Below are 57,671 nucleotides of genomic sequence, written 5' to 3' on the forward strand. Positions count from 1 at the left end.
TTTTTTATGGTCTGCGGCAACCCCTCTACGTGCCCCTGTTGTTGGTGGGCACGGCCCTGAACTACAGCTTGGGCTGGATGTTGCGGACCGATCGGCGATCGATTCGACATTACGTGGGCGGGCCCAACCCGGAAGCCCGACAGCGACAGCGAAAACGCCTGCTATGGGTGGGCATTGGCCTCAATTTGCTGTTGTTGTTTGGGTTTAAATATGTGCCCTTTGCCCTCAACTCCCTGGGCTGGGCGTTCCAGAGTCCGCCCCTGTTGGATGCGGCCAATTGGGTCGATCGAATCGAAGCACCCCTCGGCATCAGCTTTTTTTGCTTTGAATGTATTGCTTATCTTGTGGATGTCTATCGCGGTGCGCCTCCGGCCCGCAATTGGCTGAAATTTTGTACCTATAAGCTCTTTTTCCCAAAGCTCATTTCCGGGCCGATCGTCCGCTATCACGGCTTGGCGAGCCAACTGGAAGAGTTAGACCAGCCGCGCAATCCCCGGGCTGAACAAATCACCGAAGGTCTGTGGCTGATTGCCTGCGGTGCCATCAAAAAGGGACTGATTGCCGATTCCTTGGGCCTGTGGGTCCGCACGATCTTCAGCCCCGGAACCCTGGAGCGGGCGGGCAGCGGGGACTTGTGGTTGGTGATCGGGGCCTATGGTTTCCAGCTCTATCTGGACTTCAGCGGCTATGTGGACATCGCCCGAGGCAGTGCGATGTTGCTCGGGATTCAACTGCCCCAAAACTTTGATTTTCCCTACCTCAGCACCAGCATTGCGGACTTTTGGCGACGCTGGCACATCACCCTTGGCGACTGGCTCCGAAACTATCTCTACATTCCTTTGGGGGGTTCCCGCCAAGGCCTGGTTCGCACCTGCATCAACCTAATGATCGTGATGTTGTTGGGTGGCCTGTGGCATGGGGACAACTGGGGCTATGTGCTGTGGGGTGGGGCCCATGGGCTGGCTTTGGCGGTGCATCGGTTGGTGGATGCGGCTTCCCACCGTTTCAGTCCCCTGGCGGCCCTGTGGGCCCATCCGGCGGGGGTGGCTCTGGCTTGGGGCCTGACGCAACTGATGGTGTTTTTGAGCTGGGTGCTGATTCGGTTGCCGGACTGGAGCCAGTCGAGCTTGGTGTTTCAACACCTTTGGGGCCGATCGAGCGATGGGGCTTTTCTAGAAAAGGTTTATGACGAAGCGTTGGGGTTGGATCCTTGGCGGTTAGGCGCGGCCTTGGGGGCGATCGCGCTGCTGATGGTGGTCGCTTGGTTTGGTCAACGGGGCCTGCGGTTGCAGCTCACACAGCCGGTAAAAATCGCCCTCGTCCCCATCTGCCTTTATCTGGTCTGGATTCTGGGGCCCGAGGGCGTACCGTTTATTTACTTTGACTTCTAGGCCTAACTTCTGGGCCTAACTTCTAGGTCTCGTTGGGTCTCGCTAGATCTTGCGAGACCATTGGAGCCTTGGGTCACTAGGCGGCGATCGCCAGCCAGAGCGATTGCACTTGGTCAAACAAAGCCAGTTGCAGGCTGTGGGTGACCGGTAACCCAGCCAACACAGCTCCGGCACAGAGCAGCATCAGGTAGCCGATCGAGTATTTGAACAGATCCCGTGCCACGGCGCGATCGCTCGGTAGGGCCAGCAGTTGCCAGGACTTTTGCACCAAAATGCCCCCCAAAATCAGGGCGATCACCCCGTAGAGCCAACCGGTTTCGCCCAAGGGCCAAGCCAGCGCCAAGGTCAAAGGAACCAGGGCGATCGAGTAACCCAGAATTTGCTTAGCCGTGGCCTCGTCGCCGCTCACCACCGGCAGCATGGGCACACCTACGCTGGCGTAGTCATCCCGAATCATCAAAGCCAGCGCCCAGAAGTGCGGCGGAGTCCAGAGGAAAATAATCCAAAACAGCGCCCAGGCGGGCCAATCCAGCGTGCCCGTCACGGCGGCCCAACCCACCAGGGGCGGAATGGCCCCCGCCGCGCCGCCAATCACGATGTTGTGGGGACTGTGGCGCTTCAGCCAGTGGGTATAGACCACCACATAGCAGCCAATTCCCGCCATCGCCAACAGAGCCGCCAGCAGATTGGCCATCCAGGTCAGCAGCCCAAAGGACGCAACGCCCAGGACGATCGCGAATATCAGAGCATCGCGGGGGCGAATTTGCCCGGAGGGAATTGGGCGCTTTTGGGTGCGCACCATGATCGAATCGATGTCGCGATCATAGAAGCAGTTGATCGCATTAGCGGAACCGGCAGCCAAGGCCCCACCGGCCAGGGTTGCCAAAAACAGCACCGGATCCACATCACCCCCGCCAGCCAGGGCCATGGCCGCTGCGGTGGAAATCAGCAGCAACACAATGATCCGGGGCTTGGTGAGCTGAATATAGCTCCGAACGATCGACCCGGCTCGCTGCCAGGGCGACGCAGCCGCTTCCTCGGTCATGTTCGACAGGTTTTGCACAATTTCTTGCATAGCAGCTATTCCGGCAACATCAACAACCAGCGAGTTCTTGGGAGTTTTTGGGAGGTTCTTGGAAATTTTTGGGGAATTCTTGGGGAATTCTGGGCGAGGCCTGAGCTGTTTAGGCTGTCAGACCATCGGGCGACTCCCGCAACCGATCGCGCCCGGCCCAAACCGTGAAGGCCACCAGCGAAGCCAACAGGGCCGCCGCGATCGCCTCATGCAGCACCGTTAGCCCTGCCACCCGCAATTGAAAGTGATAGGTGCTGTAACCAATGGCCAATTGCGCCACCAACAACAGGGCGATCAAGCTCCGAAGGGAACGGAGGCGCGGATTCAAAGCCGGGGTGCGCCAAGCCATGATCAGCAAAATGCCAATGGTCAAGACGGCGGGCACAATGCCCCAAAAGTGGGTGTGGAGAATGCCACAGAGCTGATCGCCCTCCAGGCACTGGTGTACCGCCCAGCGCGATCCGACAATGCCACCGATCAGGCTTTGGACATCGATCGCGATTGCCGCCAGCAGGGCCCAACCCGCCAAGCCGGCCGCCGTGCCCGAAGCCTGTTGGGGAGTCAGGCCCGCCGCGATCGCCACCAATAGGGCCAAAAATGCCAACGCCGTCCCCAAGTGTGCCGTCACCACGTCAAACCGCAGCAACTCCGTCACCGTCAGGGCCCCCAGCCCCGCTTGCAACACCACCAGGGCCAGGGCCGCCACCGTTGCCGGAACCACCCAACCGGGCAGTTCCCGCCGAAACCGGACTGCCGTGCCCGCCAAGCCCAGGGCCCCAAAGGCCACCACTGCTGCATCCAGTCGGTGGAACCATTCCAAAAACACCTGCCAATTCATCTGGGCCCAGGGAACCGCCTGGCCGTAGCAGAGGGGCCAATCGGGACAGGCGAGACCCGCATTAGCCACGCGGGTGGCCGAGCCGATCGCCATCAGCAACCAGGCCGCCACCGCCAGCCGCTTGGCCAACCACCGCACTCGATCGCTTCCCAAAGATGAATTGACCTCGGCGATCACGATCGAGGTCTTCACCGATTCGGAAGAATGCCCCGCCTGATGAAACACGGTTTCCGCCATAGGAATTCTTAAGAAAATCTTGAGTCTAAAAAGCAGCAATGAGGTGCATCGCCACCATAACTCAGTTCCGAAAATTGCGGAAATGTCATGTCAAAGATTGCAACACGTTGCAATGTACAACAATTAGCCGATTCGACCTAAAATTCGCTACCAACTAACGGTAAGCTCATCAAGAACTGACCATTTGATCAAAATTTGTCCCCAAGAAAGCGTTACATATCAAACGATTTTTGATTTAGTTTGTATTGTAAATAACAGCTTTTCCAGGACTGTCACCCTTCGTCCCCCTAGGGTGATTTTCAGCCCAATCCTCAAATAATCCCTAGATATTGATGTATCAATGGGCGATCGCCCCAAGATTTCAAGATTTTTGGCAACCGATGAGTTCGCACAATCTAGAGCATGTTAATTGTTGATGACAAATCACGGCCAGAATCGCTGAAAATCACCATCGCCAGACTCCAGGAAACCCAAAGATTTCCTAAAGGTTGTTAACGGCAAAGAGAATCCTAAAGATATTTAAAAATATTGACAAACCAAATCAGCTCCCTGAAAAAAACGTCTACCTTTGAAGGCAGTAACGCAGTGGCAAGCGCAATGGGCCGCTGCCCCCGCTCCTTTCCCCTTCGTTGGCCGCCGCCCTCGCTTGGCCGTTGGCCCCCAACGGAGGAGCAGACCTGTCCCGATCGCCTGTTGCCCTTTGCCTTTGCAGTCTTGCGTGACGCACCACCATGAATGTTCCTAGTACGATCCTGACCCTGCTGATGGGCATTGGCTTAACGCTAATCAGCCTTTGGGTTGGGCAAAACTATCATTTCCTGCTGCCGGTGTCGGCTACGGACGTGTCGCCCGAGGTCGATCGCCTGTTTGGGGCCATGTTGACCATTGCCACGGGCCTTTTTCTGCTGGTGCAAGGATGCTTGATTTATGCGATCCTGCGCTTTCGGCGCAAGCCCGGCGATGACACCGACGGCCCGCCCATCCGGGGCAACATTCCCCTAGAGATCCTTTGGACTGCGATCCCCGCCGTGATCTGTTTGGGCATCTCGGTCTTTAGCTTTGATGTGTATAACTCCATGGGGGGCTTGGATCCGATGGCCAGTGGAGCCGGGATGGGCATGGCCCACCACCACGGCCACCACACCGCGATCGCCGCCACGTTGGATGAGGCCCCGTCCATGAATGGTACGGAAGTGGCCCTAGGGCTGGGGGCAGCTCCCGGCTCCCAAGGCCAAGCCCCCGACTTGCAAGTCAATGTGCAGGGGCTGCAATACGCCTGGATTTTTAACTACCCTGACTTGAACGTGATGGCAGGGGAACTGCATGTGCCCGTGGGTCAGGATGTGCAGCTCAACATTTCCGCCATGGATGTGTTGCACGCCTTCTGGATTCCGCAGTTTCGGATTAAGCAGGATGCGATCCCCGGTCGCCCCACACAATTACGCTTCCGGGCAACCCAGCCAGGCCGCTACCCGATCGTTTGCGCCGAGCTTTGCGGTTCCTTCCATGGGGCAATGCGCACCGAAGTACTGGTGCAAACACCGGAAGAGTATGAAGCCTGGGTGGCGAGCGTGATGCCCGAGGCGGAAACCACGGAAACGGGCCAAGGATCAGCGGTGACCCTGGCGCAAAATCCTCAAAATTTGACGGATTCGGAATATTTACAGGTTTACAGCGATCGGCTGGGGATCGAGACCCGTTCGATCGCCCAATTGGCCCCCGCTGCGCTGTAGCCAGCGGTCACCCTTGGCCTCAGCATCCGGGCTGGGCTGAATTGACATCCAACTTTTCGGTTTTTGTTGTTTCTTGTTGTCTCTTGTCGTTGCTATGGCTCCAGCAGAACTCAGAACGCCCGGCGCGATCGAACCCGATCCCGAACCCTGGCAACGGTTTTTTAGCTTCAGCGTCGATCACAAAGTCATCGGCATTCAATACCTTGTCACCAGCTTTTTCTTCTTCCTAATTGGTGGAGCCTTGGCCACCGCCGTGCGCGTGGAGTTGGCCACTCCGGAAGTGGATTTCGTGAGCCGCGAACTCTACAACCAACTCTTCACCATCCATGCAACGGTGATGATTTTTCTGTGGATTGTGCCGGCCGGAGCAGGCTTTGGCAACTATCTCATTCCCCTGATGATTGGGGCCAAGGATATGGCCTTTCCTCGGCTCAACGCGATCGCCTTCTGGATGATTCCGCCGGCCGGGCTGCTGCTGATTGCCAGCTTTTTTGTGCCCACCGGAGCCGCCGCCGCCGGTTGGACCTCCTATCCTCCCCTCAGCTTGGTCAGTGGCCAATGGGGTGAACTAATTTGGATCCTCAGCATTTTGCTGTTGGGAACCTCCTCCATTTTGGGCGGGATCAACTTTGCAGCCACCATCCTCAAAATGCGCATCCCCGGCATGACGTTAAATGACATGCCGCTGTTTTGTTGGGCCATGTTGGCCGCTTCCATTTTGATTTTGATGTCCACCCCGGTGCTGGCTGGCGCATTGGTGCTGTTGTCCTTTGATTTGATGGCGGGAACGGCCTTTTTTAACCCCACTGGGGGCGGCGACCCGATCGTCTATCAGCACATGTTTTGGTTCTATTCCCACCCAGCGGTTTACATCATGATCCTGCCGCTGTTTGGAGCCATTTCCGAAATTTTGCCCGTCCATGCTCGCAAACCGATTTTTGGTTACAAGGCGATCGCCTATTCCAGCATTGCCATCAGTTTGTTGGGCTTGATTGTTTGGGCACACCACATGTTCACCAGTGGCACACCGGCATGGTTGCGGATGTTTTTCATGATTGCCACCATGATCATCGCCGTGCCCACCGGAATCAAAGTGTTTGGTTGGGTGGCCACCATTTGGGGTGGCAAATTGCGGCTGAATTCCGCCATGCTGTTTGCGATCGGGTTTGTGTCGATGTTTGTGGTGGGTGGTCTCAGCGGTGTGATGATTGCCTCCGTGCCCTTTGACATCCACGTTCACGACACCTATTTCATCGTTGCCCACCTGCACTACGTGTTGTTTGGCGGCAGTGTGTTTGGTCTCTACGCGGCCCTTTACCACTGGTTCCCCAAAATGACCGGGCGAATGTTAAATGAACCCTGGGGAAAAGTACATTTTGTTTTGACCCTGGTGGGTTTCAATCTTTGCTTTTTGCCCATGCATTACTTGGGCTTGATGGGAATGCCCCGACGGGTGGCGGAATATGATCCGCAATTTTCAACGGTGAATGCAATTTGCAGCATCGGTGCCTATATTTTGGCTGTGTCTACCATTCCGTTCCTGGTGAATGCGATTTATTCCTGGGTGGCTGGTGAAAAGGCTTCGGCTAATCCTTGGAATGCTTTGACATTGGAGTGGACGGTTTCTTCGCCGCCGCCTGAGCACAATTTTGTGGGTCAGCCGGTTTTGAAAACGGGCCCCTATGATTACGGGGTGACAAAACGGGGTGAGAGCCGCAAGCCAATTTCGCAACTGAAGGCTTCTGATATTTTGAGTGGCTCAACACGCTAGGAATTTGGATTTTCATAGCGCGGCAGCCGTGATTCATGGGGTTAACGTTGCGGAGTCGGTCGTGCGGAGTCGGTCGTGATGACAAGGGGCTTAAGCCCCTTGCTGCTTAATGATCGAGTCACAGCAACAGGCCATTGAATTAACCGATGAATTAACCGATCAAAATCAGCTTGCCGTGCTACTAGGGTGATGAGGCAGTTGTCGTGATCATGCAATTACATGCAGACCCTGTTCAGTTAGGGATCTTTTAGGGATTCTTAGCCAGGCATGATCACTCTCCGGTACTACCGATTTTGGAAGTCTCAACCCTAGAAATCTGCGCAAACTGGATTTCAAGATAGCCGTTCCATTGTCCTTCTTTCTTTTGGGTTTCTATGCAAGGTTCCGCAGTTGATTCTCAACAGTCGATCGCCCTCGAAAGCACTAGCCATGGCAGCGAGGAACATCATCCCGATTTGCGGCTGTTTGGCATTGCTCTGTTTTTGGTGGCGGAGGCGATGATCTTTTTGGGCCTGTTTGCGGCCTATTTAACCTTTCGATCGGTTGCGCCCAGTTGGCCCCCGGAAGGCACGCCGAAGCTGGGGCTATTATTGCCAGGCATTAACACCCTAATTCTGATTTCCAGTAGCTTCGTGATCCACAAGGGTGATGATGCCATTCGGGCCAATGATGTGAAGGGAATGCGCCTATGGTTTGGGATCACAGCCGCCATGGGGGCCATCTTTTTGGTGGGGCAGCTCTATGAATATTTCCACTTGGAATTTAGCCTGACCACCAATCTGTTTGCGAGCACTTTTTATGTGCTAACGGGTTTCCATGGACTGCACGTTTGCTTTGGGCTGTTTTTGATTTTGGCGGTGTTGTGGCGATCGCGCCGTGAAGGTCATTACAGCAACCAAAGTAAGTTTGGGATCGAAGCAGCCGAACTCTACTGGCACTTTGTGGATGTGGTGTGGATTGTGTTGTTTGCGCTGTTGTATTTGCTGTAGCTTTACTGCCTGAAGGCTTATTGCCTGAAGGTTTATTGGCTGTAGTTGTACCGGCCACAAAAACGTGGGGCGATCGGGTGAACGTTGGTTAATTGGTTAACCGTTGCCCCCAAACCCGTTCCAAATTGGCGACCCAAATGAGGGCGATCGGGAGGAGATCCCCGATCGCCCTCTGTGCTGAATGGGTGATGCCTGAAGCACTTCGCCGTTTCGTTAAGGAATCTTACATTTTCCGTAAATTCCGTTAATGTAAGAGCAGTACCTTACGCAATCAGCCCGGGATCGCGCTCAGGATGGCTATTGAACACGGCATTGTTCTTGACTTTGCAACCGTCCTTGGAACCTCTGCTATTGGCGGATATATCGCCAATAAGCTCCGACAGCCGGTTATTTTGGGCTATTTGGTGACGGGTCTCATTATTGGTCCCTTCGGCTTGCAATTACTCAGCGATGCAGCCCAAACTGAAGCCCTCGCGGAAATTGGGGTGGCGTTTCTGCTGTTTGCGTTGGGGATGGAATTTTCTCTCTCAGAATTGGGGCGCGTTCGCAAAATTGCGATCGAGGGCAGCCTGCTGCAACTGGGCTTAACCACCGCGATCGTGGCGGCGGCCACCACGCTCACCGGCTGGGCGAAGGATTTGCCCGAGGGGGTGTTTTTGGGGGTGGTGTTGGCCCTGTCGTCAACGGCAGTGGTGCTGAAAACCTTGAGCGATCGGGGCGAAACCAACACCCCCCATGGTCAAGTGATGCTGGCGATTCTGATTGCTCAGGACATCGCTTTGGGATTGATGTTGGCAGTGCTGCCCGCCTTGACCCAACCGGAAGACTTGGGGCAGGCGTTGGCGATCGCCTTGCTGAAGGCCTCGGCTTTTTTGGGGGCGGCCATTCTGGCGGGTAAGTGGGTTGTGCCGCGCTTAATGAGCGCAGTGGCGGCCACGGAAAGTAATGAAATTTTCTTGCTGACCACGATCGCCTGGTGTTTGGGCGTAGCTTTCGTGACGGCGGAACTGGGGCTGTCGATCGAGATGGGAGCCTTTGTGGCGGGTGTGACGATTGCCGAACTCGACCAGGCCGATCAGGCACTCTCGAAAATTTTGCCGTTGCGGGACACCTTCGCCAGCCTCTTTTTTGCCTCGATCGGGATGTTAATTGATCCCCACCTTTTGATCGAAGAAATTTTTCCCATTTTGGGACTGGTGGTGTTAGTAATGATCGGCAAAGCGGCGATCGTCACTCCAGTGGTTTTGCGATTTGGCTATTCCTTTAAAACGGCAGTTTTTGCCGGATTTGGCATTAACCAAATTGGAGAATTTTCCTTCATTTTGGCGGCCCAAGGTTTGGCCATGGGCTTAATTGATAAGAAGCTGTATTTGCTGCTACTAGGAACCACCGCGATCGCCCTAATGCTCACTCCGCTGTCTTTGGCCACCGCGCCTTGGATTGTGGAAGTGGCGGGGCGTTGGTCTTGGGTTAACAAGTATTTTTCGGGTCTGGGGGAGCCAAAATTAACCTCCATGCCGGACGAACTGGCTGGGCAAGTGGTGGTGGCGGGCTATGGGCGAATTGGTCAAACTATCGTTAAAGTTTTGCGCGATCAAGGCTATCCAGTTTTGGTGATTGACAATAGCGAAGCCGTCATTAATAAACTGCGGGAAGCGAAAATTCCTTACCTATTTGGGGATGCGGATTCGGAGTTGGTGTTAGAAAAAGCCAGGATCGATCGCGCTAAGGCCCTGGCGATTGCGTTACCCGATCCCGCCAGTACCCGCTTGGTGTTGCAACATGCCCTGAAGATTGCTCCCGATTTGGATGCGATCGCCCGGGCCCGCGATGGCGCGGAAATTGAGCGGCTGACCAATTTGGGAGCCAAAGAGGTGGTGCAACCGGAGTTTGAAGCGGCTTTAGAACTGACTTCTCATCTACTGCTCACATTGGGGGAAGACGGCGACGATGTGCGCCAACTGACGGGGACAATTCGCCAAGACTGCTACGGCATCAACCCACCCCCCCAAACCTTAGCCATTGAGCCGCAGGCCGAGCCGGAACCCCAGGAAATGGCTGCCTAAAAGGCTGTTGAGATCTAAAACACCGTTGAGGGCTACGGCCCAGCGATCGCCCGGGAGCAACCGGCTCGATCGACCCGAGAGCTGTTGATGACCCTCCACAGGCGACGCAGGCCGTTGGTCTAGTACAATCAACGGCTATGCGAATTTTGATCTTGGGCGGAACAACCTTTCTGGGGCGGCATCTGGTAGATGCGGCCGTGGCTCGCGGCCATGAGGTCACCATCCTGACTCGGGGGCGGCGCAACCCGGAACCCTTCCCAACAGTGGAGCGGCTGGTGGGCGATCGGCTCACGGATGACCTGGCCGCCCTGAGCGATCGCACCTGGGACAGCGCGATCGACACCAGCGCGATCGTGCCCCGAGCCGCTCGCTATACGGCCGCCCGGCTCCAGAATGCGGTGGGTCACTACGTCTACCTATCCAGCATTTCCGTTTACGAAGATTTTGGGTTGCCGGGGATCACGGAAAACGATCCCCTGAGATCGCCCCTCTTGGATGACCAAGCCTCGATCGAAACCGGCGATGACTACGGATCCCTGAAAGCGGGTTGCGAGCAACTGTTGGCCGAGACCTTTGGCGATCGATTGTTGGTTGCTCGCCCCAGCTTGATCGTGGGGCCCTATGATCCCACCGATCGCTTCACCTACTGGGTGCGTCGCCTGGCCCAAGGGGGTGACGTGTTAGCCCCATCGCCACCGGAACAGTGGGTACAACTGATCGATGCCCGTGATTTGGCTGCTTGGCTAATCAAAACCTGCGAAACCCAGCGATCGGGGGTTTACAACGTTGGCACTGCCGAAAAATCCCTCACCCTAGACAAAGTGTTGGATGAATGCGCCCGAGTCACCCGCAGCGATGCGCTGATCGATTGGGTGCATGAGGACTTTTTACTAGAGGCGGGGGTTGCGCCCTGGACAGAGCTACCCCTTTGGATCCCCAGCAAGGAAGCTCCCATGCGCGGCTTCACCAGCATGGATACTCGCCGGGCGGCGGCCGCTGGTCTGAAATGTCGCCCCCTGGCGGGCACGGTGCGCGATCTGTGGTCTTGGGATCGATCGCGCCAAGCGGATTTAAAGGCGGGTCTTTCGCCGGAACGAGAGCAGCAGCTTTTGGCACAGTGGCGCGTGAACCAAGCTCGCTGGTTGTAGCGGTGTGGATGGGCGGCTGAGTACAATCGGCAGCCAAGGAGCCAGGTATTCGGCCGATTTTGCTGCCAAATCATGAAATTTTGCGATCAAATTTCGCGGTGCAATTTGCGGTGAAATTGTGCAGTCAAATTTCGCAATGCGGTTTTACCGCCCCAACGTTGGCCGGGCTAGGTTTTGGTGTCTGCCTGTTGATGGCGCTGCCTGTTGATGGCCTTGGGTTGGCGATCGGTTCTTGACCCTTGACCCGATCGCCCCCGTAATTTGCCCCCCGTAATTTGCCTACCGTGATTTGCCCACCGCGATTCGCTCACTGTGATCTGGATCGCCTTGGGGATCTGGATCAGTCACGCGGGGGCTAGAAAGCAGTCACCCAAAGACCTTGAGCCGATCGCCCCCGCAAAACCAAGGAATCACGACCGGAGGGGAGGGCGATCGCTGAATAGATCGGTAATTCTGGCAATCATAACGAAGAGAATTCACCCACCCGTCTGACCTCCATCGATCGGGCGCGTGAGTTCAACTCCCCGCATGGCCCACGGGGCAGCGGGGTCTAGCGCCACGCCTCTGATCGCTTGTTGATTGCTTGTTGATCGCTTGGCGTTAGGCGTTTCAAGCAATTGCAAAATTGCCCCTTGATTTAACCGCTGTCGCCGGGGAAGCATCGCCGTCTAGACCCAACTTTGAGCCAATGATTGCGAAAGTCCCCACAACCCCCAATTCCATGGAGCCTTATTTTCGCCCTCCCGATATTTCTGCCCGGGCCAAGCGGCGATCGCTGGCTTGGGTGCTAACGTTTCCGTTTGTGAGCCTTTCCTGTGCGGCGGTGGTGGTGGCCGGGGCCCTGTCCCTGTGGGCGGGAGAGCAATCAGTCCAAGAGCTGTCCGATCGCCTGCACCTGCAACTCCGGGAACGGATTCGCGGTGGCCTAGCCCAATACTTTGAGCAACCCAAGCGGGCCACCCGGCTGTTTCTGATGGCCCTCAACTCGGAGTTGGTCTCTCCCCAGAATTTGCAACAGGTGGGGCAATATAGCTGGCAATTACGCCAGGCCTTCGATGCCAGCTACATCAACTTCGGCTTAGCCACGGGGGAGTTTGCAGGCTCCGGGGTGGGGCGGGATGGGCTGATTGTGGGGGAGCGATCGGCCGCCTTGGGTTGGCGCTATGAGGAATATCGGGCCGATCGGCTGGGTCGTCGCCAGCAACGGCTGGGGGTGTATTCCTATGACCACCGCAAAGAACCCTGGTATCAGGCGGCCATTCGGCGCAACCGTCCTGGCTGGAGTGCCATTTACGCTTGGGATAGCACCCCAGAGTTTGTGTCAATTAACTACGCCGTTCCCTTTCGCGATCGCCGTGGCCAACCGATCGGGGCGATCGGGGTTGACCTGTTGTTGGCCCGCATCAGCGCCATGCTCAAGGAGTTGAACGTTCACCCAGAATTAACCATCACCATTCTGGAGCGCAACGGAAACTTGGTGGCTAGCAGCAACGAGCAACCCCTGTTTGTGCTCAAAACGTCCGAACAGGGATCAACCCTGGAGCGGATCACTGCCCGCACCAGCAATGATCTGCGATTGGTCGCCGCTTTCGATCATTTGAATCAAAAAGGCGGTTTGGGGGCCGTGGTTAGTCCCCTATCAGAAACCTTCCAGGTCGATCACCAAACCTATCTCCTCTGGACTTCCCCTTGGCGGGATTCCGATGGCCTCGATTGGGTGATTGTGGCCACTGTGCCTCGATCGGCCTTCATGGGGCAAATTGAGGCAAATCGCCGCGTCACAACCCTGCTCTGCGGTTTGGTGATCGTCCTGGCTGTGTTTCTGGGCCTGGTGATGGCGCGTCGTTTGGGGCGGCCCGTGCAGTCTCTGGCCGGGGCGGCTGGCCAGTTGGCGGCCGGTCAGCTTAACCACCGAGCGGAAACCTTTGATATTCGCGAATTGGATGAGCTGGCCCAGGCCTTTAACCGCATGGCCGACCACCTCCGCAATTCCCTGATTGCTCTGGAATCTGCCAATCAAACCCTAGAAAGTCGGGTGACCACAAGAACGGCCGATTTAGCCCAGGCCCTTGAGGATCTCAAAAGTGCCCAAGCCCAACTGATTCAAACTGAAAAGATGTCCAGCTTGGGGCAAATGGTGGCGGGCATTGCCCACGAAATCAATAATCCCGTTGCATTTATCCATGGCAACTTGGGGGTATTGCGGCAATACATTGAAGAACTCACGGATTGTTTAGCCCTGTTGGGACTCACGCAATCTGGAGCAGGATCAGAGGCGATCGACCCGGCAGCCAATGCCACCATCGACACCGAGGAATTAACCTTTGTGCTGGATGACTTGCCGAACCTGATTCAATCCATGGAGGAAGGGACTCGACGGATTCAGGAAATCGTGCAGGGCCTGCGTAATTTCTCACGTTTAGATCAGGTAGATCTCAAACCCGTGAGTTTGCACGATGGCCTCGACAGCACGTTGCTAATGTTGTCTCATCGCCTAAAGCGGTATAGCGATCGCCCAGAAATTCGCATCGTTAAGCAATATGGCGACCTACAGCCCGTTTGGTGCTATCCCGGGCAGCTCAACCAGGTATTCATCAATCTCCTCAGCAACGCGATCGAGGCCCTCGATCAGGCCTGGCAGCAGCAGATGGCTCAACAAAGCTCAGGAGAAACTGCCCGGTGGACACCCACCATCACCCTGCAAACGGTGGCCCTGAAAACCGACCAGGGCCCCCAAGCGGAATTGGTCATCCAAGACAATGGCATCGGCATTTCCGAAACCATTCGCCATCGGTTGTTTGATCCCTTCTTCACCACCAAGCCGGTGGGCAAGGGAACCGGCCTAGGGCTAGCGATCGCCTATCAAATCGTGGTCGATCGCCACGGGGGCCAAATCAACTGTGAATCGACCCTGGGGCAGGGAACCACGTTTCGGCTGCGGTTGCCGGTGGGGCAGCCAGCCGCTGACCCGATCGCGTAGGGCCCCTTCTCAATTCGGATAAGTCAAGAAAACCTGACATTTTCTGAAGTGGGTTTTGCACATCCGGATCAATATGTCATGAAATCTTGATATTAAGCTTGATCGCCCTCGACGGGTGGGGATCGAGTTCAGTAGGATAACGGCCATCAAGAGCTGAGATTGGGATCGCCCATCCCAAACCGTGCCCAAGGCATCATTGCTGCTATTGACGTGCGATCGCCCTTTGATGGCCTGCCCTATACGCTGAGGAGCTTTCGAGTTGATGAGCGCGCCCAAAGAACGTCCACCCCTAGAGGAAATGACACTGCGCCAACTGCGCCGTGTTGCCAGCGAGTTAGGTATCTCGCGCTATAGCCGAATGCGGAAAGATCAGCTTTTGGCCTCCATTCAGACCAAATCGGCTGGTCTGCCGGCATCTAGCCCTACGCCACCCACCGCCCCGCCAGCCATCGCCCAAGTTATTCCCGTTCGTACCATTGAGGCCCAAGAAGCTGTGGAAGCTGCAAAATTCGACCTCGGACAACCGAACAACCTCGCCGACCTCTCCGAAGAGCTGATTTTGGATCCGGAAACTCTCTCCGGTGTTGATGAAGGATTGCCCGACCTGCCCGGTGGCTATGGCGAAAGTCGGATTCTTCTGTTGCCTCGCGATCCCCAATGGGCCTACACCTATTGGGACATTCCCAACGAGCACAAAGCTGAGTTGCGGGCCCAAGGGGGTCTTCAGCTTGCGTTACGGGTTTATGACGTGACCGATTTGGACTTGAGTGTCCAACGGGCCCACACGGTTCAAGAGTTCCCCTGCGATGAATTGGCTCGGGAATGGTACTTGCCCATTCCGATCAGCGATCGGGACTACGCGATCGAAATTGGTTACCGCTGCGGCGACGGCCGGTGGCTCGTGCTGGCGCGATCGGCCCCGGTTCGGATTCCGCCCGTGTATCCCTCCGACTGGATCGAAGACGTATTTGTAACCGTTGATTGGGAACAGGATCTGCGCGGCACCACCGTGGCCACCCTGATTCCTCCCGCCCAAAAAGCCGCCCAAGCCGCCGAAAACGCCATTTACCAACAGGTGTTTGGAATGGCCGCCGGAGTCGAAGCCATGCGTGTGGCCGGTTCCCTCTTTGGTTCCATGCAGCATGTGCCCGGTTCCGTTCCCGCAGGCTCGATCCAGCACCTGGGCGAGCAAGCCATCAGCTCCTATGTCTTCCCCTCGGGCGTGGGCATGTGGGCTGGTGCAGTGGGTGCGCCGGGTCTGCCGGGGGCGCTGTCGGCCTCGGGGATGGGCATGTCCGGTGTGGGCATGATGATGTCCGGGATTGGGTTTGGGGCTTCGATGCCGCCCATCCGCCCGCGTCAATTCTGGCTGGTGGCCGATGCGGAACTGATTGTTTACGGAGCCACGGAACCCGATGCCACGGTGACGATCGGCGGACAACCGATCAAACTGAATCCCGATGGGACATTCCGCTTCCAGATGTCCTTCCAAGACGGCACGATCGATTATCCGATCATGGCAGTGGCGGCCGATGGCGAACAGACGCGATCGATTCACATGAAGTTCGAGCGCCAAACGCCCGCCCGCAACACCAACAGCAAGGAAGAAGCCAAGTTAGAGTGGCTGTCTTAAGGGCAAGCTAATCTTGCGCCAATCTCATGTCCGTTTTGAGCTGGTTTGCATTCTTTGATTCAACCAGTTTCTAAACAGTTGTTACTTGGTGCTGGAGTTCTTGCTCGCGTCCATTAACTCGTTCTAGTTCCTCGGATCGCCCATGACCTCGTTGCAGGTCTGGGCGATTTCTGATGTTTGCCAAATTAGTTGTTCACAAAAATTTAAAAATCCATAAAGAATCTACAGAAAATCGCTGCATGATTCATACAAAGTCATTCATTAATCGTCACTGATCAATGGTTGCGACTCAACAGTCGTGACTCAAAACACGATTAGAAACATGATTAGAAACAAATCAAGGCAAACGGAAACAAGGCAATTGTCAACTATGATGCAAAAGCAGGAAAAGCGTAATGATTTTTTATCGTATTTTCACATCGTTATTTGATAATTCGTCATCCTTTTGAGTCTAATTAGGTCTGATATTGAAGATTTTTGACAAAACCGGTGTTTCAACGGAAAGCCCTAAAATCAATTCGTATTCTGGAAGTATATTGATGGGCAGAGCAACGGGGCATAGCTAGCGAGGCAATCATCCTCATCACTCACTGCCCGATCGGGTGCATTTTTAAACCGGACTGAAAATTCTGCTCCAACCCCAGGAGACCCTTAGCCAGCGCTCCGATGGCTCAACATCAACTGGATCAACATCAACAAACGCGATCGGCCCCACGGCCATAACTCAATCGTCAGGAAACAAACAGCCCAATAACCCCGATTTCAATCGCTGAGTGGAGTTGGTGTTGGATTGGAAAGTGTGCCAAGACCCGTGATGCGGCTTCAGGGTGAATGCTGAGACTATGGAGCGATCGCCTCAGGGAAAGTTTTAGCGGGGAGGATTGGGGCGATGCAAGGATGGGTGGAAATGTATCAACAAATTGCACAGGTTTTGGGGGCGATCGGGGGGCGATCGGGGCGTTGTCCCGGATTGGTCATTGATAGCCAAATGGTGCGCGATCGCCTGAGTTCCGTAAACACAATGCTGATTGATCTATTGCAGTCCTTAATTTTGGCCGCCAGCTTGGGTTTTCTGATTCCCGTGGCGGGTTTGGGCATCTTGCTGCTGGCGATCGGGGTTTGGGTTTACGTGCCGGTTTTGAATATGATTGCGGCCACGACATTGCAGCACATCATTTTATTTTTAACTGTTTTTGGTAATGGCTCCCCCATTCAAGGCACGTTGGTCATTGGGTTGGCCTGTAGCTTTGTTTGCGTTTTATTTGATGCGTTTGTGTTTTATCAATATCGAAACCTGCGCCGAGAAGGATAAGAGCCGAGAAGGATAAGATTTGGGGGCAAGTTTCTTCTAGTTATTTTCCCTAGCAAGATTTCCTGGAAATTTGCCCTAGCTTAATCCTGTGGCTACCGGACTCTAGGGATCAGAAACCACCGCTTGATACTTTCGTGGTGAGAGCTTCAGCCTGCCAGCGCAATTCCAAAGTGATTCCAGAGCAATTCCAGAGCAATTAACTTGGATGTTGGCAGACACAAAAAAAGCGCACGATCGTACGCCTTTTTGGTCAGAAGATAATGAAAATCTGAGTTGATCTAATTCAGGAAAGCTGCGTTGAACTGAGCTGAATCAGTGGGCGATCGCTCCCGATCGCGCGCTCAAATGTCCAGTCGTTGAGCCAAAACCTAGACAGGAAATCTCAGGTCATTAAGCTCAGAGCAACTTAGAGAAACTCAGCGAGGCTGGGACAGAATTGGACGCTTTTGGACAATTTTGGATGAGGACGGGGTTCAACAGGCTGGTTTTTAGCCTAGGCCTAGCCGAAAGGTGTCGTGCTTTAGCGGAAACCAACAGCAGCTTGCCACACAAAGGCCAGCGCCAGGAACAGCAAAGGGATAATCGGCAGAACGTCAACCAACGGCGAGAAGGCGGAGTAAGCTTCGGGCAACTTGGCCAACAGCAAGGCGGCTTCCATTGTGGGTATCCTCTCCAACACGAATTTTATTAAAAGCTGCCGAAAATTTTATCAGAAAACAGGGGTTCCAGCCCCGCCCTTTTGGGGCTGCAACGATCGCCGCCTGTCCACCACAATTGACCGCTGGCCGATCGGGATCCGATTCTGAGCCAGGAGAAACCGGAAAAACACGAAAAAAGCGCCGGCTCTGTCGGACGGCGCTTTAGCTGTGCTGAGTGTGCTTTAAGGGCTTTCGGCATCTCAGGGGTTGCCTAGAAACCGCACTGAGATGCAAAAGCGGTGTGGATTTGACTGGCGCGATCGCGAGGGAATTGTGATGCTTCAGCCCGATCGTTGGAGTTGTTGCCCTTGGGTGGATGGCGGCCAAAGGGGTTGACCGCCGACCCGAAACGATTGCTGTGACTGAGTTTGAGGAGATCAAGGTAGCCTTCAGGATTGAATCCTGTAATCTGCTGACCCCACTACACCAGTGTGGACAAATCGTTCACTATCTCCACCCGCCCACGACGAATCGATCGCAAAAGACGATCAATAGAGGCTCGTTCCTCTTCCGTGATCGAGTCGTCCAGGAGCGCTGCGAGCAAGCCGTAGCGATCGGCGAGGGTGAGGCGACCGGTCGCCGTCACTTGGGCAAATAACTCGGACAATGCAAAGGGCAATAGTCGAACGGGCGGTTGCATAATTCACCCCTGCATCGACATTCGCAGTCGAATCTACGTTTCTAATATGACGCTTTGGGTGCGCTGGCCAGGTGATTCACCCCAGTAAGAAAGCGTGATCATTGCGGAAGATCAAGGCGATCGCAATAGACCGTATTCTGTGATACAAATCTTTACTCGCTGCGATCGAGATCGTCATCAGGCGTGCATTGTGTCACTGAGCTTCTTCAAGTCCGTCAGCGACGGGGCTTGCGCCAAGCTGCTCTCGAAATGGCGATGCTCCAGGTATTTTTTAGAGAAAAAGCCATTCTGAGTCGGTAATTTGGCAGATTTTTCTAAAATTTTCCTTAAATCACTCTGAAAATCATTCTGAAAAAACATCGGGCGCTAGGAACTGCAACAGTTCGATAGCGCCCGATGGGAAGAGGTTCATCAACAGCTATTTGGAGTACGCGCCTAGTCGGCACTGGGCAAGCGCCAACCGGGTTTGACGACTTGGCGCGATCGGGCAATCACCAAGGCATCGTCGCTCACGTCTTCGGTGACCGTGGAACCGGCGGCGATCGTCACGTCTTGGCCAATGGTGACGGGAGCCACCAGCACTGTGTTGGCACCGGTTTTGCTGCGATCTCCGATCGTGGTGCGGTGTTTGTTCACGCCGTCGTAGTTCGCCGTGATCGTTCCTGCGCCGATGTTGACCCGATCACCCAAGGTGGCATCACCCAAATAGGACAGATGGGAGGCTTTGGTGTTGCTGCCCAATTGCGCATTTTTCAGTTCCACGAAGTTCCCCAGGCGACAATCGGGGCCCGTGCTGGCATGGCCGCGCACATGGGCAAAGGGCCCCACTTGGTTGTTAGGGCCAATTTCGCTGTCGGTGACCACGGAATAGAGCACTTGGCAGCCGTCCCCGATCGTGGCGTTTTCAATCAGTGAGCCGGGGCCGATTCTGGCTCCGGCTCCGATCGAGCTGTGGCCGCGCAGATGGGTTTGGGGTTCAATGATCGCATCAGGGCCGATGGTGACCGTATCGTCGATCGTGATGCTGCTGGGATCAATCAGGGTCACGCCCGATCGCATCCATTGCTCCTTGGTGCGTCGTTGCAACACCTGGGCCGCCGCCGCCAGTTGCACCCGATCGTTAAATCCCCAAATTTCCTCCGGATCGGCCACATCCAAAGCCATGACCGGATCCAAGGCCCCGATCGCGTCGGTTAAATAATATTCCCCTTGGCTATTGTCATTTTTGAGCTGGGGTAAAAAAGCCGCCAATGCCGACCAGCGAAAACAATAAATTCCGGCATTAATTCGGCAATTTTGGCGTTGCTCGGGGCTGCAATCTCGGTCTTCAATAATTTCTTGGACAATCAAATTTTGATCACAAAAAACGCGACCGTAGCCCTGGGGATTCGCCAGTTGTGCTGTCAGAATGGTGGCAGAATTTTGGTGAGTTTGATGAACTTTCAGAAGGTTGGCTAGGGTTTCTGGGCGCAAGAGCGGCACATCCCCATTCAGCACCAGCAAATCGCCTTCATAGTCCGCTAAAGGAGCGAGTAATTGTTGAACGGCGTGGCCGGTTCCTCGTTGCTCCTGTTGTTCCACAAATTCCATTTGTGGCCAGGCGGCCAGGTGCGATCGCACTAAGTCTGCTCGATGGCCAACAATGGTCAGGCATCGATCGACCGATAATTGAGACAGGCTATCCAAGACTCGGGCGATCGCGCTTTTGCTCCCCAATTCATGTAACACCTTGGGTAAATCAGATTTCATGCGCGTGCCTTTACCGGCCGCAAGAATCGCAACGGCAACCACAGGAATTTCCTCAAAAAACAACAAGAAAGAGCAACAGAAGAAAACAGCGAAAACAAGCAGCGAAAACAAGCAGCAAAAACAAGCCATTTCGCCAGCAAATTGCTCAAGCAAACCGGGCCAGCAAGCGGAGCCAGTGACCAGAGCAAACAGGGCAGACGATCGCCCATTCAGCCGCAAAACCGCCGGGCGAACAAGCGTTTTGGCCATCCCTGGCAATTTTGACCAGGAATCGATCGTGTTCAACAACGCTCTACAAGTATCTCTCTACCCGTATCGATACCAGTATCGATGGATGATTTATGGATGAAGATGATCCTGATGATCCTATAGGTGATTGATCGTGATCTATCGATGAGCCAGACAACGATCCAGGAATGATCCAGACAACAAGCCAGACAACAAGCCAGACAGCAAGCCAGCCAACCATTGCCGCTTGCCCAATCTCGACAACACCATAGCCGTTGATTTGCCCTGAATTTACCCGAAATTCGCTGGAAAGAACGGCGCGATCGGGGAACTCCCGCGCTAGGCTGGATGCGAATCCTTGGCGGGTTTGCCCCGGTGCTGGGCCCTTGGGCTTTGGCTCCGGTCGCCGCTCGATTTTGCCCATCCGTTCGATCGACCCGTTTTCTCAGGAGCAAGCAACATGCCTGACTTCGGTAACTTGGTGCAAAAAGCCCTGTATTTGGGTGTTGGCCTTGCCAGCTATGCCGGTGAAAAGGCCAGTGAAACCTTCACCGACTTGCCCAGCAAACTGCAACAACTGGCCGATGAGATGGTGGCAAGAGGCGAGATGTCCACCGAAGAAGCTCGCCGCGCCGTGGAAGCCCTGATTCAACAATCCCAAGACAGCGCCCCCAGCCGCGAACCATCCGCCGGCCAAGAGCCGCGCCGCATTGAAATTTTGGACGCGGAAGTGAGCGCAGATCCGGCCAATGGTGGGGCCAATCTGGATGCCATGCGCCAAGAAGTGGAACGGCTCCAGGCGGAATTGCGACGGCTGCGGGATCAGGCGGGATCCTAGTTACCGTTGTCCTCGCGCTCGGCCATGGGCGATCGCCCCAATTCCCGCAGGGTGGAAACGGAAGCAAAGGTGGCCACCAAATAGGGAACCATGTAAGTTAGCCCAATTTTGGCGAGGCGATCGGGCGGACAGTCGCGCCGCAGCAGAGCATCACCGTGATTAATGCCCACCAAGATCGTGCCCACAAACAGCGAGGTACGCAGGGCCCGCTGCACCACGGAGCGCTGGCGGGCCAACAGCCACCAATCGGGCCCACTAGCAGGCAGCTTGGGGGAAGCGGGAGCCTGGGGTGGACTCAAGCGGGGCGATCGGGGATGGGCGGATGGTTCAGGTTGCGGGGGAGATACCAAAGGAGCCATAACGTCAGCGGATAAGAACCCAAAGTAGGAGATCTGGACAGCGAGATCCAGCAATCAAGATCCAGCAATCCCCTCGTTATCATGGCCTAACCGTGGCTCTCCGCTGGCCCAGCATGAACCATTTGCCGCGCAAGCGTCATCACCGCGTCATGTCTGTACCATAACCCCGTCAAACAAGCTGACTAGATTGGGGTCAAACAGGCCAGAATGGATAAGGACACAGCCCGATGACGTTTCGACTGCCGAAAGCTGCCATGACATCTCCCAACGATCGCCCCGATCGGGTGCAATTTCAAAATCCCCCCAATCGTTCCGGCGGCGGATCGAAGGCCCTGCTCTACGTTTCCCTAATCCTGTTTGGGGCGGGGGCGGCTTTGGCAGGGGTGCGGATGGTGTCGCCTAATGCTTGGGGAATTTTAGCCAATGGGGGCGAGCTGGCCTCCCTACCCAACACCAGTTCCGTGCCGGTGTCGCTGCCGTTGGGATCTGCCGCCAATGCCAACAACCCTGGCAACTTCGTCACCACCGTGGTCAATCGCGTGGGGCCAGCCGTGGTGCGCATTGACTCCGCCCGCACCGTTCGGAACGAAATTCCCGGTGAATTTAGCAATCCCTTTTTCCGTCGCTTCTTTGGAGAAGAAGGGCCCGCCCCCCAGGAACGAGAAACCCGTGGCTCTGGTTCGGGCTTTCTGGTGACCAATGACGGCAAAATTTTCACCAATGCCCACGTGGTGGAGGGAGCCACTTCAGTGACCGTGACCCTAAAGGATGGGCGCAAGTTTGACGGCAAGGTGGTTGGGGCGGATTCCCTGACGGATGTGGCGGTGGTGCAAATCAACGCGAAGGATTTACCGACGGTTAACTTGGGCAACTCTGACCAGTTGCAACCGGGACAATGGGCGATCGCGATCGGGAACCCCCTGGGGCTGGACAACACGGTCACCACCGGAATTATTAGTGCCACCGGGCGATCGAGCAATCAGGTCGGCGTACCGGACAAGCGGGTGAACTTCATCCAAACCGACGCAGCCATTAACCCCGGTAACTCCGGCGGCCCGCTGATCGATGAGCGGGGAGCCGTGATTGGCATGAACACGGCCATCATCCGAGGGGCCCAGGGGATTGGCTTTGCGATTCCGATCAATCGGGCCCGCCAAATTGCCGAGCAACTGGTGGCCAAGGGCCGGGCAGATCACGCCTTCGTGGGGGTGCGGATGGTGAAGCTCACGCCCGAACTGAAGCAGCAGATCAACGAAGACCCGAACAGCAACGCCAAAATCGAACTGGATGCGGGGGTGCTGATTGTGCAAGTGATGCCCCGATCGCCCGCTGCGGAGGCGGGTTTGCGCCCCGGAGACACGGTGTTTCAGATTGATGGCAAGGTGGTGGAAGATCCCAGCGAAGTGCAGCAAATGGTGGAAGCCACGGGCATAACCCGTCCTCTCACCTTTGCCATCAATCGCAACGGACAAAACCTGTCATTACAGGTGAAACCCCAGGTCATGAGTCCCGATCGCGCCAATGAGTGATGGGCAAGCGGTGGGATAACGGGCGATCGAGTTCTTGATCCAAGATTGCTCGATCGCCCCATCTCTGCCCTGCTCATTGATTCCCGGCCGGATGGCTCTTTAGCGATGGGTATTTAGAAGCGATCGACTCCCTCAACCAATCGCTGCGCTGGAGCCTGAGCATTCGCCGCTTCCCCACAGGTTTTGGGTGTGGGAAATACCTTGTCGGGATTGGCTAAGCGCAAGGGATCAAAGGCCGATCGCAACCATTGCATGGTCTCCAGATCCGCCGCCGAAAACATATCGGGCATATAGCAGCGCTTCTCGGCACCAATGCCATGCTCGCCGGAGATTGTGCCGCCCGCTTGCACACAGCGCTTGAGAATTTCGCCGCCCATTTCCTCCACGGCTTCCAGTTGTCCCGGCACGGACTTATCGTATAAAACCAACGGGTGCAAATTGCCATCACCCGCATGGAAGACGTTGGCGACTTTATAGCCATATTCCTCACTCAGCTTGGCAATTTCTTGCAGAATCCAGACCAATTTGCCGCGCGGTACTACGCCATCTTGCACATAGTAATCGGGGCTGATGTGGCCAGCGGCGGCAAAGGCAGATTTGCGACCTTTCCAGAGTTTGAGGCGTTCCTGGGGGTCGGTGGCGATCGCAATATTCCGCGCCCCATTCTCTCGACAAATTTGCGCCACCCGATCGGTGTTGGCTTCCACTTCCACCGCCAGGCCATCCAATTCAACCAATAGAATCGCCTCCGCGTCTCGGGGATAACAATTGGTTTTTGCCACGTCCTCCACCGCATTAATGCTGAGGTTATCCATGATTTCCATACCGCCAGGAATAATCTTGGCGGCAATGATGTCGGCCACACTCTTGGCTGCCGCATCCATGCTGGTGAAATCCGCTAGCAAAACGGCAATTTCATCGGCGGTTTTCAAAATGCGTAAGGTGACTTCCGTTGCAATGCCCAACGTGCCTTCGGAACCGACAAAAATCCCTGTCAAATCGTAACCGGGCATCTCCGGCACGGCGCTACCCACTTCCACAATTTCCCCGTCGGGCAACACCAATTTCAGACCCAAAACGTGGTTAGTTGTCACGCCATATTTGAGGCAATGAACCCCGCCGGAATTTTCTGCCACATTCCCCCCGATCGAGCAAATAATTTGACTCGATGGATCGGGCGCATAATAAAACCCCACACCGCTCACCGCCTGCGTCACCCAATTGTTAATCACCCCCGGTTGCACCACCACCCGTTGATTGTCCAAATCCACCTTCAGGATTTGTTTCATCAGTGCCGTGACAATCAGCACCGAATCCTCGATCGGGAGTGCGCCGCCGGAGAGGCCCGTGCCCGCCCCCCGCGCCACAAAGGGCACGCGAAACCGATTGCAGAGCTTGACCGCCGCCGCCACCTGCTCCGTGGTGCGCGGCAACACCACCAGCGCCGGCCGGTGACGATAGCTGGTTAACCCGTCGCATTCGTAGGTCAGCAGTTCATCTTTGCGGCGAATCACCGCCCGATCGCCCAAGGCGTTCACAAATTCCCGGGCGATCGCCTCCCAATCGGGGCGAGTAGCCGATAGCGACGGTGCAAAAACCATGGTGGGTGACACAGAAAACAGCGAGGAAAACGGCGAGAAACCTTCAATCACTACTATAGAAGATCTCGATAGAGCTATTAGCCGAATCGTCGGGGGCAAGGGGCTTGAGCATCTTGTCTTGGGCAGTTGTGATCGAATTCTGAATCCTAGGATTCAGCTAGCTCAGATAATTCAAGCCAACGCTCGGTTCCTTGATCAATTTGGTGACTGAGATCCGCCAGCTTTTGCGATAACTTCTCGACCTCGCTATAGCCACTGGGGGGATTTTCATAGAGGCGCTTTTCAATGGTCGCTTTTTCCTCTTCCCACTGGGGTAAATGGGTTTCCAAATGTTCTAGTTCGCGCTTTTCCTTGTAGGATAATTTGCGCGATCGCCCCTTGGATGAATTGCCTTGATCCGGCTCCGTCGTGGTTGTTGCACTAGCCTTCTTCTCAGCCGATCGCCCATTTTTCTCAGAGGCATCGCTAGACACATCGGGCGATCGCAAATCCAAATACACCGAATAGTTACCGGGATATTGACGAATCTGGCCAGCTTGCTCAAAGGCGAAGATTTTCTCAACGGTGCGATCGAGAAAATAGCGATCGTGCGACACCACAATCACACAGCCATTAAACTCCTCCAAATATTCTTCCAACACCGCCAAGGTCTGCACATCCACATCGTTGGTCGGTTCATCCAAAATCAGCACATTCGGCGCTTCCAGCAACACCTTCAACAGGAATAATCGCCGCCGTTCGCCCCCCGAAAGTTTGCTGATCGGCGCATATTGTTGATCCGGCGGAAACAGAAACCGCTCCAACATTTGCGAGGCGGTGATGATTTGCCCATCGGCAGTTTTCACCAGTTCCGCCGTTTCCTTCAGGTAATTCAGCACTCGCATATCGCCCTTATCAGACAAATCATCGGAGTGCTGATCAAAATAGCCAATTTGGATCGTGCTGCCCCGATCGACCTGGCCCGCCGTGGGTTCCAACTTACCCATAATCAGGTTCATCAGGGTTGATTTCCCCACCCCATTACCACCGATGATTCCCACGCGATCGTCCGGCATAAACTGATAGGTGAAATCGCGAATCAAGACCCGATCGCCCACTTCATAGGTCAAATTCTCCAGCTCGATCACCTTCTTACCAATTCGTCGGCCCGCCGTGGCAATTTCCACCTTGCCTTGGTTGGCTTTGAACTCCGTTTCGCGCATATCTTGGATGCGATCGATCCGGGCCTTTTGCTTGGTACTGCGAGCCTTTGGCCCCTTCTTCAGCCACTCCAGTTCCCGCCGCAATACCCCTTGAAATTTTTGCTGACGGCTGTTTTCTGCCGTTTCCGCTTCTGCCTTTTTCTCCAGGTAATAGCCATAATTCCCGGCATAGCTGAACAAATCACCGCGATCGAGTTCCAAGATTCGATTCGTCACCCGATCGAGAAAATAGCGATCGTGCGTGACCAACAATAACGCCCCGCGAAACTGTTGACGCAAATAATCTTGCAACCAGTTCACCGAGTCCGCATCCAGATGGTTCGTTGGCTCATCCATTAACAACAAATCCGGTTGGGCTAACAGCGCCGCCGCCAACGCAATTCGCTTCCGATAGCCCCCGGAAAGCGTCCCCACCTTCGCTTCAAAATCCTCAATTCCTAACTTAGACAGCACGATTTTCGCCTGGGTTTCCAATTCCCAAGCACCCGCCGCCGCCATCTTGTCGCCCAGGCTGGCCAACTGCGCCATCACCAAATCCAACTCCGGCCCCGTCGTATGGCCCAGCCGGTGGGACAAATCCTCGTATTCCCGCACCAGCGCCATTTGCTCGCCACTATCGGCAAATACCTGCTCCAGCACTGTGCGATCGGGATCGAGGGGCGGATCCTGGGGCAAATAGACCAGCCGATAGTTGGGGTTCACCAGCCGATCGCCCCGATCGATCGGCTCCAGCCCCGCCAGCATCTTCAGCAGCGTGGACTTGCCCGAACCATTGGTGCCAATCAAGCCAATTTTGTCCGTCGGCTCGATGCTAAAGGTTCCATCCCGCAGAATTTCTTTGATTCCAAAATCCTTGTGGGCATTCTTCAGAGACAGCAGACTCATGCGATCGGGCAGGGGCTAAACACTACTGTCTATGATTCCACGGCCCGCCGCGATCGCCCCCACGACCTTTGCTACGATCGACCCATTGCCCCGACACCGACTAGCCCCATGACCGCGACCCTCAGCCCCGCCGAGCGCCAAGACTACCAAACCCTGCTAGCCGAATATGGCCCCGGCCTGCGGGCGATCGATGCCCTCGATCAACACGATGGCGACCTGATCAGCGCCGTTGAAACCCTCTGGAATCAGTCAGAAACCCCCAGCACCTTTGGGCGCGGTCAAAAACTCTGGGAAACCCTTTTAAAAGTCTTGCGTAAAGAACTCTGCGGCAATGAAGGCGTGCGCGCCCAGTTTCAGGAATACACCAAAAATCCCGGCAGTGCACCCCTATTAACGGGCTTGATTGTGTCAGTCACCACGGCGGCGGGTTTACCGATCGACCCAGCGATTTCCACAATTGTGGTGTTGTATTTGCTCAAAATCGGTCTGAATGTATTTTGTGAATACACCGAACCCAAACCCGAATCATAGCCGGTCTATTTCTTCACCACAAACAAGTCAAGTAGGTTGGGTTGAGCAGTGCGAAACCCAACGCGGCCACCGCTAATTCTTGCTGGAGTTAATCGATCGCGTAGCCTGTATATTGCCGAACGGTGGGAGCATGGAACGCTAAGACGATGTGATCTTTCGGAACTCCCAACTCTGTTAGCTCATTGGCAATCCCGCCTTCAATGCCATCGTAGTGAATCCAGATTTTTTGGTTCCGAATTTCGGCATGGACTAAGCAACCATGCACCCGATTATTCTCTTCCCAGCCTTCTTGCATGAGCAGGAAATGATTGCGATCTTGGCCAACCACTAAATAGGTCGCCACATCTCCATAGCGATAGGGCAACTTGGCATAATCACTAAGGATTTTTTCTAGGAGCGATCGCCATTGATCGAGTTTAGGAGCTGTCTTGACTTCTAAGGCTTCCATTCTGCAATTTTCTCCGTTTTTTCATCAAAAACAACCAAATGAAACCCCGATTCTTCTAATAAAAGTAGCCTGTAGGGTGGGCAATGCCCACCTCCGCTTATAGCCCATCGCTAAAGTAATTCGATCGCACTGCGAGAAGCGGCAATCATTGTTTTGAGGATGGATGCTGTTTTGGCGAGATATGTGGTGGACAGTGCCCACCCTACTCGTTGTGCCCCAATCATCGTAGACAAGGGGGTTAGGCTCCTTGCCCCTCACGATCGACTAGGGACTTGGTGAGGTTGTTAGGATGGGCGGAGTTGCTGGCCCGATCGCCCCACCTATGCCGACCATCCAGATCCGCGAAGTTGCTGCCACCGTTGATGAATTCACCGCTGAAGTCACGATCGCCCAGGATCTCCACACCAGCCGCGCCTATCCCGTCACGTTGCGGAACCCGTTTCAGAACAACGAAGAAGCGGATCTGGAATTTTTCTTTGAGGAGTGGTATCAGTTTCCGACGCTCGATCGGGAGCGGGCCGATCGCGCTCGGGCGGCGATCGCCCAATACGGCCAAGACCTCTTCGAGCAACTGCTGAAAGCCAACCCCGATGCCTACGCGGACTATCGGGAACTGAGGCGATCGCACTGCTTTGAGCGGGGCGCGGTGACGATCGAAATCCTCGGCTCACCGGAGTTTCAGGGGTGGCATTGGGAAGCCCTGCGCGATCCGGAGTTGTCGGAACCGCTGTCACTGATGACCCCGATCGTGCGGCGTGATCCGAAGCGATCGGTTTCCAATCCGGCTCGGGTGCAGCCGTCCGGGTGGCTGAATTTGTTGGTGGTGACGGCTCGGCCCAAGTGGAGCCAGGATGCGAACTACCGGACGATTTCCCGGCCCTTGGTGGAGGCGATCGCCAATGCTCAGTTGCCGGTGAAGGTGGAGCTGTTGCGGCCCGGCACTTGGGAAGCGCTCGATCGCCACCTGCAAGCCGTGGGCCCCGGTTTCTATCACGCCGTTCACTTCGATTTGCACGGGTCGGTGCTGACTTATAAAGAGGCCAGCAAACTGCTCGATCGCCCTGCCCAAGCCAGCGGTCAAACCTTTCGGCGTGGCTATGGTTTGGGGGATTTGCCCGAATATGACGGCTATCGGGCGTTTTTGAGCTTTGAAGGGGAAGCGGCGGGCCAGTCGATTTTGGTGGAAGCGGCGGAAGTGGCGGCCCTGCTGCAAACGCGGCAAATTCCCCTTTGCATTTTGAATGCTTGCCAGTCCGCCAAGCAGATCAGCGACGGCGAGGGGCCAGCGGCGGAAACCAGCCTGGGGGCCAAGCTGCTGGAGGCGGGGATGCAGGCGATCGTGGCCATGCGCTATTCGGTGATGGTGCGGGCGGCGGAACTGATGATGACGCGGTTCTATCAGGCGTTGTTTACGGAGCAGCCGGTGATGGAGGCGATTCGGTTGGGACGGCGGGAGCTGTGGCAAACCAAAACCCGCCCCGGCCGGTTCAATCTGCCGATCGAGCTGGAGGATTGGCTGTTGCCGGTGGTCTACAGCGGCGGCACGGTGAATTTGAATTTGCGGCCCCTGACTCCCGATGAAGAGGCGGCCCGGTGGACGGCGGAGGCCGAGCGCGATCGCTTTGAGCCGCCGACCTATGGCTTTGTGGGACGGGACACGGACATTTTGGAACTGGAGCGGCGGTTGTTGCAGCCCGATCGCAACGCCCTGTTGTTGCAGGGGATGGGCGGCACGGGCAAAACCACTCTGCTGCGCTACTTGCGGGACTGGTGGCAGCGGACGGGGCTGATTGAGCGATCGTTCTATTTTGGCTATGACGAGCGGGCCCACAGCCTGGAGCAAATCGCCGCCAGCCTTTTTCAGCAACTCGATCCCGAGGGGTGGTTACGGTTCCAGTCGTTGCCCTTGGCGGTGCGGTTGGCCAAGCTGACCCAACTGTTGCGATCGCGCCGCTATGCCTTGATTTTGGACAATTTGGAATCGGTGACGGCGGCGGCCCTGTCGATTCCCAACTGTCTGCCGGAGTCGGAGCAGCGGGCTTTGGCCAACTGGTTGCGCGGGCTGGTGGGGGGCAAAACCCTGATTTTGTTGGGGTCGCGGGGGGCGGAATCCTGGCTGGAGCCGGTCTATGGAACCAATCGGCTGGGGTTGCGGGGGTTGGATGCCGATGCCCGCACGACCCTGGCCCAAAAAATTCTGGAGCGGCAGGTGGGCGACCCGCGCCGCATTGCCAAAATCAAGGATGAGCCAGCTTTTGGACAGTTGATGAAGCTGTTGGATGGCTATCCGTTGGCGATGGAGGTGGTGTTGGGGAATCTGAAGCGCCAAACCCCCAGCGAGATTTTGGCGGGGATGCAGGCGGCGGATGTGAACCTCGACAATCCGCAGGCCCAGGGCGACAAAACCCAAAGCATCATTGCTTGCATTGACTATTCCCACGGGGCGCTGTCGGCGGCGGCCCAGCAGGCGTTGCTCTGTTTGGCTCCCTTCAGTGGGTTTATTAATTGCGATGGCAATTGCTTGGAGCAGTATGCAGCGCAGTTGGCGGAGCAGCCGGCCTTGGCAGCTTGGTTCGGGGAGTCGGGCGCAGAGATTTTGGCAGCGGCGGTGCAAGAGGCAGTGGATTGGGGGCTGTTGTTGCCCATTTCGCCCGAAATGCCGCGATTGCTGACGATTCAGCCGACCTTGCCCTATTTCTTGAAATTGAAACTAGACATACATGGCTCAAGTGTTAAGGCGGCGATCAACTCTGCTTTTCATAACCACTGTCTTGGTCTAGCATCTGCTTATTACCAACTAATGCAGTCGCCGGAGACAAATAGTCAACAACTAGGTTCTTTTTTGGCTGAGAAAGAATATGAGAATATCCATAGTGCGATATCAGTATGCCTAAAAATTCATAAAACTCTAACACCATTTTTCTGTCTTTATCAGAGCCTTTTTATGTCTCAAAATTACAAAAATGCATTGATTCTATCTCAAGAAATAATAGATTTTTTGCCAGCAGCTAAAGTTTTGGAGAATGATTCAAGCTTAAAAATGGAAATATGCGTTTTTTGGGAAAGACTTGCTTTTTGTCAATGTGCTCTCAATGAGTTCGACGATGCAAGAAAATCATATCTCGCAATTCTTGATCTATGCCGCGAAGATTCAGATCCAAGGTTTCGAGAGATGATTTCCCATGCTATTTTCAGCATTGGGAATATTCACTATTCCTATCAAGAGCTAACGCAAGCAGAAGAATTCTATAAAATTGCCCTTGGCTTAACTGAGTCCAGCGAATCCCAATCTTATATCTGGGGTCAAATTGCAAACGTTTTTAGAGAGAAGAGTTCAAATTCTCTTGCAGAAAACTGGTATCAAAAAGTCTGTCATATCATTCAACCAGGGAGTTTAGCCCAAGGAGTGCATTCCTACAATTATGGACTATTTCTAGAAGACACCGAGAATAAAGAGGAAGCTCTAGCAGAGTATGAGAAGGCATTGATCATATTCAATGAGTATAAAAACCATCACGGTCAAGCATGTATTTATCAGCAAAAGGCTTGTATTTATGAAGAGTTGGGAGATTTGAACACCTCGAAAGAAATGTGCAAAATTGCTTTAGAAATTAGAATTCAATCAGATGACGAAATCAATCAATCAGATATCTATCATCAACTAGGTAGGCTATGCCGCCTTGAGAGATCGTATGAACAAGCATTAGCATATTTTGAAAAATCTCTATCTATCGACTATAAGTATGGCGCTCCAGAATTTAAAATTGCTAAGACCATTGGTGAATTAGGATTGATAGCTCAATGCCAGGGACGCTTTCCACAGGCTCTTGATTACTTCCTCCAGACTCTTCAAAGCTTTTTATTATTAGATAATAAGACTTATGCAGGTCAAACTCTACAAAACCTTGCACGTCTTTACCAACAAACCCAAGACCCCAACATCCTCACCGCCACCGCCGAACTCCTCGGCTGCCCCCCCGACGACCTCGCCACCGCCTTCACCCCACAGCCGTAGGGTGCATGGGAGAACGCTTGGCCATTAACGACCCTTTCCCCATCCCTCCCATGCACCGCAACCGATCGCGCCAAAACAACAATCCTCGATCGATTGAATAACCACAATCCTCGGTGCATGGGAGAACAAATCAACCCTTTCGTAACCATGGGCGATCGCTCCCATGCACCCTACGCGATCGCACAACCGATCGAGAATGGCGGGACGGTTGCTTGGCCATGAACGACCCTTTCCCCATCCCTCCCATGCACCGCAACCGATCGCGCAAAAACAACAATCCCCGATCGATTGGGTGGCCACAATCCTCGGTGCAGGGGAGAACCAATCAACCCTTTTGTGACGATCGGCGATCGCCCGGGAAAGGCTGGGTCGTTCTTGCCCTAGCGAGCTTGGATGGCAGGAGCATCCGGGGCAACATTGGGCTGCGGAGTCATGGGTTGGTAGCGCTGGAGCGCTTGGTTCGCAAACTGGCGCAACTGTTCAGCCTTGGCGTAGGCAGTGCTGGCCGGGTGAACCCGCTCCAAGTTGTTTTCGATCTCCTGGAGCGTTCCCAACAGTCGGGGATTGCTGGGGTCAGCAGCGGCCAGGGTGCGCCATTGGGCGATTTGCCGATCCGCTTGTTCCAAAGACTCGATCGACTGGCGCTCCAAAGCCTCCCGCTGCTTGGCAATTGCCAGATTTTGCGCATATTCCGCCCGGAGTCGCTGGGCGGCCGCAAATTGCGGATCGTCATCCTTAATTTGGGTCAACAGGGCCAAGGCCTCTTGCCACAGGTTTTGCACCACCCGCCACTGTTCCACCGGGTGAGGAGGTTTTTGAGCCGCCAAAGCCGCCCGAAACCCATATTCCTTGGCCCCCGTGATCAGGCTGCCCACTTGCTGCCGCCCCACCGCCCGGCCGGTGACCGACTGAAAGTCTCGATCGATCCCAGCTAATTTGGCCCGTGCTTGCCGCCCGGCCAGGGTTTCCTGGGGCACTTCCCGCAGGCGATCGATTCCCGACTGCCAATCACCGAGAGCCGCGTTTTGGGCGCTGCTGTCCTTGGCGCTTTGGTGCTGTTGGCGGGCCGTTTCCACGGTTGCCAAAGCCTGATTCAACAAAGCTTGGGCGTTGCGCTCCTGAAACACTTGCGCTTCCAAACGGGCCACGGTTTGGCGGGCGGCGGCAAATTCATCCAACGTGAATCGCCACCGGCATGAAAACAGAGTGCAATAAGTCTTCGGCCGAGACCCCAAGAACCAAACGGGCAGGCGATCGAGCGCTGCTTGGGCCGCTTGGGTTTTGGTGGCTCCCAGTTCAATATCGGCCGCACTGGTGGCATTGTCGAGCAATTGCTTGGCCTGGGCCGTGGCGGCGGTGGCGGCTCGATAATCTTGATCCATCATCCAAAAGCTGGGCAGCAACAGCAATGGCGCGTTGTCTGCCACCACATTCCGAATCGGCGGCAATGGCAGGTTGGCCAGGGCAATTCCCCCCGTCGCCACCACCACGCCCGCCAAACCACAGCCCCAAGATCCCCAAGCCCAAAATCCCCAGCCCGTCTTAGGCTGGTTAAGGCGAGCGGCGGACTTGAGCAAGCCCAGATCAAAATCCGGGAAAGCATCACTCACGATCGCCCGCAGATCTTCAAAGCCGGCCGGCTCGCCAGACTGCAACCGCAACTTTTCTAACCGCTGCCACAGCACTTCCTTGGGAATCCGGGCGGCGGGTTGTTGTTGATAGCGAGCGCGGATGGCTCCCTTCAGGAGTTGGTAAGCACGATCATTGAGGCGAGACATGATCCACGGGGTAGAAAGGGCCGATCGCGAGCAATGGTTGAACCCGATCGCGCTGTTAGTTGCGGGCGTACTTTGGGGAAGTACCTATGTTGTTGTCAAGTCTAGTTTAGAGGCCGTTTCCCCGAGCGTTTTGATGTTGGTGCGGTTTGGCATTGCCACCATTGCTCTGCTGCCGATCACCCTCTGGAGCGGTTTGCCGAAAAATTCAGCCGCTTGGGCGGTCACGGGGCGCGGAGGCTTGGAATTAGGCTCCTGGATGGCCTTGGGCTATGTGGCTCACACGATCGCGCTGCAATACACCACGGCGGGGCGTAGCGCGTTTATCACCGCCCTCTATGTAGTCTTGGTTCCATTGCTGACGGGCGTTGCGGGCCAGCGGCTGTTCCCTAAGGTTTGGTGGGCGGCGGCGATCGCGGCGTTGGGGGTGGCGTTGCTGTCCTACGATGGCGCACCGCCCAATATTGGGGATTTGTGGAGCGTGGGCACGGCCATCACTTGGTCTTTTTATATTTGGCGGATGGAGGCCTACGCGGCTCGGGCCCAAGTGCTGTGGCTGTCGTTGATTCAGTTGGGGATCACGACTCTGGCGGCGGCCCTGTGGGTGTGGGGGTCTTCATGGGCGATTTCGTCTGCAATTTGGAACCCCCAAACCATTCCTTGGCTAGATTTGGTCTATTTGGGAACCTTTGCCACGGCGGGCACGGCCTGGTTGCAGGCGATCGGCCAGCGATCGGTGGCGGCTCCGGTGGCGGGGATTTTGTATACCTTGGAGCCAGTTTGGGCGGCCCTGATGGCGGCGGCTTGGTTGGGGGAACAGTTGGGCGATCGGGGCCGGGTGGGAGCGGCTTTGGTGCTGGGGGCCTGTTTGTTGTGCCAGCTCCCGGTGCGATCACTGGGGCGGCAACTGGGCCGGGCGATCGCCTCAGTTTGGCATCGACCTTAGAAACCGGCAAAAAACAGAGCGGGGACATAGGCTCACCTCCCTTGTCCCCGCTCAATACGGTGCAATTGCTCAAAAAACTTTACCGATAACGGCGCTTCCGGCGGGCAGCAGCGGCCTTACGCTTGCGCTTTTCGATCGGGGTTTCATAGTACCGGCGATATTTCACGTCCGCCAAGATACCGGCTTTCGAGACTTGGCGCTTGAAACGGCGTAGCGCGGATTCGATTCCTTCGTTTTCACCCAAAACCACTTGGGTCATGCGGTTTCACTCCTTGCGATAGGTGGACAAAATATGGCGCACAGGCCCAAAGGCATGACGCTGACTCTTTTGAGGCAAATTGGGCGCTGGCAAAAGAGGGCGATCGCTAAGAAAATCGCCAAATATCTATCGTACCAAATGGAACCACTTTGGGCGGAATCGTTTGCGGGAGTTGTGGCCGGGTGCTAACCACCAAGCCACTGACCCAGGGGCGATCGGCTCCAGGCCAGGGCTGCCGCGCCGCTGCTCCACAGGCCGTAAAGCCGGGCGCTGTACCAAACCAGCCCGAGAATCAGCAGCCCGCGCCCGATCGCCCGCCGAAGCGATCGCCCGATCGGCCAGACCAATCGCCGTCGCACCCGTAGTTCCACAGCCCATTGCAATCCCAAACCCAGCAAGACCCCAAACAACAGGGGGCCGAAGGGATGGTAGCCGATCGCCCCCGGCCAGTCTCCCCGGGCGATCGCCACAAACGATCGGGTTAAGCCACAGCCGGGACAGGGTAACCCCGTCAACCAGTGAAAGGGACAGATCAGCGGTGAAGTTTGGTGACTGTGGGCCAGCCAGTGGGCCGCAACGATCGGGGAGGCCACCAGCGACAGGCCGATCAACCGATGCTGGCGATCGGCGGGGGCGAGGGGACGGTGAACCAACAGCGGTCGTTGCATCACGAAACGAGGTTATGGGTTTTCAGGAATCGGGTTTTCAGGAATTGGGTCGATCGCGATCGCCCGTGGGAGCGGCCGCCGGAAAGAGTCCATGGCCAGCAGCATCCCAACCAATCAGCCCAAGGTTTAGCAACGGCTGATCCGGTGCGACGATATTAGGCAATATCTTTCAGAGATCTTGAGCATAAGGGTAGGGTCATGGGCAACGGCTTAGGAACGATCGCGCCATTTTCTTTGCAGGAAGTGGCCCACATCACGGGAGCAACGATCCAGCACTTACCCGATCGCGCCTTGGCCCAGCCGATCGCCCAAATCAGCACCGATAGCCGCGCGATCGGCTCAGGGGAGCTGTTTGTGGCCCTGCGTGGCGAAAATTTTGACGGTCGGGCCTTTGTGCCGGGGGCGATCGCGGCGGGGGCCGTGGCGGCGATCGTTGAGGAGCCGATCGACCAGCCCTGTCCGCAACTGATCGTCCCCAATGCCCTGACGGCCTATCAGGCCTTGGGACGAGCCTGGCGCGATCGGGCAAACATCCCTGTCGTGGGCGTGACCGGTTCGGCGGGCAAAACCACCACCAAGGAGCTGATCGCCGCCGTCCTGGGCACAGCGGGCCAAGTTCACAAAACCCACGCCAACTTCAACAACGAAATTGGCGTACCCAAAACCCTCTTGCAAATCACCGGAGCACATGATTTCGCTGTGGTGGAGTTGGCCATGCGCGGTCGGGGACAAATTGCCGAGCTAACCCAAATTACTCGCCCAAATGTGGGGCTGATCACCAACGTGGGCACGGCCCATATTGGATTGCTGGGATCGGAACAGGCGATCGCGGAGGCCAAGTGCGAACTGCTGACGGAAATGCTGATCGATAGTGTGGCGGTGTTGAATGCCGACTGTGCCCGGCTGATGGAGACGGCCAGCCGCCTTTGGCCGGGGGAAGTGATTGACTACGGTTTTGCCAACGGAACCTTTCGCGGTCACTTGCTAGATGCCCAAACCCTGAGCGTGGAAGGCAAAACCTTTCCCCTTCCGTTGCCCGGTCGTCACAATGCCCTCAATTTTCTGGGCGCTTTGGCCGTGGCCAAGGTGTTGGGGGTAGATTGGGAGCCGATCGCGGCGGGCTTGGCGGTGGAATTACCCGACGGGCGGGCCCGTCGCCACGACTTGCCCAATGGGGTGACCCTGTTGGATGAAACCTACAATGCTGGTTTGGAGTCGATGACGGCGGCTCTGTACCTGTTGGCGGAAACACCGGGGCAGCGGCGCTTGGCGGTTTTGGGAACCATGAAGGAATTGGGCGATCGCGCGCCCGAGTTCCATCAACAGGTGGGTGAGTTGGCGCGAGATTTACGCCTAGAGGGCCTGTTAATTTTGGCCGATGACCCCACGGCCTTGCATCTCGCAGCGGGGGCTGAGGGCATTCCCTGCGAAACCTTCACCACCCATGAAGCACTGATCGATCGCCTGCAAGGGGAGTTGCGATCGGGAGATGTTTGGCTCCTGAAGGCTTCCCGATCGGTTGGCCTCGATCGGGTGGTGCGGGCCCTGTTGGCTCCGGATCGCTAAACCCACTTGAAGCCAACTGGGCCAAGGACTAAATGCCCAGGTTCAGGGCTGCGGGGGTTCCGGCGGCAAATCCAGGGCGATCGCCCCTCGCTGGTTTACCCCCGTCACACGCGCTTCCAACCAGTTGGCACAAAGGCCGTAGGCATTGGTGAAATCAGCCCCCGCTAAATTAGCCCCCTGGCCGTTCACCTCTTCCAAATTGGCTCCGGTTAAGCTGGCTCCGGCCAAATCGGCCTGGCTTAAGTCCGCCCCCTGCAATTGGGCTTGGCTGAGGTTGGCTCCCCGCAAGTCGGCTCCTCGCAAGTCGGCTCCCCGCAGATTGGCTCCGGCGAGGTTGGCCCCGCTCAGAACCGCCCCGATCGCCATGGCCCGAGTCAGGTTCGCCCCCATCAGGATTGCTCCCCGAAAATTAGCCCCCCGCAGATCCGCTTCCGCAAAATCCGCCTGGGTTAAATTGGCCCCAACCCAAATTCCCCGAGCGATCGCCCCAGTTGCTTGCAGTCCCACCCCATTCACACCCGAAAGCACCGCCCGGTTTAAGCAAGCGTGGCGCAGGTCTGCCCCGGTCAAAATAGCTCCCACCAACCGACTCTGACTCAGATCCGCCCTGGATAGCTGGGCCTCTTCCAAGTCCACACCCGTCAGATCCCGATCGGCTAGCTGCAAAAGCTGACCATCGCGAATGGCATCCAAATCAAGCGGAGAAAGACTAGTCATAACACCGGTCAAACTGAAAGTGATGGAGTTGAGCAGGGGGAATTGCCTAGGAGATCGCCCCCTCATCCAACAGCCACAACCCCGAGGAAGCTCGCAGCGACATCTGTGGCAATTCCCAGCCCTGTTGCAATCCCTGGGCCAACAGGGTCAAAGCCTCCAAAAGCTTTGGATCCCAGCGTCCTGACTGATCGCGGTAGTGCTGCAAAATTTCGTTCGGTTGCTCACCGCCCGATCGACGGTGCTGGAAGTCGGCACAAAGGGCCACCAATCGCGACTCCAGCGGAATAGCATCCCCCGCCAACCCCGAAGGCTGCCCGGAGCCGTCCCAATGCTCCGTTAAATGGTTCAAGATGTGGGCGATCGGGCGCAAGCGCGGCATCACTCGCAACACCTGCACCGCACTGAGATCGCAGCAATCGGCAGATGGGTCAGCCAGCCCTTCACGCCAAACGGCGGGCCAACGGCCCAGGCGATGGAGCGCGGCGGCCAATCGCATTCGTTTGAGCTGGGCCGCTGGCAAATCCAGCAATTGCCCGATCGCCTCCGTCAGCGCCGCCACTTCCGCCGCCGATCCAGAATTTTGCCCATCGGACAGTTCCAGCAGTTCCGCTAATCGCAAAAACGCCTGTAATTCGTTGGAAACCAGGTTTTGATCCAGAGGGGCCCCCACTTCAAACCCCAATTGCCCCGGTTGCAATTCCGGGTGGCGATGTTGATGGGTGGCTTGCAAGTAGTTCACCACCTGCTGGGTAATGGTTAACCAGTCTTCTCCTGGGGCCGTGGCCTGCTCTTGGGCCACCGCTGCCAATTGCCGTTGGAGCTGTTCTGCCAGGGCTGGTTGATAGCGAGCCACCCGTTCCACCAGCAAGGCCGCACCGCGATCGACCCACTGGGGCACAAAAGTCCACAAGCCATAGAACTTACGCTCTAAGTCCGACTGGGGCGGCCCTTCGGGGCCATAGTCCGCCGCCGTCAATTCCTGGCAAAGCACCATGGCACAGTAGGACGGCGACACGATGGTTAAGTGCCATTCTTGGGCGACCGGATCCGTGGGACTGAGGGGCACGATCGCCACGTTCGATCGCTGGCTGGTGGGATGTTCCGCAAACCCCGCATCCGGCGCAGCTAGAATCACAATCTGGCGCGATCGATCCGCCAACTGCCCATAGCGATCGGCCTCTTGCAAATACCACTTACCCAGTTGAAATGCCGCCAGCACCACCGGCCGGCCCTGGGACTGGGCGATCGCATCTTCCAAGGCATGGCACAGGGCCACAAGCGTATTTTTGTAATAGACCCCCAAGTGGAGCGTTGCCCCGTCCACCCGGGCCAAATCCGTTAATTGCTTCAGAATCGATTCAGGTAACACAAGCGATTAACTACAAGCGAGGGATGAGGGCGATCAAAATTGGGGCGATCGTGCAATGGCGGCATTACCAGCCCAACAGTCCTTCATTCTCGCCTATTTCCAGGCCCCGGCTTGCGGCCAACCGCAAAGAACCACCATCACCCCATTGCCATCTTGGCCTCATCATCATCAGAATTTCCGCCCAATAGCAGCGATCTCCGCGTTCGATCGCCTGCCGGACTTTCGCAACTTTTTTAAAGATTTGATGAAGACGGTAGCCAAAAACTTGTCGAATCCCCTGCTCCTAGGGAATAATCAGGACAGCAACTCAGGCGAGAGAACACAGATGCTGACGCTCTCTTGAGTTTGTCTTTGCTCTCAACCTCTGTCTTGGATAACTGGCGAGCAGCCCCAGGGTGCATTCGCAGTTTTAGCTCAGCTTTACCTGAAACCTTAATCGTTAGGGCAGGTCAACGCAGGGAGCCGCCAAGCAACGCTTGATGAGTTACGGGGGGTAACTCACTAGCCGGTGGTTCCACGGAAGCCTGATTTGAGCAAGATTTCGATAAAAAAAATCGGAATCGCGAGGGGGGAAGGCGACTCCGAATTCGTCTACGTCTTTTGGGAGGAAAACTTGAGGGCTACTTGAACGTGGCCCTTTGGCTTTCGCTCTAACTGGATATTAGCATTTCACGAAGCAAAAGTTTAGTCTTCTTGTAGAATTTTTACCAATTCTGGGTGAGATACGGGCCGAAAAGCTTCCCAATCACCGGAATTGGGGTTTTCTAACCTGAAAATTGGAACAACCAGCCAGGGAGCGCGATCCGGCTCGGTGATCCGGAGCAGAGCATTGAAATAAGTCCTTGGACGCAAATCGGGGATGACGCGGGGGAGTGATGAGACACCCCCAGCCACTTGCCTCCACAATCGTTGATGATTGGCGAGTGCCTCAAGATACTTTTCGGGCACCTCCTCAGTTCGGCGTTGGCGATTCAGCTTAGGGAGCCTGTGAACCTTGGGGCCTGGGAACTGAGGTGGTTCTCAAGACTTTTTGAGTTTTTAGATCCAACTCTGCCACATTCAGCATTTGGTCACGGGTGTAAAACACCGAAAGGCGCTGATCTTTCACCCCCGATGCGCCGTGAAACTCGTCCACATTCTCAATCAACAATGCAAAGCGCTCACCGTTGGCATCGGAAATCGCCAGGGTTTTGCGATCCTTTTCGGTCAGGCGGCGATCTTGGTTGCTGTCGGTTGTAATAACTAGATAAACGAACCCAACTGGCGTTGTGGTCGGAGGATCCGTGGGCTTGGCGGGAGCGGCTAAAAGCTTTTCATCCACCCAAATCAGTCCCCGATCGGGTGGTTTGAGCCAATAGGTTTGACGTGTCAGCTCGTTAAAAAAGAGATAGTTCTGTAGGGAATCTGCCTCTTTGGAATAGGAAGAGTTGGCAAATCCACGGCTTTGTTCATAATCCTGGGTTAGGTGCAGCGGTGCGCGTAAGGTATTGGTTCCCTCGATTCGTGCAAAATTTCCCAATCGGGTTCGGGTTTCAATCGATTGGGTTTGGTCAATGTTCATCACCTGCGAAGCGGAGTGCGATCGCGCGTTGTGCAGCAGCATTGAGATCAGGGCTAATCCCATCACACCCAGAGAGAGCAAACCACCCAACAGGATCAGGACTGCATTTACACGCCAGATTTGGACAAAGACTTGTCGAAGTTTCATAGACAGCAGGCGCAATGATAATAGGCGCAATAGTTAGAATTAGTTGATTGAATTGGCATTGCGTTAGCGCCAAGTTAGCCTTCACTCCAGTCCGCCAACTCAGCCGATCGAGCACTAGACATACAGCTAGTTCAGAAAGCCAGTTCAAATTTCCAATCAAAATTCTATCGATCATTGAAACCCTGATGATTCAAGTATCGGCCACTTTTCAGCGCGACTGATCGTCATTGCATGATCAATTATTGATTTTTGATTAATCATCGATAATTTTTAGATCTCAGGCTGTTTTCTCTAGTTCATTAGAAATGATTTAGATTAATTAGCCCGTAGGGTGGGCACTGCCCACCAAACCGTTGTTTCATAGCATCTGCAATATGGCGTGCCAATAATTCTAGGTAAAGGCTGTAAGTAATCGGCAATTAACTAAGATTAAATTCAAAGCAATCTATTTCAACCTAGAAGTTCTCCTCATTGATCAGGTTTTCAGAAAATGGCAATAAAAAAATCCCCCAACGGAGGATTCTGTCATAACAGGTCAGCTCAGGTTCTAGAGCATTCATGCAATCTTAGAGGTCACATGATACTTAGTCACAAAACAGCCGAATGATGGAAAACGCGATGCTCAGAAACCAGCTTCAACAACTGACTCATTGGCTTTCGAGTTGCCTCAAACCATGCACCTGAATTTCGCCCATGAGCATGACTGGGGAGTGAGACAGCGTTACCATGATGAAGCTCGATCGATCCCAATGAGGCAGTTGCTCCGGGTCATCTCAACTCGTCACCACAATTCAAACAACTAGAGATCAGAAATCACTAAACTCGCGCTAAATTAACCTTCAGTCAACCCTAAACCAACGCTGAACCAGTAATGAAAAGATTCGATCGATTGAGATCATCTTTGTCTCTGGATTGATCAAATATTGTTGGTCTATTGTTGGTCAGTTTTGCCAATTAGGTTGTTGAATTTAGCCACGCCTTTAGCCACGACGTTCATCACCACGGCGCGGGGGATCTTGATTGCTAACCGCGCGGGCCACGACCAAGAGGGCTTGGGATGAGTCTCGATCGTGAGCAGAGGTTGCCTGAGCGACCAACGGGGCAGCATTTTGGATCACGCCTGCCGCTGTGATGGTCACAACCCCAGTGGCGATCGCTGCACCTACGCGGGCGAACAGGGACGGCTTGGTAGGGGAAATGTGCATTTGAGTCATACAACCTCGTGCAATATTGAGAGTCTCTAGTCCTTCTTTCGGTTGACCTTTCGCATTTCGGGAAAACTGCAACCGATCGCTCTGAAACTGACAATAGAAGGTCTCAAAACCAGCACGAGGATTGGCATTTTCACTTTCGCAACTGAGCTTCAGACTTTGATTGATCCGGATCAGTTCATAAATTGACCTTGAGCACAGTAACGTTGCGCTCTCAAGGGTTTGGAACGTTTCAGCCATTCCAGAAGGGATGGTGCTAAGCGGGGCAATTTAGAAACTGGCACGAATACTTCGCGAAATTTTTAAAAATCTTCAGCTTTAACAAGAGGTCGTATTATGAGATGGCAATTCCATCGAGACTCCAAGCCCGATCGCCCCGAACAGGCTGACACTGGCGCGTAAACGTTTTTCATCACCAGACGCTCTGGCACTGTTGAGGGTGAAAGCGTGCAAACGACAGCGTTAAATCACTAATCGACTTGGGATCGGCTCGTTTGGGTATCTAACTCGCTTCATTTAGACAGCCAGCCAGTGCATTCACCCGGGCTGTCGCTTTCCGAGACTCAGGAGGCTTTTCGTGAAATCGTTGTTTTCTCGCGCTTCAGCCGCAACCCTGGCCGCCGTGAGCGCGGTGCTGGGATCGATGGTCTGTTTCCCTTCGATCGTGCAGGCCCTGAGCACCGATGAAATTGTGCGGCGCTTGGATGTGGTGCCGTTGTTTTCCGTCACCCAAGAAAATGGCCAGCCCATTTTGGTGTTCCCCAAGCAACAGAACCAACCGGCCGCCGAACCCAAACCGGCTGATGGCGCAATTTTGCACTTTGTGGATCCGGAGGATGTGCGGGCTTTTGCGAATCGCGTTCAAAGCGAAGCGCCGCCTGAATCCCGCAAAGTTAGCTTGGCTCTGTTGACGCTGGGCCAGTTCTATCGGATGTGGACGGAGGCTCAAAATAAGCCAGAAATGCCCGACTTGGTGGTCACCCCCAGCAAGGAAGATGTGGAAGCGGCGATCGCGATTTTGAAGCAACAGGGCCAGTCCGTTGAGCAATTTGCGGGGATTCCGTTGTTTTATGCGGTAGATCCCCAAGCGGAGGATGCGCCTCTGACGCTGCGGGCGGACAATCGCGAAGTGGTGCCATTTTTCTTCAGCAAGCGAGACTTGCAAGCGATGCTGGATGATTACAAACAGCGTCAACCGGACATCATCAACCGGGCCCAACTGCGGGTCTTTACGCTGGATGGACTGATTGAGGAGCTGAAAAAGGCCACGGATCCTAACTCGTTGGTGGGCAGTGTGCGATTGATTCCGTCCTCTTCGGCAGCGGCGTTTTATATGCGGGCCATGCGATCAAACCAACCCGGCCAGCCCAATGGTCAGGGTGCTGGGCAGTCGGGTGCTCGCCCTGCCACTCCGGCTCCCGCGAGCGGGGCGGCTGGGTTGGGAGGACAACCGGCTAATCGCTAATCACACCCGCTAAATGGTGTGCAAAACCGACCGGGGCAATTAGCGCACTGGTCGGTTTTGATTTTGGAAAGTGGGTTAGCTCCTAGACTGGTTTGGGAATCGCCCTGGGCATGGAACCAGGCGCATGAACGGTTTGATCAACAGGATGGAATGGACGATGGTGAGTTTGGGATTGCGAGAGCGTTGGCAGTCAGTGCGATCGAACTGGCGGCACTTGGCTGGAGGCTGGGCGATCGGCTCCCTGGCTTGGTTGGCCGCGATCGGCCCCTTGGCAGCGCTGCCCCCGGAGGAAATTGCCCGCAAATTAGAAGCCGTGCCGGTTTTCGCCCTCACCGATGCCCAAGGTACGCCCGCCCTAATTGATGTGGGAAATGCCGAGGGCCAGCGCACAACGGTGGCTCGGATGTTTTTGAACCCGCAAGATGCCCAAGAGTGGCTGAAGCGACTGCAAGCGGGAGCCGTGAGTTCATCCAGTGAATTACGGGTCAATGCCATTCCCCTGTCGGCAATCTATGAGCTATTGCAAAAACCATCCACCGAATATCAATTGCAACTAATCCCTGATTTGGAAGAGGTGAAATTAGCCCGGGAACTGTTGGCATTAAATCAACAACCGCCGGAAAAATTGCAGGGAATTCCACTATTTTTGGTCACCGCAAGCGATGGGTCAGCCCCCACCTATGTCACGGTCGATCGGGATGGAACGGAAGAAATTCGCTTTTATATGGATCGGGCCCAAGCGGAAGTGGTGGCCAAAACCTTTGCGGAACAAAATCCCGAGCTAGCCGCCACCGTTCAAATTCAGGTGGTGGACTTTGATGAGTTTCTTTCAGTTCTTTCGGAGCGGGAAGATGAGTGGCTATCGCGGGTGCGGATTATCCCTTCCCAAAATGCCCAGGCGTTTTTTGAAACCATGGGCAACTAGGCTGTTTTTGAAATCCCAATCAAGCTTGAACCGTTGATTAACCCCAAAACAAAGCCCCCACTCATGAACTGAGCAGGGGCTTTGCGATCGGGCAATGAAGGCACGAAGGAACCTAGGCAGCAAATCCTAGAAGTTCATTTCGGCGGCTTGTACCTTTTCCACCTGTTTCTTCTTCAGCACCAACAGAATTTGGGTGATCATCACCGCCACAAACAGGGCCAGCAGACCCAGGACGCGGTTGGGATCTTGCAGCACGATTTCCGTATCGGTTTGGCCAAAGCCGCCCACGTTCGGATCGTTGGTGATTGCTTGACCAGCCGTCACCACATCGCCTTCCTTGACGATCGGTTGCGGGCCAGCGGGGATAGCATCTTCCACCGTCGAGCCATCTTCCTTGATGATGGTCACGAGGTAGCCACCGTCATCGGTCTTGGCGATCGCGCCGATCGTGCCAGCCGCCGAAGCGTTGTAAACCGTGTTGTTGCTCTTGTCACCCGTGGGGTAAACCTGGCCGCGGCCACGGTTGCCACCCACATGCACCGCGTACTTGCCGAACTTGATCGCCTTGTCCTCAGCGGGGTTGGGCGACAGCACGGGGAACACGATTTCTTGGTATTGATCGCCGGGCAGCGGCCCCACGATCACCACGTTATCTTGACCATCCGCGTAGGACTGGTAGAACAGGCCTTCGGTCTTTTCCTTCAGTTCTTCAGGAATCCGGTCTTCGGGGGCAATCTTGAAGCCATCGGGCAGCATCAACACCGCACCCACGTTCAGGGGGCCGGGTTCACCCGTGCCGGTCACTTGCTGCACGCTGGTGTCGTAGGGGATCTTCACCACGGCTTCAAACACGGTGTCGGGCAGTACCGATTGGGGCACTTCCACGATCGTTTCTTTCTTGGCCAGGTGACAGTTGGCGCAAACGATCCGGCCCGTGGCTTCCCGGGGGGTTGCCGGAGCCACTTGTTGGGCCCAGAACGGATAGGCCATGGCAGCCTGGGGAGCTACGAAGTCGCCACCGATCAACAGGGCGATCGCGGCGATCGCGGCGATCGCACCGCGAGTCAAAACCTTGAAAGCAGTCTTCATGAGTTGTCTAAAAAGTACGGTCAGCCGCGATATTGATGAGCAATTGTAGAAATTACGACCACCAGGGTTCTTCGCCGGTGCGGAAGTCGGTTTCCGGCCAGGGGCTGAGGCTCACGTTGTCGTCATCAACCGATACGTGGGCCAAGGCGAGGGACAGGGGCGCGGGGCCGCGGACAACTTTGCCTTCGTTGTTGTACTGGGAACCGTGGCAAGGGCAAATAAATTTATTGGCGCTGGCGTTCCAGGGCACCACGCAGCCCAGGTGGGTGCAAACGGCGTTCAGACCGTAGTCGGCGATCGCCTCTTTGCTGTTGACGATCAGATAGGTGGGGTCGCCCTTGAGGCCTTGTACCAACACCCGATCGCCTACGTTGTGCTCGGCCAGGAACGAGCTGAGTTTGACGCTGTTGCCCAGAGCATCCTTAGCCGCTACGCCGCCACCAGTACCACCGGTCGAAGGAGGAATGAAGTAGCGCACAACGGGGTAAAGCGCGCCCAGGGCAATACCCGTTGCCGAGCCAAAGGTCAGAAAATTCATGAACTGGCGGCGACCCATGCTGGGTACGTCCGCAGGGCTGGAAGCTTGAGCCATAATGCCTACTCGCGTGCCTTCTCTTGGGGGTTCTATAACGAATCTTAAAGATTGTATGACTGCAAGGGTGGGGTTTGAACGGGTCAAACAAAGCCACCGCAATTGCTAGGGTATTATTGCATCTCTCGGGCCAGGTGATCGCGTTGCTGAGGGGCGATCGGGCGGTCGTAACAGATCCGTATAAAACTTCATATTGCGTTACAAATAATAATTCATCTCCCTCAACAAGGGGCTGAGAACCTGCCATTGAATCGTCTAAAACCCTGATTCCACCGTTACGATCTCGTGGAGGACAAGGGGCTTAAGCCCCTTGTTGCGACGATTGGGGCACGGAAAATTAACCATTTCAGCCTCACATCGAGAAATGACGACAGGCCCTAAAGCCCCTTGTTGTCCTGGGGCCGGTTTCAAACCGACCCAACCCCCGCCACACCCTTTATCACCATCACTCGATCGCGCCATGACTGGTCAGGACTTACACCAATGGATTGTGGACAAGTGGGGCTTTTCCTACGATGTGCAAGTCCGCAAAATCAAAGACAAAATTTTTGTGCAGGTGATGTGGCGCTACCTGGAACAGATGTCGTTTCCGATGACGGAAGCGGAATATTTTGAGCATCTGTCCACGGTGGCCACCTACATCCAAGGCTGGGGCGCGGCGGAACAGGTGCGATCGTTTATTGAAACCACTAAGAACCGCCCCCGGCAGGGCAAGGCCGTGAGCATCCCGATCGACCTGGGCGATCGGGCCTCCGAGTGGCTGCTGGACTTGTCCTAAACTCAGGCCCGAAACGCCCGAACGGGGGCGCAAGTTGCACCTTCGTTCGGGTTCGTTGGCCTCAGTTTGGAGTTTGGCGATCGTCTGGAGTTGATGAGGCTGGAACGTTCCAGAACCCTACCTAGAACGCCGCCGCGCCCGCTGCCGCCACCGCGTGATCCTGTTCGCCGGAGCCACCGCTGACCCCGATCGCCCCCACCACTTGTCCATCGCGGTAGAGCGGAATCCCGCCAGCAAAAATCATGATCCGGCCGCCATTCGAGGCATGAATCCCAAAGAATTGGCCACCAGACTGGGAATGCTCTGCCAAATCTTTTGTGGCGATGTCAAACGCCCGTGACGTGTAGGCCTTATTGATCGAAATATCAATACTGCCAATCCAAGCGCCATCCATCCGCACGTGGGATACCAGGTTGCCACCGCCATCGGCCACGGCAATGTTCATGGGTTGCCCCAGTTCGATCGCTTTTTGTTCCGCCGCCGCAATTACTCGCCGCGCATCCGCTAGCGTCACCATATTCGGTCAGCCTTTGTTTTTGGGTAGATGTTTCGAGGGACGTTAGAAACGGTCAACGCTCAACAGGGCGGTCGCCTTTGGCCCAACGGCCGGCGCGATCGCCCTGTTGCGTCCTAGCCCACGATATCTAATGATCTCCATAATCTACATGGGTTTACTGGATATACCCTAGGGCTTGGTCGCCACCAACACGCCCATCAAGCCGCCCACCAAGGGATAGTGCCGCACCGATCGAAAGCCGATCGCCTGGGCCCGTTGTACCTGCTCGCGTCCCACGGGGAACCGCTGCAAACTGGGCAGGATGTATTCATATTCAGCCGTTGCGCCAAATTGCTGGGCGACGGGAACCACCAGCCGATCGAGATAAAGTTGCTGGAATTGCTGGGCGATCGCGCTGTCGGGCCGATGGAAATCCAAAGCCGCCAAGGTCGCGCCGGGTTTCAGAACGCGATATAGCTCCCGCAGGGCTTGGTCAAAGTCGGTCACATTCCGCAAGCCATAGCCCACCGTGGCGCAGTCAAATTCTCGATCAGCAAAGGGCAAATTCAGCGCGTCCGCTTCCACCCAAGCGATCGGGGCCAACGGCCGCAATCCCTGGGGCCGCTCCCGAGCGCGATCGAGCATTTGCGCTGAAAAGTCCGCCCCCACCACCTGACCGCCGGGGCCCACCGCCGCCGCCAACCGCAGGGCCAAGTCACCGCTGCCACAGCAAAGATCCAACGCGCGATCGCCGGGTTTTGCGCCGCTCCATTTCACGGTCATCTGTTTCCAAACCCGATGCAGCCCCAAACTCAACCAATCGTTGAGATCGTCATAAACGGGCGCAATCCGGTTAAAGATGCCTTGAACGCGATCGGCGGAAGCAGTCATAGGAACCCGAGAAAATTTTTTGTCTTCGAACTTTCATTAAAGAAATTCGTGAACTCATCAATTGATTTCGGTATTACACACTCAAAAAGGACAAATCTCTTGATGGTAAAGATTGGGAAAGGAGCAATTCGTTGTCCTGTATCACTCTAGCCACCAGATATATTCACCAGGTTTCTGGCGCTTTTTAGCGTACTGTCGCATGTACACCATTTTTTCTTGATCAGGTAAATTTCTAAATACTTCATAGGTAATACCTAGTTCGTTAAATAGATTTCTTCTGTCTGCTTCCATGGATACTTCAAAGCGCAGATGATGAGATGTTCTTACATGGATAATACAGTCACCATAGCTGTCCCACCTGACTTCGGGAACGCCACCCATTTTTCCATAAATCAGATAAATTTTTTCAATTCCTGGGACTCTCTGCCCTTCAGAAATACTATTGGCAATACTACGCCAATTATCTTTCTCTGTAAATTTAACTTCTACACCAAATTGTTCAATCGCAATATCTGGAAAAGCTTGACTCTTGGAATTTCGATCAATATCAAGTCCTTCTCGCTCCAATAAATCCCTGACCTTTTCTTCAAACTGCTCAGACTTCTGAAATTTTCCATGCACTTGGATTTCTTGGTTTAATGCTTGAGTAACTGATTTTAAAATGATTTCAAACTCTGAGCTGTTCATGATTGATCAAGAGTAGCAATAACCGCTTTTGCAAGATGCCAAGCCAGAACCGGTGGGACAGCGTTTCCAATTTGTCGTTCCGTTTCTCTCAGCTTTGCCTGAAAAATAAAATTATCTGGAAAAGACTGAATTCGAGCAGCTTCTCGCATAGAAATTCGTCGCGCATGCTTGTAGTGAAAGTGAATATTACCGTGACACTCTGCTCGAATAGTATATCCCGGACGATCAATTTGAAGCCGGCGATCGCCCTGCTCAGAGCTGCGATTGGCTTTGCTCCAAACGTGGTTGATTGCTGAATTTTCTGGTAGGTCTTCTAGATCATGCAGGGCTGTATATGCTGTAATATACTTTTCTTTATCTAAAATAGGCTGAGGATGGCTAAAGCTAATTCCTGGCTGTGTACCGACAATAAAAACGCGATCACGAGTTTGAGGCACGCCAAAAGATGCTGAATTGTAGAGTTGATAGGTAACTTGATAACCCAAATTACTAAAATCCTCTATAATCCTTGTCAAAGAAGATCTAGCGTGTTTCATCAATAGTCCTTTAACATTTTCGGCAATAAAAATTTTAGGCTTGACCTTTTCTACTACTGAAACCATTGCTCGATATAGCCCGCTTCTTTTTCCCTCAATACCATGTCGTTTACCATTAATTGAAATGTCTTGACAAGGGAATCCCCCGAAAACAATATCAGCCGATTTGGGAATAGACTCAATCGCCTGCCAAATATCTTGGCAAATGATGTTGTGGTGCAAGTTGTGACGATAGGTATCACAAGCTCGTGGATTAATTTCGTTTGCCCAAATGATTTCAATTGGTAGCCTTTTATAAGACTTACCTATAAAGTGGAAGCCTCCTAAAAAGCCCAAGTCCATACCGCCACACCCAGAAAATAATGAGACAGCTCGGTATTTCTTGTTGACATCTTGGAAGGGTGCTAATTTCTTTTCAGGTTTGTTTAATATATTTTGAGTGAACAAGCCGAGCTGCTGACTTTGCAATGTTTCAACTGATAGTGCCGAAGATTGAAAGGATTTTGAAACCATGCTGCTGTTTGTCTTTGTACTATAAGTAATTTTAACTCTAATTTAGCATAAGTTAGGAAGAATCAAGAGATTCTTTGATAAGTATTTTGGATGCTGAGCCAAGGGGCAATAGTCGTAGGGGCAAGGAGCTGAAGTACTTCAGCTTTGTCAGTGATTGGAGCTATCAAAATCATCATTTGGGGCTGTTAAGCAGTTACTTAATCGACAAAGGCCGATCGCGCCTGTTGGGTTTGTTCATAGCAGGTCTGGAGCGTGGCCCAATCCTGTTGATCGATCGCCCCGATGATCTGATCCAGTTGATCACGATAGCGCTGGAGCGATCGCAGTAATTCCGGCCGGTTGAATTGGGCCATCATCACCCCCAATTCCGGATTGCCACCGCCGACCCGGCTGGTGTCCCGAAATCCCGAACTAGCCAAGGATTGGGCCAATGCCAGGGTTTCGGGGTCTGGCTCCGCTCCGCAGGCCGCAATCAGGCTGGCGCTAATCGCCACGGGCAAATGGGAAATCCAGGCCACAGCGCGATCGTGTTGTTCCGGGGTGCAGCGGTACAGGGTCGATCGCAAATCCTGGGCGATCGCCGTGACCCGGGCGATCGCCTCGGTGGGGGTGCGATCGGTGGGCGTAATCGCAAAGGGGCGACCCACAAACAAGTCCGGTAGAGCCGCTTCGATGCCGCTGTCCGCCGTGCCCGCCATCGGATGGGCCCCGACAAAGTTGGGCCACAGGGGTTCGATCGCTTGGACGATCGCCTGTTTCACCGACCCCACATCGGTCAACACTGTGTGGGGGTTGAGGTGGGGAATCAGTTGGCGCACCGTCGGTTCGATCGCCCCGATCGGCGTACACAACACCACCAAGTCGGCCTCAGCCAGCAGCGACCATTCACAACCCGCCCGATCGGCAATGCCCAGCTCGATCGCCCGGGCCGCCGTTTCCGGCCGCCGCGCCACCCCCAGAATTTCGTGCCCCAAGGGCCGCAAGGCCAAGCCCAGCGACCCACCAATCAACCCCAAGCCAACTACACCAACCTTCATAGGTCTCCAGTCCCAAAACAATGGGGCACGGCACGGCCGCACCCCAACCCCACAGCAGTCTTGATGATCCGGATAATCCGGTGGTTGGCCCCTAGGACACCACGAAGGCGATCGCCATCACCCCGAGCACCAATCCCAGACCCAGAGCGCCCAAAACCACATAGTTCCGCTTTTCCGTTGAAGAGGGCGTGTCAGCGGTATACATCTTCGGTTCTTTGGCGAAATTATTCAGGCGACCGCCATCTTCCGTGGTGTAAGGCATTTGTTACAGTCCTTTGCAATTGTTAGCAACACAGCATTAATTCGCCACTGTAACAAACATCGACCGGCCCCGGTCAAGAGCCGTCCCTAGCTGCTGGTCACCAAACCGGTCAGGGGTGAGCTAGCGCTAGCCAATCCCTTCACCGGAATTCGCCCGGCTAAATAGCCCAACCGACCGGCCGCCGTACCCAGGGCCATGGCCCGCGCCATGGCGGCGGGGTTTTGGGCCTGGGCGATCGCAGTGTTAATCAACACGGCCGAAGCGCCCAGTTCCATCGCCTGGGTGGCTTCGCTGGGCGTGCCGATCCCCGCATCCACCACCACGGGAACCTTGGCGTTTTCCACAATGATTTGGATATTGGCAGCGTTTTTCAGACCCTGGCCCGACCCGATCGGGGAACCCAAGGGCATCACAGTGGCGCAGCCCGCCTCTTCCAAATGCTTGGCCAAGAGCGGATCGGCGTTGATGTAGGGCAATACGGCGAAGCCTTCTTTCACCAACTGTTCGGCGGCCCGCAAGGTTTCGATCGGGTCGGGCAGCAGGTATTTCAAATCGGGGATCACTTCCAACTTCACAAAGTTGTTGTCCTCTTGGCCCAGCAGCTTGGCCATCTCGCGCCCCAGCCGCGCCACCCGAATCGCCTCATCGGCCGTCTGACAGCCGGCCGTGTTGGGCAGCATCCAAATTTTTGACCAGTCGATCGCCTCGGCCAAGCCCTCATGGCCCGGGGCTTGGGTTTGCACCCGGCGCACGGCCACGGTCACAATTTCGCAGTCACTCGCGGCAATGCAGGCCTGCATTTGCTCGATGCTGCGATATTTACCCGTGCCGGTCATCAGGCGCGATCGAAAGGTGCGACCGGCGATCGTCAGGGGCAAATCAGACACCAAATCAGTGGGGATCCAATCTTGGGCCGCAAGCGTCGGTGCATTGGAAATCTGCGTCATGGGAAATCCTGGCTGGAAATAAGCTGAGAGGGCGAACCCTTATTGTCTAACCAGTCGGACGCTCAAGGGGGTGGGATTTTTCGATCGGCTGGGGGCAGTCCTCGCCATCGCCACGATCGCTCAATGATCGCCCTGCGCCATCTCTTTGAGTCCTGTGGGCGCTGAAGTTGAACGAAAACCGGAGTACGATCGAATCGAGCCAGATTTGTTTTGCTGGATGCTTAACTTCAGCGAACCATCGGCCAATGATGTGCAGATTTTGGATGCTGCTTAATCCAGAAATTGCCCTTCAATTGCCCTTCCTATGGTTATCTTTGGAGTTTAAATTATCTTTGTTTTGGTCTTGTTTGCCTTGAGCTTGACTGCTTGGATTTTGACTGATTGTTGCTGTTTTCTTGTCGCGTCCTATGGCCGGAACTGAATCCTCGATCGCCCCACCCACTAGCACGCTCAACGCTCCGATCTTGCTCGTGGAAAGTGATGATTCGATCCTCGATCGGGCCATGACGGATCTCAAAAACGCCGGGTATGCCGTCGCCACGGCCAAGGATGCCCAAGCCGGTTTGACCTATGCGCGAGACTTGCCCGTCTCCCTGATTGTGGTCGATCGGCTGTTGGTTCCCGGCGAATCGGGGTTGTGGCTATGCAATCAACTGCGGGAGTTGGGGAACGTGGCCCCCGTGTTGTTGATCATGGCCCGCGATGAAGTGGAAGACCGGGCCGCTTGCCTGGAAGCCGGGGCCGATGACTATTTGCTCAAGCCCTATCGCAGTGAAAAATTACTGGAATTGGTGCGGCTTTATCTACGCCCCACGGAAACGGGTACACCCCTGTTGCACTTTGCCGATTTGGCCCTAGATCTCGATCGCCGCACGGCCATCCGCAACGGCCACACGATCGCCCTAACCATGAAGGAATTTGAGCTATTGCGCTACCTGATGGAAAACCCGCGCGAAGTGCTCACCCGCGAGCAAATTCTCGAAAATGTTTGGGGCTACGACTTTATGGGCGAGTCAAACATCATCGAAGTCTATGTGCGCTATTTACGCCTGAAGCTTGAAGACGAAAGCCAAAAACGCCTAATCCAAACCGTGCGCGGCGTGGGCTATGTGCTCCGAGAAACCTAGGCGATCGCCCCTTGGTCTCAGCCCCTCAAAACAATAGACCTCTTGCACGAATTAACCCCTTCTGATCAAGATGGGCTAATCAACGATCATTTCGTAGGTTGGGTTGAGGTACGAAACCCAACAGCAGCAAGGCTTGCAGTGATCTAGGCGATCGCCCCTTGGTTCCGACTTATCAACACAATTTCCGGAAAACACCATTCAGCAAAAGCAACCCAACCAATTCCACTCAGTAGAATCACCCAAAATTTAATCAAACTTCAGTCCAGTCAAATTCCAGCACAAACCCAGAAAAGACAAGGGGCTGAAGCCCCTTGCCCTCGCGATTTTGCAACACCAGAATCAAGAGTTGAAGACCCTCATTTTGAATCCTGATTTTTGATTCTGAAGCTAGAGCCTAGTGCTCAATTTTTACAGACAGAATCTTGTCATTGGCACGGATTGCATTCACCACATCCATGTCCTCCGTGCGACCAAACACCGTATGCACACCGTCCAAGTGCGATTGGGGCGAATGGCAAATGAAGAATTGGCTACCACCCGTGTCGCGACCGGCATGGGCCATCGACAGGCTCCCCGCCATGTGCTTGTTCGAATTAATTTCGCACTTGATCGTGTAGCCCGGGCCACCACGACCATCACCATTGGGACAGCCACCTTGGATCACAAAATTGGGGATTACGCGGTGGAAGGTCAGACCATCGTAAAAGCCCTTTTCCGACAGATCCACGAAGTTTTTCACCGTGTTGGGAGCATCATTATCGAACAGCTCGATATGAATCGTGCCCTTGGCGGTTTCCATAATGGCGCGCGTCATGCGGTTGCCCCTTGTGTAGTCAGTTGAGATTGTTAGGTTGAATTCCTGGTGACGCGATGCTGGAAATGGGCAATCACAACGGGGTAGCCCACAGTCCGCCACTGTCGCCAAAGAATGCTGTCTGAGTTTACCGCTGCCGGGGAATTTCGATCCCCATACAAGGATTAATCTCTGCTTAATTCACCGTTATTTGACCGTTGATTAAACCTATGCATTCATGCCCGATCGCCCCGGGAATTAACGCTGCATTCGCCCAGCTCGTTTAGGCATGAGTTTGAGATTTTTCCGAGGCCGCAGCGGTCGATCGCACCCAAGTTAACAGCTCCTGAGGATGCTGAAACAGCATATCCGGCTGGCTGTTGCGCAACGCTCGTTCAGAATTAAACCCCCAAGCCACGGAAAGGCTGACCACGCCCGATCGGCGGGCCGCTTCCACATCCCTTGTTTCGTCGCCCACGTAGGCAACGGCTTCGCGCTGAAGGCCGGCCTGCCGCCGCACCCGCGAGATGGCGCGATCCTTGCTGAACAGACGCAAACTGGCATCAATCCAGGTGAAATAGTGCCGCCAGCCCATCAGGGTTAGGAATCGATCGACGGTTGATCGCTGGTTGGAAGTCACAATCCCCAGCCGGTAGCCCGCCGATCGCAGTTCCCGCAACACGTCCTCAATGCCCTGAATGGGCTGGAGGCGATGCAAATCAGCCTGGAGTTCCCGTTTCAGGCAATAGATCAGCCAAGGGCGCTGCCAAGGGGGCACATTGCTGTTTTGCAGCACCATGCGGGAATCGCAATCCCGCAGTCGGGCAATTCGTTCCGGGGTCAAACGGGGATAGCCAAAGCGTCCCGAGAGGCGATCAAGAATTTCAACCACCGCCTGAAAGGAGTCTGCCAACGTGCCATCAAAATCGAACAAAATTAACCGCAAGTGCTGAGGATCAACCGATGCAGCACTGGTGGGCAAGGACTGCGGCCCGCCGGCCGCCGCCGTAGACGCAAGCACGTGATGGGCGTTCAAGGATGAGACTCAGAATCCAGTTGGGGATCAATGGAGGGATCGACGGGGCGATCGGGAGGGAGATCAGCCGATCGGGGCAGGGACTGCGACGAAGCTTGAAACGAAACATTCGGGTCTAATTTCAGACTAGCACGGGCGTTTCGTCGCCACATCGCAGGCTTAATGCGTCGTAAAGCGGATCCCCGGAAGGCTTGATCCCAAGCCTCATCGCTGAGCTGAGCAAGCTGATCCAAGCGCGGAGCCACCACCCCCGATCGCGGTCGAAAGTCTTCAATATCCGTCGGCTGGGCAAATCGTTGATTCCAGGGGCAAACATCTTGGCAAATGTCGCAGCCCGCAACCCAACCCTGAAGGTTCTCGGCAATTTCCGAAGGCAGGGTCTCCGCACGGTTCTCGATCGTGTGGTAGGCAATGCAGCGGTTAGCATCCACCACAAACGGCTCGGGAATCGCCCCCGTGGGGCAAGCCTCCAGACAACGGGTACAAGTGCCGCAATGGCTGGTATGTGGGCGATCGGGCAATAATTCCAGCGTGGTGAACAGCTCCCCCAAAAACACCCAGGAGCCATACTGGCGCGTAATTAAATTGCCATTTTTGCCAATCCACCCCAAACCCGCCTCCTGGGCCCAGGCCTTGTCCTGCACCGGGCTGCTGTCCACAGCCCAGCGGCTCTGTGCGCGGGGATCCAACGTCACTAACCACTGAGCCAGGGCCTTCAGGCGGGTTTCCAAAACTCGGTGGTAATCCCGTCCCCAGGCATAGCGGGCAATTTTGCCAAATTGGGGCTGGTCAAATTGGGGCTGGTTAAGTTCGGGCTGGTTAAGTTCGGGCTGAGCTGGGGCAGGCTCGATCGCTGACTCAGCTTGGGAAAAAGATGGGTTTAAGGGCCGCTGTTCGAGGGGCCGCTGTTCAAGGGGCCGCTGCTCAGGGCTGTAGTAATTCAGGGCAACGCAAATGACCGATCGCGCCTCGGGCATAAATTCTCGCGCATCAAATCGCTTGGGAGCCGCCATCCATTTCATTTCGGCGGCAAACCCGCGATCGAGCCAGCGTTGGAGGGCTGATACGGCCGATGGTAAGGGTGGGTACTCTGAGCTTATAGCTGCTATTCCCACCTGATGAAACCCCAGGGCGAGAGCTTTCGTTTTCACTTGGTATGTGTTTCGGCGAGCGATCGCCACTGGGGAAGACCCGCCCACAGCAGGGTCATACTCCAATGCGGTTGTGTCCATCGCGATTGGCTCACAAGACACGGCAGAGTAGTTGAGAGCCGGTCATGAACGATTGGTGCAAAAGACTGCGAGGGATCGTCATGGAGGGCGGTGCGGTTACTGCAAACGAGATGTGTTTGGTTACTCGGGTTGAGGATGCTAAAGCGGATCAGCGCCTCAGCGTCCTTAGACTTGAACTAGCCAAGCACCTCGTTTAGTCATCTTCGAGGATCCGTTCCAATTGCCACAGAATTTGGTTGCCCTCACGTCGCACGCGAGTCACAATCCAGTTCCGCCAGACCCAGTTTTCACCCCGACTGGTCACGGCACTGGCGTTAACGTCCATCAGATCAGCCAATTCCGAGCTGGCAATCAGATATCCTCGATCGGCGACCTCATCCGCAATGCGCAGGGTTTCGATCAAGTTGCGCAATTGACCCACACGCACGTCGCGCAGATCGGCATCCGTTGGCGCGATCGCCAGTTGATCCAAAACAGGTTCAGACATGGTTTCAGGTATAGCTGCTATCGAGACTGTAGTTGTGTCTGAAGCGTCAAGATGGGATTTACTCGCAGGCTCCGATTCCGGAAACTCCGAGCGATCGAAAATCTCTAGCTTCAATTGATCTAATTTAGGCGATCGGCCGGCCGCAAAAACGCGGGCAATTTCATCACATCGTTCATTTCCCGCCTCGCCCGAGTGGCCGCGCACGTATTCCCAGCGCACAGCGGGGTTGTTCAAAGCATCCAGACGCTCCCAAAGATCTCGGTTGAGCACCGGTTGCCCGCTGGCAGTTTTCCAGCCCTTTCGTCGCCAGTTTCGCACCCACTCTGTAATCCCTTTAATAACGTACTGACTGTCCGTTAGTAAAGTGATTGACTCGCCTTGGCCGTATTGATGCCAGAATTGCAGCGCTTCAATGGCGGCTTGCATTTCCATCCGATTATTAGTTGTGTTGGAAGTACCTCCACCCAATTCATGACAAGAGCTATTTGAAAATCGCACTAAAACACCCCAGCCGCCGGGCCCTGGATTACCAGAGCAAGCCCCATCAGTGTAGATACGCGAAATCTGGTGTGAGTCGATCGACCGTGGGGGCATGGAGGCGATGGGAGAGGGTGTCATTGTTAGTGGTGGGGCCGTTGGCAATCAATTGTTATATTTTTATGA

51 protein-coding genes and 1 pseudogene (1 of these 52 cut by a window edge) are annotated in these 57,671 nt (G+C 55.1%); 22 read left to right on the forward strand and 30 right to left on the reverse strand.

Annotated features, from left to right (window positions below; genetic code table 11):
* Window positions 1–1,391, forward strand: partial view of an MBOAT family protein gene (locus H6F46_RS04950; protein ID WP_190353794.1) — the 3' portion only. Its footprint begins 112 nt before the window's first position; only the last 1,391 of its 1,503 coding nucleotides appear in the window; its start codon lies off the left edge, out of view; it ends in the stop codon at window positions 1,389–1,391.
* Between the two features lie 76 nt (window positions 1,392–1,467).
* On the opposite strand, the gene H6F46_RS04955 is transcribed toward H6F46_RS04950, so the two are convergent.
* Window positions 1,468–2,466: a heme o synthase gene (locus tag H6F46_RS04955; protein ID WP_190353795.1), complete on the reverse strand. Its 999-nt coding sequence runs from the start codon at window positions 2,464–2,466 to the stop codon at window positions 1,468–1,470.
* A gap of 109 nt (window positions 2,467–2,575) precedes the next feature.
* Window positions 2,576–3,541 carry a heme A synthase gene (locus H6F46_RS04960; RefSeq protein WP_190353796.1) on the reverse strand — a complete coding sequence of 322 codons (966 nt, stop codon included), beginning with the start codon at window positions 3,539–3,541 and terminating at the stop codon, window positions 2,576–2,578.
* A 585-nt stretch (window positions 3,542–4,126) separates the two neighbouring features.
* Between H6F46_RS04960 and H6F46_RS04965 the strand changes: the two genes are divergently transcribed.
* The 6 genes from H6F46_RS04965 to H6F46_RS04990 all read left to right on the forward strand — a co-directional run bounded on the left by H6F46_RS04965 (window position 4,127) and on the right by H6F46_RS04990 (window position 11,248).
* Window positions 4,127–4,276 (forward strand): hypothetical protein, encoded by a 150-nt coding sequence (locus tag H6F46_RS04965; RefSeq protein ID WP_190353797.1) that lies wholly within the window; start codon window positions 4,127–4,129, stop codon window positions 4,274–4,276.
* Window positions 4,273–5,274 (forward strand): cytochrome c oxidase subunit II, encoded by a 1,002-nt coding sequence (locus H6F46_RS04970; protein ID WP_190353798.1) that lies wholly within the window; start codon window positions 4,273–4,275, stop codon window positions 5,272–5,274. The genes H6F46_RS04965 and H6F46_RS04970 overlap by 4 nt, the downstream gene beginning before the upstream one ends.
* A gap of 94 nt (window positions 5,275–5,368) precedes the next feature.
* Complete coding sequence (ctaD, locus tag H6F46_RS04975) at window positions 5,369–7,045, forward strand: cytochrome c oxidase subunit I (RefSeq protein ID WP_190353799.1); 1,677 nt, start codon at window positions 5,369–5,371, stop codon at window positions 7,043–7,045.
* A gap of 374 nt (window positions 7,046–7,419) precedes the next feature.
* Entirely contained in the window at window positions 7,420–8,034 is a 615-nt protein-coding gene (locus H6F46_RS04980; protein ID WP_190353800.1) for a heme-copper oxidase subunit III, read from the forward strand.
* A gap of 293 nt (window positions 8,035–8,327) precedes the next feature.
* Window positions 8,328–10,100, forward strand: a complete 1,773-nt coding sequence (locus H6F46_RS04985) for a cation:proton antiporter (protein WP_190353801.1) — start codon at window positions 8,328–8,330, stop codon at window positions 10,098–10,100.
* A gap of 137 nt (window positions 10,101–10,237) precedes the next feature.
* Entirely contained in the window at window positions 10,238–11,248 is a 1,011-nt protein-coding gene (locus tag H6F46_RS04990; protein WP_190353802.1) for an NAD-dependent epimerase/dehydratase family protein, read from the forward strand.
* 167 nt (window positions 11,249–11,415) lie between these two features.
* Here the strand turns inward: H6F46_RS04990 and H6F46_RS19125 are convergent, their stop codons facing one another.
* Window positions 11,416–11,559 carry a hypothetical protein gene (locus H6F46_RS19125; RefSeq protein ID WP_190353803.1) on the reverse strand — a complete coding sequence of 48 codons (144 nt, stop codon included), beginning with the start codon at window positions 11,557–11,559 and terminating at the stop codon, window positions 11,416–11,418.
* A 662-nt stretch (window positions 11,560–12,221) separates the two neighbouring features.
* On the opposite strand from H6F46_RS19125, the pseudogene H6F46_RS19760 reads away from it, so the two are divergent.
* The 4 genes and pseudogenes from H6F46_RS19760 to H6F46_RS05005 form a co-directional block, all read left to right on the forward strand.
* Window positions 12,222–13,223: pseudogene (locus H6F46_RS19760) on the forward strand (cache domain-containing protein); the annotation flags it as partial.
* Window positions 13,224–13,382: 159 nt separating this feature from the next.
* Complete coding sequence (locus H6F46_RS19765; protein WP_370567091.1) at window positions 13,383–14,228, forward strand: sensor histidine kinase; 846 nt, start codon at window positions 13,383–13,385, stop codon at window positions 14,226–14,228.
* Window positions 14,229–14,490: 262 nt separating this feature from the next.
* Complete coding sequence (locus tag H6F46_RS05000; RefSeq protein ID WP_190353805.1) at window positions 14,491–15,861, forward strand: DUF4912 domain-containing protein; 1,371 nt, start codon at window positions 14,491–14,493, stop codon at window positions 15,859–15,861.
* A gap of 889 nt (window positions 15,862–16,750) precedes the next feature.
* Window positions 16,751–17,173 (forward strand): hypothetical protein, encoded by a 423-nt coding sequence (locus H6F46_RS05005; RefSeq protein ID WP_099532853.1) that lies wholly within the window; start codon window positions 16,751–16,753, stop codon window positions 17,171–17,173.
* A 520-nt stretch (window positions 17,174–17,693) separates the two neighbouring features.
* Here the strand turns inward: H6F46_RS05005 and H6F46_RS05010 are convergent.
* The 3 genes from H6F46_RS05010 to glmU all read right to left on the reverse strand — a co-directional run bounded on the left by H6F46_RS05010 (window position 17,694) and on the right by glmU (window position 20,302).
* Window positions 17,694–17,831 carry a photosystem II reaction center protein K gene (locus tag H6F46_RS05010; protein WP_099532854.1) on the reverse strand — a complete coding sequence of 46 codons (138 nt, stop codon included), beginning with the start codon at window positions 17,829–17,831 and terminating at the stop codon, window positions 17,694–17,696.
* Between the two features lie 461 nt (window positions 17,832–18,292).
* Window positions 18,293–18,511: a hypothetical protein gene (locus H6F46_RS05015; RefSeq protein WP_099532855.1), complete on the reverse strand. Its 219-nt coding sequence runs from the start codon at window positions 18,509–18,511 to the stop codon at window positions 18,293–18,295.
* Between the two features lie 435 nt (window positions 18,512–18,946).
* A complete protein-coding gene (glmU, locus tag H6F46_RS05020; protein ID WP_190353806.1) occupies window positions 18,947–20,302 on the reverse strand; it encodes a bifunctional UDP-N-acetylglucosamine diphosphorylase/glucosamine-1-phosphate N-acetyltransferase GlmU in 1,356 nt (451 codons plus the stop codon).
* A 646-nt stretch (window positions 20,303–20,948) separates the two neighbouring features.
* Between glmU and H6F46_RS05025 the strand changes: the two genes are divergently transcribed.
* Window positions 20,949–21,326, forward strand: a complete 378-nt coding sequence (locus H6F46_RS05025) for a phasin family protein (RefSeq protein WP_099532858.1) — start codon at window positions 20,949–20,951, stop codon at window positions 21,324–21,326.
* Here H6F46_RS05025 and nrtS read toward each other — a convergent pair.
* Window positions 21,323–21,685: a nitrate/nitrite transporter NrtS gene (gene nrtS / locus H6F46_RS05030; protein ID WP_190353807.1), complete on the reverse strand. Its 363-nt coding sequence runs from the start codon at window positions 21,683–21,685 to the stop codon at window positions 21,323–21,325. The two genes, H6F46_RS05025 and nrtS, sit on opposite strands and share 4 nt — an antisense overlap.
* 227 nt (window positions 21,686–21,912) lie before the next feature.
* Here nrtS and H6F46_RS05035 point away from each other — a divergent pair, with 227 nt between their 5' ends.
* Complete coding sequence (locus H6F46_RS05035) at window positions 21,913–23,214, forward strand: HhoA/HhoB/HtrA family serine endopeptidase (RefSeq protein ID WP_199291397.1); 1,302 nt, start codon at window positions 21,913–21,915, stop codon at window positions 23,212–23,214.
* A gap of 113 nt (window positions 23,215–23,327) precedes the next feature.
* Here H6F46_RS05035 and glcD read toward each other — a convergent pair whose 3' ends face one another.
* Both glcD and H6F46_RS05045 read right to left on the reverse strand, forming a co-directional pair.
* Window positions 23,328–24,815 (reverse strand): glycolate oxidase subunit GlcD, encoded by a 1,488-nt coding sequence (gene glcD / locus H6F46_RS05040; protein WP_190353808.1) that lies wholly within the window; start codon window positions 24,813–24,815, stop codon window positions 23,328–23,330.
* Between the two features lie 146 nt (window positions 24,816–24,961).
* Window positions 24,962–26,902: an ABC-F family ATP-binding cassette domain-containing protein gene (locus tag H6F46_RS05045; protein WP_190353809.1), complete on the reverse strand. Its 1,941-nt coding sequence runs from the start codon at window positions 26,900–26,902 to the stop codon at window positions 24,962–24,964.
* 108 nt (window positions 26,903–27,010) lie between these two features.
* Between H6F46_RS05045 and H6F46_RS05050 the strand changes: the two genes are divergently transcribed.
* Window positions 27,011–27,433, forward strand: coding sequence for a hypothetical protein (locus tag H6F46_RS05050; protein ID WP_190353966.1), 423 nt, complete (start codon window positions 27,011–27,013; stop codon window positions 27,431–27,433).
* An 88-nt stretch (window positions 27,434–27,521) separates the two neighbouring features.
* Here the strand turns inward: H6F46_RS05050 and H6F46_RS05055 are convergent, their stop codons facing one another.
* Window positions 27,522–27,881 carry a XisI protein gene (locus H6F46_RS05055; RefSeq protein WP_190353810.1) on the reverse strand — a complete coding sequence of 120 codons (360 nt, stop codon included), beginning with the start codon at window positions 27,879–27,881 and terminating at the stop codon, window positions 27,522–27,524.
* Between the two features lie 289 nt (window positions 27,882–28,170).
* On the opposite strand from H6F46_RS05055, the gene H6F46_RS05060 reads away from it, so the two are divergent.
* Entirely contained in the window at window positions 28,171–31,896 is a 3,726-nt protein-coding gene (locus H6F46_RS05060; RefSeq protein ID WP_190353811.1) for a tetratricopeptide repeat protein, read from the forward strand.
* Between the two features lie 380 nt (window positions 31,897–32,276).
* Here the strand turns inward: H6F46_RS05060 and H6F46_RS05065 are convergent, their stop codons facing one another.
* Complete coding sequence (locus H6F46_RS05065; protein WP_190353812.1) at window positions 32,277–33,674, reverse strand: hypothetical protein; 1,398 nt, start codon at window positions 33,672–33,674, stop codon at window positions 32,277–32,279.
* On the opposite strand from H6F46_RS05065, the gene H6F46_RS05070 reads away from it, so the two are divergent.
* Window positions 33,673–34,617: a DMT family transporter gene (locus H6F46_RS05070; RefSeq protein WP_190353813.1), complete on the forward strand. Its 945-nt coding sequence runs from the start codon at window positions 33,673–33,675 to the stop codon at window positions 34,615–34,617. The two genes, H6F46_RS05065 and H6F46_RS05070, sit on opposite strands and share 2 nt — an antisense overlap.
* Before the next feature lie 79 nt (window positions 34,618–34,696).
* Here H6F46_RS05070 and rpsU read toward each other — a convergent pair whose 3' ends face one another.
* On the reverse strand, window positions 34,697–34,876 hold the full coding sequence (gene rpsU / locus H6F46_RS05075) for a 30S ribosomal protein S21 (RefSeq protein ID WP_099532024.1): 180 nt from the start codon (window positions 34,874–34,876) through the stop codon (window positions 34,697–34,699).
* Window positions 34,877–35,061: 185 nt separating this feature from the next.
* Complete coding sequence (locus H6F46_RS05080) at window positions 35,062–35,544, reverse strand: DUF2752 domain-containing protein (protein WP_190353814.1); 483 nt, start codon at window positions 35,542–35,544, stop codon at window positions 35,062–35,064.
* Between the two features lie 198 nt (window positions 35,545–35,742).
* Between H6F46_RS05080 and murF the strand changes: the two genes are divergently transcribed.
* Window positions 35,743–37,110 carry a UDP-N-acetylmuramoyl-tripeptide--D-alanyl-D-alanine ligase gene (gene murF, locus H6F46_RS05085; protein WP_190353815.1) on the forward strand — a complete coding sequence of 456 codons (1,368 nt, stop codon included), beginning with the start codon at window positions 35,743–35,745 and terminating at the stop codon, window positions 37,108–37,110.
* A gap of 42 nt (window positions 37,111–37,152) precedes the next feature.
* Here murF and H6F46_RS05090 read toward each other — a convergent pair whose 3' ends face one another.
* Window positions 37,153–37,827, reverse strand: a complete 675-nt coding sequence (locus H6F46_RS05090) for a pentapeptide repeat-containing protein (RefSeq protein ID WP_190353816.1) — start codon at window positions 37,825–37,827, stop codon at window positions 37,153–37,155.
* Between the two features lie 46 nt (window positions 37,828–37,873).
* Complete coding sequence (locus tag H6F46_RS05095) at window positions 37,874–39,196, reverse strand: DICT sensory domain-containing protein (protein ID WP_190353817.1); 1,323 nt, start codon at window positions 39,194–39,196, stop codon at window positions 37,874–37,876.
* Window positions 39,197–39,251: 55 nt separating this feature from the next.
* Here H6F46_RS05095 and H6F46_RS05100 point away from each other — a divergent pair, with 55 nt between their 5' ends.
* Entirely contained in the window at window positions 39,252–39,539 is a 288-nt protein-coding gene (locus H6F46_RS05100; protein WP_190353818.1) for a hypothetical protein, read from the forward strand.
* A gap of 633 nt (window positions 39,540–40,172) precedes the next feature.
* On the opposite strand, the gene H6F46_RS05105 is transcribed toward H6F46_RS05100, so the two are convergent.
* Entirely contained in the window at window positions 40,173–40,904 is a 732-nt protein-coding gene (locus H6F46_RS05105) for a hypothetical protein (RefSeq protein WP_190353819.1), read from the reverse strand.
* 980 nt (window positions 40,905–41,884) lie between these two features.
* A complete protein-coding gene (locus H6F46_RS05110; RefSeq protein ID WP_190353820.1) occupies window positions 41,885–42,109 on the reverse strand; it encodes a hypothetical protein in 225 nt (74 codons plus the stop codon).
* Between the two features lie 583 nt (window positions 42,110–42,692).
* Here H6F46_RS05110 and H6F46_RS05115 point away from each other — a divergent pair.
* Together H6F46_RS05115 and H6F46_RS05120 are read left to right on the forward strand one after the other, a co-directional pair.
* Complete coding sequence (locus tag H6F46_RS05115) at window positions 42,693–43,580, forward strand: Tic22 family protein (protein ID WP_158234332.1); 888 nt, start codon at window positions 42,693–42,695, stop codon at window positions 43,578–43,580.
* A gap of 145 nt (window positions 43,581–43,725) precedes the next feature.
* On the forward strand, window positions 43,726–44,505 hold the full coding sequence (locus H6F46_RS05120) for a Tic22 family protein (protein WP_190353821.1): 780 nt from the start codon (window positions 43,726–43,728) through the stop codon (window positions 44,503–44,505).
* 126 nt (window positions 44,506–44,631) lie between these two features.
* Here H6F46_RS05120 and petA read toward each other — a convergent pair whose 3' ends face one another.
* Together petA and petC are read right to left on the reverse strand one after the other, a co-directional pair.
* Entirely contained in the window at window positions 44,632–45,594 is a 963-nt protein-coding gene (petA, locus tag H6F46_RS05125; RefSeq protein ID WP_190353822.1) for a cytochrome f, read from the reverse strand.
* Between the two features lie 52 nt (window positions 45,595–45,646).
* A complete protein-coding gene (petC, locus tag H6F46_RS05130; protein ID WP_190353823.1) occupies window positions 45,647–46,186 on the reverse strand; it encodes a cytochrome b6-f complex iron-sulfur subunit in 540 nt (179 codons plus the stop codon).
* A 460-nt stretch (window positions 46,187–46,646) separates the two neighbouring features.
* Here petC and H6F46_RS05135 point away from each other — a divergent pair, with 460 nt between their 5' ends.
* Window positions 46,647–46,964, forward strand: a complete 318-nt coding sequence (locus tag H6F46_RS05135) for a DUF3067 family protein (protein ID WP_190353824.1) — start codon at window positions 46,647–46,649, stop codon at window positions 46,962–46,964.
* A 121-nt stretch (window positions 46,965–47,085) separates the two neighbouring features.
* On the opposite strand, the gene H6F46_RS05140 is transcribed toward H6F46_RS05135, so the two are convergent.
* The 7 genes from H6F46_RS05140 to H6F46_RS05170 form a co-directional block, all read right to left on the reverse strand.
* Window positions 47,086–47,481, reverse strand: a complete 396-nt coding sequence (locus tag H6F46_RS05140; RefSeq protein WP_190353825.1) for a heme-binding protein — start codon at window positions 47,479–47,481, stop codon at window positions 47,086–47,088.
* Window positions 47,482–47,649: 168 nt separating this feature from the next.
* On the reverse strand, window positions 47,650–48,351 hold the full coding sequence (gene ubiE, locus H6F46_RS05145) for a bifunctional demethylmenaquinone methyltransferase/2-methoxy-6-polyprenyl-1,4-benzoquinol methylase UbiE (protein WP_190353826.1): 702 nt from the start codon (window positions 48,349–48,351) through the stop codon (window positions 47,650–47,652).
* Window positions 48,352–48,492: 141 nt separating this feature from the next.
* Entirely contained in the window at window positions 48,493–49,038 is a 546-nt protein-coding gene (locus H6F46_RS05150) for a hypothetical protein (protein WP_190353827.1), read from the reverse strand.
* A complete protein-coding gene (locus H6F46_RS05155; RefSeq protein ID WP_190353828.1) occupies window positions 49,035–50,087 on the reverse strand; it encodes a DNA cytosine methyltransferase in 1,053 nt (350 codons plus the stop codon). Before H6F46_RS05155 ends, H6F46_RS05150 begins: the two co-directional genes overlap by 4 nt.
* A gap of 197 nt (window positions 50,088–50,284) precedes the next feature.
* Window positions 50,285–51,124: a prephenate/arogenate dehydrogenase gene (locus H6F46_RS05160; protein ID WP_190353829.1), complete on the reverse strand. Its 840-nt coding sequence runs from the start codon at window positions 51,122–51,124 to the stop codon at window positions 50,285–50,287.
* Window positions 51,125–51,215: 91 nt separating this feature from the next.
* Window positions 51,216–51,386: a photosystem II assembly protein Psb34 gene (gene psb34, locus H6F46_RS05165; protein WP_143473129.1), complete on the reverse strand. Its 171-nt coding sequence runs from the start codon at window positions 51,384–51,386 to the stop codon at window positions 51,216–51,218.
* A gap of 86 nt (window positions 51,387–51,472) precedes the next feature.
* Complete coding sequence (locus H6F46_RS05170) at window positions 51,473–52,333, reverse strand: thiazole synthase (protein WP_190353830.1); 861 nt, start codon at window positions 52,331–52,333, stop codon at window positions 51,473–51,475.
* Window positions 52,334–52,740: 407 nt separating this feature from the next.
* Here H6F46_RS05170 and nblR point away from each other — a divergent pair, with 407 nt between their 5' ends.
* Entirely contained in the window at window positions 52,741–53,460 is a 720-nt protein-coding gene (nblR, locus tag H6F46_RS05175; RefSeq protein WP_099534505.1) for a response regulator transcription factor NblR, read from the forward strand.
* A 394-nt stretch (window positions 53,461–53,854) separates the two neighbouring features.
* Here nblR and H6F46_RS05180 read toward each other — a convergent pair whose 3' ends face one another.
* The 4 genes from H6F46_RS05180 to rnhA form a co-directional block, all read right to left on the reverse strand.
* Window positions 53,855–54,274: a peptidylprolyl isomerase gene (locus H6F46_RS05180; protein ID WP_099534504.1), complete on the reverse strand. Its 420-nt coding sequence runs from the start codon at window positions 54,272–54,274 to the stop codon at window positions 53,855–53,857.
* A gap of 262 nt (window positions 54,275–54,536) precedes the next feature.
* Complete coding sequence (locus H6F46_RS05185; RefSeq protein ID WP_190526133.1) at window positions 54,537–55,274, reverse strand: HAD-IA family hydrolase; 738 nt, start codon at window positions 55,272–55,274, stop codon at window positions 54,537–54,539.
* An 11-nt stretch (window positions 55,275–55,285) separates the two neighbouring features.
* The gene (gene queG, locus H6F46_RS05190) at window positions 55,286–56,521 is read right to left on the reverse strand and encodes a tRNA epoxyqueuosine(34) reductase QueG (protein WP_190353832.1); all 1,236 of its coding nucleotides are present in this window, start codon (window positions 56,519–56,521) and stop codon (window positions 55,286–55,288) included.
* Window positions 56,522–56,714: 193 nt separating this feature from the next.
* Entirely contained in the window at window positions 56,715–57,626 is a 912-nt protein-coding gene (gene rnhA / locus H6F46_RS05195) for a ribonuclease HI (RefSeq protein ID WP_234407032.1), read from the reverse strand.
* Window positions 57,627–57,671: the final 45 nt, after the last annotated feature.

Origin of the sequence: Limnothrix sp. FACHB-1083, from assembly GCF_014696485.1 — a bacterium.
GTDB lineage: Bacteria > Cyanobacteriota > Cyanobacteriia > CACIAM-69d > CACIAM-69d > CACIAM-69d.

Coding starts and splice junctions, on each gene's coding strand:
- H6F46_RS05065 (WP_190353812.1), bottom strand. CDS start 33,674: ATGTCTCGCCTCAATGATCGTGCTTACCAACTCCTGAAGGGAGCCATC.
- H6F46_RS04980 (WP_190353800.1), top strand. CDS start 7,420: ATGCAAGGTTCCGCAGTTGATTCTCAACAGTCGATCGCCCTCGAAAGC.
- H6F46_RS05060 (WP_190353811.1), top strand. CDS start 28,171: ATGGGCGGAGTTGCTGGCCCGATCGCCCCACCTATGCCGACCATCCAG.
- H6F46_RS05045 (WP_190353809.1), bottom strand. CDS start 26,902: ATGAGTCTGCTGTCTCTGAAGAATGCCCACAAGGATTTTGGAATCAAA.
- H6F46_RS05090 (WP_190353816.1), bottom strand. CDS start 37,827: ATGACTAGTCTTTCTCCGCTTGATTTGGATGCCATTCGCGATGGTCAG.
- glcD (WP_190353808.1), bottom strand. CDS start 24,815: ATGGTTTTTGCACCGTCGCTATCGGCTACTCGCCCCGATTGGGAGGCG.
- H6F46_RS05000 (WP_190353805.1), top strand. CDS start 14,491: ATGAGCGCGCCCAAAGAACGTCCACCCCTAGAGGAAATGACACTGCGC.
- H6F46_RS05100 (WP_190353818.1), top strand. CDS start 39,252: ATGGCGGCATTACCAGCCCAACAGTCCTTCATTCTCGCCTATTTCCAG.
- H6F46_RS05015 (WP_099532855.1), bottom strand. CDS start 18,511: ATGCAACCGCCCGTTCGACTATTGCCCTTTGCATTGTCCGAGTTATTT.
- nrtS (WP_190353807.1), bottom strand. CDS start 21,685: ATGGCTCCTTTGGTATCTCCCCCGCAACCTGAACCATCCGCCCATCCC.
- ubiE (WP_190353826.1), bottom strand. CDS start 48,351: ATGACTGCTTCCGCCGATCGCGTTCAAGGCATCTTTAACCGGATTGCG.
- H6F46_RS05110 (WP_190353820.1), bottom strand. CDS start 42,109: ATGCACATTTCCCCTACCAAGCCGTCCCTGTTCGCCCGCGTAGGTGCA.
- psb34 (WP_143473129.1), bottom strand. CDS start 51,386: ATGCCTTACACCACGGAAGATGGCGGTCGCCTGAATAATTTCGCCAAA.
- H6F46_RS04955 (WP_190353795.1), bottom strand. CDS start 2,466: ATGCAAGAAATTGTGCAAAACCTGTCGAACATGACCGAGGAAGCGGCT.
- H6F46_RS19765 (WP_370567091.1), top strand. CDS start 13,383: ATGGTGGCGGGCATTGCCCACGAAATCAATAATCCCGTTGCATTTATC.
- H6F46_RS05025 (WP_099532858.1), top strand. CDS start 20,949: ATGCCTGACTTCGGTAACTTGGTGCAAAAAGCCCTGTATTTGGGTGTT.
- petA (WP_190353822.1), bottom strand. CDS start 45,594: ATGAAGACTGCTTTCAAGGTTTTGACTCGCGGTGCGATCGCCGCGATC.
- H6F46_RS05055 (WP_190353810.1), bottom strand. CDS start 27,881: ATGGAAGCCTTAGAAGTCAAGACAGCTCCTAAACTCGATCAATGGCGA.
- rnhA (WP_234407032.1), bottom strand. CDS start 57,626: ATGACACCCTCTCCCATCGCCTCCATGCCCCCACGGTCGATCGACTCA.
- H6F46_RS04985 (WP_190353801.1), top strand. CDS start 8,328: ATGGCTATTGAACACGGCATTGTTCTTGACTTTGCAACCGTCCTTGGA.
- queG (WP_190353832.1), bottom strand. CDS start 56,521: ATGGACACAACCGCATTGGAGTATGACCCTGCTGTGGGCGGGTCTTCC.
- ctaD (WP_190353799.1), top strand. CDS start 5,369: ATGGCTCCAGCAGAACTCAGAACGCCCGGCGCGATCGAACCCGATCCC.
- H6F46_RS05135 (WP_190353824.1), top strand. CDS start 46,647: ATGACTGGTCAGGACTTACACCAATGGATTGTGGACAAGTGGGGCTTT.
- H6F46_RS05150 (WP_190353827.1), bottom strand. CDS start 49,038: ATGAACAGCTCAGAGTTTGAAATCATTTTAAAATCAGTTACTCAAGCA.
- H6F46_RS04990 (WP_190353802.1), top strand. CDS start 10,238: ATGCGAATTTTGATCTTGGGCGGAACAACCTTTCTGGGGCGGCATCTG.
- H6F46_RS05120 (WP_190353821.1), top strand. CDS start 43,726: ATGGAATGGACGATGGTGAGTTTGGGATTGCGAGAGCGTTGGCAGTCA.
- H6F46_RS05010 (WP_099532854.1), bottom strand. CDS start 17,831: ATGGAAGCCGCCTTGCTGTTGGCCAAGTTGCCCGAAGCTTACTCCGCC.
- H6F46_RS05050 (WP_190353966.1), top strand. CDS start 27,011: ATGACCGCGACCCTCAGCCCCGCCGAGCGCCAAGACTACCAAACCCTG.
- H6F46_RS05180 (WP_099534504.1), bottom strand. CDS start 54,274: ATGACGCGCGCCATTATGGAAACCGCCAAGGGCACGATTCATATCGAG.
- H6F46_RS05005 (WP_099532853.1), top strand. CDS start 16,751: ATGCAAGGATGGGTGGAAATGTATCAACAAATTGCACAGGTTTTGGGG.
- H6F46_RS05155 (WP_190353828.1), bottom strand. CDS start 50,087: ATGGTTTCAAAATCCTTTCAATCTTCGGCACTATCAGTTGAAACATTG.
- petC (WP_190353823.1), bottom strand. CDS start 46,186: ATGGCTCAAGCTTCCAGCCCTGCGGACGTACCCAGCATGGGTCGCCGC.
- H6F46_RS04970 (WP_190353798.1), top strand. CDS start 4,273: ATGAATGTTCCTAGTACGATCCTGACCCTGCTGATGGGCATTGGCTTA.
- H6F46_RS05160 (WP_190353829.1), bottom strand. CDS start 51,124: ATGAAGGTTGGTGTAGTTGGCTTGGGGTTGATTGGTGGGTCGCTGGGC.
- H6F46_RS04960 (WP_190353796.1), bottom strand. CDS start 3,541: ATGGCGGAAACCGTGTTTCATCAGGCGGGGCATTCTTCCGAATCGGTG.
- H6F46_RS05080 (WP_190353814.1), bottom strand. CDS start 35,544: ATGCAACGACCGCTGTTGGTTCACCGTCCCCTCGCCCCCGCCGATCGC.
- rpsU (WP_099532024.1), bottom strand. CDS start 34,876: ATGACCCAAGTGGTTTTGGGTGAAAACGAAGGAATCGAATCCGCGCTA.
- nblR (WP_099534505.1), top strand. CDS start 52,741: ATGGCCGGAACTGAATCCTCGATCGCCCCACCCACTAGCACGCTCAAC.
- H6F46_RS05105 (WP_190353819.1), bottom strand. CDS start 40,904: ATGAAACTTCGACAAGTCTTTGTCCAAATCTGGCGTGTAAATGCAGTC.
- H6F46_RS05170 (WP_190353830.1), bottom strand. CDS start 52,333: ATGACGCAGATTTCCAATGCACCGACGCTTGCGGCCCAAGATTGGATC.
- H6F46_RS05070 (WP_190353813.1), top strand. CDS start 33,673: ATGATCCACGGGGTAGAAAGGGCCGATCGCGAGCAATGGTTGAACCCG.
- murF (WP_190353815.1), top strand. CDS start 35,743: ATGGGCAACGGCTTAGGAACGATCGCGCCATTTTCTTTGCAGGAAGTG.
- H6F46_RS05140 (WP_190353825.1), bottom strand. CDS start 47,481: ATGGTGACGCTAGCGGATGCGCGGCGAGTAATTGCGGCGGCGGAACAA.
- H6F46_RS05035 (WP_199291397.1), top strand. CDS start 21,913: ATGACGTTTCGACTGCCGAAAGCTGCCATGACATCTCCCAACGATCGC.